This is a genomic window from Enterococcus sp. AZ084 (genome assembly GCF_051714905.1).
Taxonomy (GTDB): domain Bacteria; phylum Bacillota; class Bacilli; order Lactobacillales; family Enterococcaceae; genus Enterococcus_B; species Enterococcus_B pernyi.
This window is the reverse complement of record NZ_JBIOSS010000001.1, coordinates 2,491,786-2,549,456: the sequence shown is the minus strand read 5'-3', so window position 1 is coordinate 2,549,456 and position 57,671 is coordinate 2,491,786. Positions and strand designations below refer to the sequence as shown.

General features: G+C 39.2%; 51 protein-coding genes, 1 tRNA gene and 1 pseudogene (2 of these 53 only partly in view). 44 read left to right on the top strand and 9 right to left on the bottom strand.

Annotated features, from left to right (window positions below):
• Together IGI79_RS11510 and IGI79_RS11505 are read right to left on the bottom strand one after the other, a co-directional pair.
• On the bottom strand, positions 1-321 hold the 5' portion of the coding sequence (locus IGI79_RS11510) for an NAD(P)H-dependent oxidoreductase (protein ID WP_034686954.1). 300 nt of this gene lie to the left of the window's left edge; only the first 321 of its 621 coding nucleotides appear in the window; its start codon is at positions 319-321; its stop codon lies off the left edge, out of view.
• Between the two features lie 117 nt (positions 322-438).
• Positions 439-747, bottom strand: a complete 309-nt coding sequence (locus IGI79_RS11505) for a rhodanese-like domain-containing protein (RefSeq protein ID WP_195475625.1) — start codon at positions 745-747, stop codon at positions 439-441.
• Positions 748-941: 194 nt separating this feature from the next.
• On the opposite strand from IGI79_RS11505, the gene IGI79_RS11500 reads away from it, so the two are divergent.
• From IGI79_RS11500 to IGI79_RS11390, 23 genes are all read left to right on the top strand, one after another.
• The gene (locus IGI79_RS11500; protein ID WP_010736659.1) at positions 942-1,586 is read left to right on the top strand and encodes a TetR/AcrR family transcriptional regulator; all 645 of its coding nucleotides are present in this window, start codon (positions 942-944) and stop codon (positions 1,584-1,586) included.
• A gap of 15 nt (positions 1,587-1,601) precedes the next feature.
• On the top strand, positions 1,602-3,329 hold the full coding sequence (locus IGI79_RS11495; protein ID WP_065095916.1) for an ABC transporter ATP-binding protein: 1,728 nt from the start codon (positions 1,602-1,604) through the stop codon (positions 3,327-3,329).
• Entirely contained in the window at positions 3,326-5,203 is a 1,878-nt protein-coding gene (locus tag IGI79_RS11490) for an ABC transporter ATP-binding protein (RefSeq protein WP_010736657.1), read from the top strand. The genes IGI79_RS11495 and IGI79_RS11490 overlap by 4 nt, the downstream gene beginning before the upstream one ends.
• A gap of 243 nt (positions 5,204-5,446) precedes the next feature.
• Entirely contained in the window at positions 5,447-6,301 is an 855-nt protein-coding gene (locus IGI79_RS11485) for a VOC family protein (protein WP_104871511.1), read from the top strand.
• A gap of 194 nt (positions 6,302-6,495) precedes the next feature.
• Positions 6,496-7,515, top strand: coding sequence for a serine hydrolase domain-containing protein (locus tag IGI79_RS11480; RefSeq protein ID WP_195273307.1), 1,020 nt, complete (start codon positions 6,496-6,498; stop codon positions 7,513-7,515).
• Between the two features lie 45 nt (positions 7,516-7,560).
• Entirely contained in the window at positions 7,561-8,514 is a 954-nt protein-coding gene (gene manA / locus IGI79_RS11475; RefSeq protein WP_104871509.1) for a mannose-6-phosphate isomerase, class I, read from the top strand.
• 277 nt (positions 8,515-8,791) lie between these two features.
• The gene (gene rbsK / locus IGI79_RS11470) at positions 8,792-9,700 is read left to right on the top strand and encodes a ribokinase (RefSeq protein WP_195273306.1); all 909 of its coding nucleotides are present in this window, start codon (positions 8,792-8,794) and stop codon (positions 9,698-9,700) included.
• 22 nt (positions 9,701-9,722) lie between these two features.
• Positions 9,723-10,118, top strand: coding sequence for a D-ribose pyranase (gene rbsD, locus IGI79_RS11465; protein ID WP_104775804.1), 396 nt, complete (start codon positions 9,723-9,725; stop codon positions 10,116-10,118).
• Positions 10,119-10,135: 17 nt separating this feature from the next.
• Positions 10,136-11,023, top strand: a complete 888-nt coding sequence (rbsU, locus tag IGI79_RS11460) for a ribose/proton symporter RbsU (protein ID WP_104775805.1) — start codon at positions 10,136-10,138, stop codon at positions 11,021-11,023.
• Between the two features lie 230 nt (positions 11,024-11,253).
• Positions 11,254-12,861, top strand: a complete 1,608-nt coding sequence (locus tag IGI79_RS11455) for a PTS transporter subunit EIIC (RefSeq protein WP_438846075.1) — start codon at positions 11,254-11,256, stop codon at positions 12,859-12,861.
• 1 nt (position 12,862) lies between these two features.
• Positions 12,863-14,893, top strand: coding sequence for a BglG family transcription antiterminator (locus tag IGI79_RS11450; protein WP_195273304.1), 2,031 nt, complete (start codon positions 12,863-12,865; stop codon positions 14,891-14,893).
• 14 nt (positions 14,894-14,907) lie between these two features.
• Positions 14,908-15,351 carry a PTS sugar transporter subunit IIA gene (locus tag IGI79_RS11445; RefSeq protein WP_335883046.1) on the top strand — a complete coding sequence of 148 codons (444 nt, stop codon included), beginning with the start codon at positions 14,908-14,910 and terminating at the stop codon, positions 15,349-15,351.
• A 156-nt stretch (positions 15,352-15,507) separates the two neighbouring features.
• Complete coding sequence (locus IGI79_RS11440) at positions 15,508-18,630, top strand: SpaA isopeptide-forming pilin-related protein (protein WP_335883045.1); 3,123 nt, start codon at positions 15,508-15,510, stop codon at positions 18,628-18,630.
• Positions 18,623-20,269 (top strand): immunoglobulin-like domain-containing protein, encoded by a 1,647-nt coding sequence (locus IGI79_RS11435; RefSeq protein WP_335883044.1) that lies wholly within the window; start codon positions 18,623-18,625, stop codon positions 20,267-20,269. Before IGI79_RS11440 ends, IGI79_RS11435 begins: the two co-directional genes overlap by 8 nt.
• A gap of 10 nt (positions 20,270-20,279) precedes the next feature.
• On the top strand, positions 20,280-20,483 hold the full coding sequence (locus tag IGI79_RS11430; protein ID WP_065097021.1) for a hypothetical protein: 204 nt from the start codon (positions 20,280-20,282) through the stop codon (positions 20,481-20,483).
• Positions 20,484-20,497: 14 nt separating this feature from the next.
• A complete protein-coding gene (locus tag IGI79_RS11425; protein WP_065097022.1) occupies positions 20,498-21,331 on the top strand; it encodes a hypothetical protein in 834 nt (277 codons plus the stop codon).
• A gap of 20 nt (positions 21,332-21,351) precedes the next feature.
• Positions 21,352-24,120, top strand: coding sequence for a VirB4-like conjugal transfer ATPase, CD1110 family (locus IGI79_RS11420; protein WP_438846006.1), 2,769 nt, complete (start codon positions 21,352-21,354; stop codon positions 24,118-24,120).
• On the top strand, positions 24,117-26,042 hold the full coding sequence (locus tag IGI79_RS11415; RefSeq protein ID WP_438846005.1) for a peptidoglycan amidohydrolase family protein: 1,926 nt from the start codon (positions 24,117-24,119) through the stop codon (positions 26,040-26,042). Before IGI79_RS11420 ends, IGI79_RS11415 begins: the two co-directional genes overlap by 4 nt.
• Positions 26,039-26,575 (top strand): hypothetical protein, encoded by a 537-nt coding sequence (locus tag IGI79_RS11410; protein ID WP_195273299.1) that lies wholly within the window; start codon positions 26,039-26,041, stop codon positions 26,573-26,575. Before IGI79_RS11415 ends, IGI79_RS11410 begins: the two co-directional genes overlap by 4 nt.
• 50 nt (positions 26,576-26,625) lie before the next feature.
• Entirely contained in the window at positions 26,626-27,648 is a 1,023-nt protein-coding gene (locus IGI79_RS11405; protein ID WP_195273298.1) for a hypothetical protein, read from the top strand.
• 241 nt (positions 27,649-27,889) lie between these two features.
• Entirely contained in the window at positions 27,890-29,662 is a 1,773-nt protein-coding gene (locus tag IGI79_RS11400) for a PTS mannitol-specific transporter subunit IIBC (RefSeq protein ID WP_195273297.1), read from the top strand.
• Positions 29,663-29,674: 12 nt separating this feature from the next.
• Positions 29,675-30,112, top strand: coding sequence for a PTS sugar transporter subunit IIA (locus IGI79_RS11395; RefSeq protein WP_019723779.1), 438 nt, complete (start codon positions 29,675-29,677; stop codon positions 30,110-30,112).
• Between the two features lie 13 nt (positions 30,113-30,125).
• Positions 30,126-31,277, top strand: coding sequence for a mannitol-1-phosphate 5-dehydrogenase (locus IGI79_RS11390; RefSeq protein WP_071866882.1), 1,152 nt, complete (start codon positions 30,126-30,128; stop codon positions 31,275-31,277).
• Between the two features lie 86 nt (positions 31,278-31,363).
• Here the strand turns inward: IGI79_RS11390 and IGI79_RS11385 are convergent, their stop codons facing one another.
• From IGI79_RS11385 to IGI79_RS11375, 3 genes are all read right to left on the bottom strand, one after another.
• Positions 31,364-32,065, bottom strand: coding sequence for a type 1 glutamine amidotransferase (locus tag IGI79_RS11385; protein WP_142433790.1), 702 nt, complete (start codon positions 32,063-32,065; stop codon positions 31,364-31,366).
• Positions 32,058-33,410, bottom strand: coding sequence for a Mur ligase family protein (locus IGI79_RS11380; protein ID WP_195273296.1), 1,353 nt, complete (start codon positions 33,408-33,410; stop codon positions 32,058-32,060). Before IGI79_RS11380 ends, IGI79_RS11385 begins: the two co-directional genes overlap by 8 nt.
• Before the next feature lie 199 nt (positions 33,411-33,609).
• Positions 33,610-35,010 (bottom strand): TrkH family potassium uptake protein, encoded by a 1,401-nt coding sequence (locus IGI79_RS11375; RefSeq protein ID WP_066025797.1) that lies wholly within the window; start codon positions 35,008-35,010, stop codon positions 33,610-33,612.
• A gap of 360 nt (positions 35,011-35,370) precedes the next feature.
• Between IGI79_RS11375 and IGI79_RS11370 the strand changes: the two genes are divergently transcribed.
• The 4 genes from IGI79_RS11370 to IGI79_RS11355 all read left to right on the top strand — a co-directional run bounded on the left by IGI79_RS11370 (position 35,371) and on the right by IGI79_RS11355 (position 38,597).
• Complete coding sequence (locus IGI79_RS11370; RefSeq protein ID WP_065097032.1) at positions 35,371-35,844, top strand: hypothetical protein; 474 nt, start codon at positions 35,371-35,373, stop codon at positions 35,842-35,844.
• Complete coding sequence (locus IGI79_RS11365; protein WP_195273295.1) at positions 35,841-36,620, top strand: DUF6681 family protein; 780 nt, start codon at positions 35,841-35,843, stop codon at positions 36,618-36,620. The genes IGI79_RS11370 and IGI79_RS11365 overlap by 4 nt, the downstream gene beginning before the upstream one ends.
• A 205-nt stretch (positions 36,621-36,825) precedes the next feature.
• A complete protein-coding gene (lepB, locus tag IGI79_RS11360; RefSeq protein WP_010736630.1) occupies positions 36,826-37,395 on the top strand; it encodes a signal peptidase I in 570 nt (189 codons plus the stop codon).
• Positions 37,396-37,631: 236 nt separating this feature from the next.
• Positions 37,632-38,597 (top strand): peptidylprolyl isomerase, encoded by a 966-nt coding sequence (locus IGI79_RS11355; protein WP_195273294.1) that lies wholly within the window; start codon positions 37,632-37,634, stop codon positions 38,595-38,597.
• Positions 38,598-38,770: 173 nt separating this feature from the next.
• Here IGI79_RS11355 and IGI79_RS11350 read toward each other — a convergent pair whose 3' ends face one another.
• Complete coding sequence (locus IGI79_RS11350) at positions 38,771-39,370, bottom strand: class I SAM-dependent methyltransferase (RefSeq protein ID WP_438846004.1); 600 nt, start codon at positions 39,368-39,370, stop codon at positions 38,771-38,773.
• A gap of 178 nt (positions 39,371-39,548) precedes the next feature.
• On the opposite strand from IGI79_RS11350, the gene IGI79_RS11345 reads away from it, so the two are divergent.
• The 8 genes from IGI79_RS11345 to upp all read left to right on the top strand — a co-directional run bounded on the left by IGI79_RS11345 (position 39,549) and on the right by upp (position 46,891).
• Positions 39,549-40,133: a thymidine kinase gene (locus IGI79_RS11345; RefSeq protein ID WP_104871678.1), complete on the top strand. Its 585-nt coding sequence runs from the start codon at positions 39,549-39,551 to the stop codon at positions 40,131-40,133.
• A 2-nt stretch (positions 40,134-40,135) separates the two neighbouring features.
• Positions 40,136-41,209, top strand: a complete 1,074-nt coding sequence (prfA, locus tag IGI79_RS11340) for a peptide chain release factor 1 (RefSeq protein WP_071866888.1) — start codon at positions 40,136-40,138, stop codon at positions 41,207-41,209.
• Positions 41,202-42,038, top strand: coding sequence for a peptide chain release factor N(5)-glutamine methyltransferase (gene prmC / locus IGI79_RS11335; RefSeq protein WP_438846003.1), 837 nt, complete (start codon positions 41,202-41,204; stop codon positions 42,036-42,038). Before prfA ends, prmC begins: the two co-directional genes overlap by 8 nt.
• Before the next feature lie 192 nt (positions 42,039-42,230).
• Positions 42,231-43,256 (top strand): L-threonylcarbamoyladenylate synthase, encoded by a 1,026-nt coding sequence (locus tag IGI79_RS11330; protein WP_438846002.1) that lies wholly within the window; start codon positions 42,231-42,233, stop codon positions 43,254-43,256.
• Between the two features lie 189 nt (positions 43,257-43,445).
• Positions 43,446-44,690, top strand: a complete 1,245-nt coding sequence (glyA, locus tag IGI79_RS11325; protein ID WP_010736623.1) for a serine hydroxymethyltransferase — start codon at positions 43,446-43,448, stop codon at positions 44,688-44,690.
• Between the two features lie 113 nt (positions 44,691-44,803).
• Positions 44,804-44,980, top strand: coding sequence for a hypothetical protein (locus IGI79_RS11320; RefSeq protein WP_438846000.1), 177 nt, complete (start codon positions 44,804-44,806; stop codon positions 44,978-44,980).
• Between the two features lie 123 nt (positions 44,981-45,103).
• A complete protein-coding gene (locus tag IGI79_RS11315) occupies positions 45,104-46,045 on the top strand; it encodes an alpha/beta hydrolase (RefSeq protein WP_438845999.1) in 942 nt (313 codons plus the stop codon).
• Between the two features lie 216 nt (positions 46,046-46,261).
• Positions 46,262-46,891: a uracil phosphoribosyltransferase gene (upp, locus tag IGI79_RS11310; protein WP_010736621.1), complete on the top strand. Its 630-nt coding sequence runs from the start codon at positions 46,262-46,264 to the stop codon at positions 46,889-46,891.
• A gap of 99 nt (positions 46,892-46,990) precedes the next feature.
• Here upp and IGI79_RS11305 read toward each other — a convergent pair whose 3' ends face one another.
• Complete coding sequence (locus IGI79_RS11305; RefSeq protein ID WP_019723878.1) at positions 46,991-47,233, bottom strand: hypothetical protein; 243 nt, start codon at positions 47,231-47,233, stop codon at positions 46,991-46,993.
• Between the two features lie 121 nt (positions 47,234-47,354).
• Between IGI79_RS11305 and IGI79_RS11300 the strand changes: the two genes are divergently transcribed.
• Positions 47,355-47,427, top strand: a tRNA-Thr gene (locus IGI79_RS11300).
• A 333-nt stretch (positions 47,428-47,760) separates the two neighbouring features.
• On the opposite strand, the gene IGI79_RS11295 is transcribed toward IGI79_RS11300, so the two are convergent.
• On the bottom strand, positions 47,761-48,135 hold the full coding sequence (locus IGI79_RS11295) for a VOC family protein (protein ID WP_438846074.1): 375 nt from the start codon (positions 48,133-48,135) through the stop codon (positions 47,761-47,763).
• 556 nt (positions 48,136-48,691) lie between these two features.
• Here IGI79_RS11295 and IGI79_RS11290 point away from each other — a divergent pair.
• The 5 genes and pseudogenes from IGI79_RS11290 to IGI79_RS11270 all read left to right on the top strand — a co-directional run.
• A complete protein-coding gene (locus tag IGI79_RS11290) occupies positions 48,692-49,402 on the top strand; it encodes a glucosamine-6-phosphate deaminase (protein ID WP_438845998.1) in 711 nt (236 codons plus the stop codon).
• 191 nt (positions 49,403-49,593) lie between these two features.
• Positions 49,594-50,385 carry a MurR/RpiR family transcriptional regulator gene (locus IGI79_RS11285; protein WP_438845997.1) on the top strand — a complete coding sequence of 264 codons (792 nt, stop codon included), beginning with the start codon at positions 49,594-49,596 and terminating at the stop codon, positions 50,383-50,385.
• A gap of 90 nt (positions 50,386-50,475) precedes the next feature.
• The gene (gene malX, locus IGI79_RS11280; RefSeq protein WP_335883037.1) at positions 50,476-52,044 is read left to right on the top strand and encodes a maltose/glucose-specific PTS transporter subunit IIBC; all 1,569 of its coding nucleotides are present in this window, start codon (positions 50,476-50,478) and stop codon (positions 52,042-52,044) included.
• Between the two features lie 19 nt (positions 52,045-52,063).
• On the top strand, positions 52,064-53,224 hold the full coding sequence (locus IGI79_RS11275) for a MalY/PatB family protein (RefSeq protein WP_438845996.1): 1,161 nt from the start codon (positions 52,064-52,066) through the stop codon (positions 53,222-53,224).
• Between the two features lie 86 nt (positions 53,225-53,310).
• Positions 53,311-53,532, top strand: a pseudogene (locus tag IGI79_RS11270) (IS3-like element IS1076 family transposase); the annotation flags it as partial.
• Between the two features lie 242 nt (positions 53,533-53,774).
• Here IGI79_RS11270 and IGI79_RS11265 read toward each other — a convergent pair.
• Positions 53,775-54,683, bottom strand: coding sequence for an ArsR/SmtB family transcription factor (locus IGI79_RS11265; RefSeq protein ID WP_010734611.1), 909 nt, complete (start codon positions 54,681-54,683; stop codon positions 53,775-53,777).
• 246 nt (positions 54,684-54,929) lie between these two features.
• On the opposite strand from IGI79_RS11265, the gene IGI79_RS11260 reads away from it, so the two are divergent.
• From IGI79_RS11260 to IGI79_RS11250, 3 genes are all read left to right on the top strand, one after another.
• Positions 54,930-56,171 (top strand): ABC transporter substrate-binding protein, encoded by a 1,242-nt coding sequence (locus IGI79_RS11260; RefSeq protein WP_438845995.1) that lies wholly within the window; start codon positions 54,930-54,932, stop codon positions 56,169-56,171.
• Between the two features lie 157 nt (positions 56,172-56,328).
• Positions 56,329-57,204, top strand: a complete 876-nt coding sequence (locus IGI79_RS11255) for a carbohydrate ABC transporter permease (protein WP_065097048.1) — start codon at positions 56,329-56,331, stop codon at positions 57,202-57,204.
• Positions 57,205-57,215: 11 nt separating this feature from the next.
• Positions 57,216-57,671, top strand: partial view of a carbohydrate ABC transporter permease gene (locus IGI79_RS11250; protein ID WP_065097049.1) — the 5' portion only. 378 nt of this gene lie beyond the right edge of the window; only the first 456 of its 834 coding nucleotides appear in the window; it begins with the start codon at positions 57,216-57,218; its stop codon lies beyond the right edge, outside the window.

Sequence of the window (57,671 nt, the reverse complement as noted above, 5' to 3'; positions counted from 1 at the left end):
AATGTTCAAATTCCATAAAGCATTGGCAATAACGATTTTATCTGCTGCTAGAAATTGCTCTGTCAATTCGTTGAAACGAGCAATTTTTTGTTGTTGGTTTTCAGATAGACTAGAGAAATCTGCACCTGCACGAAGCGCTTCCCATCCAGAAAGCAATTCTTCATCAATTTCTGGGATATCATCACGATAAAGGTCTAAAACAGTTACCTCGTCGTTTGGATGATTTTCTTTGTAGCTAGTTAAAAAACTAGTTAATGCGTTAACTGAACGTGATTCTTGTGCAGTTAATGGATGTCCTTTGATTACTAATACTGATGCCATAATCTCTCTCCTTTAGTCGTAATTGTTAACTTTACTGCTAACAATACCAGTTTACTTGAAACAGAAAAGGCTATCAAGTATTTTTACTGATAAAAAGTAAGTTATTTTCCAGTACGATCAAAGAGGACTAGTTAATTCACGACTTTCAAATAACTTCATGTTGTCGATCACATAAGTCGCTTGCAGACCATTTTCTATTAGATAACTAGTAACTTCTTGTGCTAAATGATTCGCTGCCCCAACAATATAATACTGTTTTTTTGTATCCAGATTATTTAATTGTGCGGATAAACTGGCAATAGGAATGGATATTGAATGACTTAAATGTTTTTTTATATACTCGTTCGTTTTACGGACATCTAAAATCACTATATCCTTTTTTTGATAGACGAAATAGAGTTCGTGGACGGTGATTGATTTGTTCATGGCATTCTTCCTTTTTATATAATGATCCTATTTTAGATGCATAGAATAGTAGAAACAAATCTTTTAACTCGATTTATTCTTTTTTTAATAATTATGAAAAAAGAATGTAAATGACTTGCAAAACAATCAGATGGTGTTATAATGACAAGGTGTCATATGACAGTGTGTCATTTTTATGTGGGGAGGAATCAACGATGCCGACACAGACTTTTTTTCATCTACCTGAAGAAAAACAGCAAAGACTTTTAGAAGCTGCCAGGGTCGAATTTTCAAGAGTACCATTGAATGAAGCTTCGATTGCACAAATCGTGAAACTTGCGGGAATCTCTAGAGGTAGTTTTTATCAATATTTTGAAGATAAAGAAGATCTTTATTTTTATTATTTTGAAACCGTTCGTAGCGATAGTACAAAAAATATGATCCAACTAATCAAAGAATCGAATGGAGACTTATTTATCGGTTTTGAACTTTATTTTGGGAAAATGATTCGAGATATTCTAGAAGGTGAAAATGCCGCGTTTTATAAACATCTTTTTATGCATATGGATTACCGTGCCTCACGAAAAGTCGTGCCGCATCCACAAGGACATCGTCCATCACCACATAAAAATCATAAAAAAGCGTCCAAAGAGTTGATTGGTTTGATTGATCGTTCCAATCTTAGAGTAAAAGATGACCATGAAATGGAATTATTGTTTCAGTTAGTCATGAGTACACTATTTACAACGATTGCTCATGCCTATAAATCATTTTCAACCTCTGAGGAGTATTCTGTTGAACAAGCCATTGCAGAATTCAATCTAAAACTGTCATGGATAAAAGATGGCGCTTATAAATAGAAAGAAGGGGAACGAATGCTAAAAATTGTCAAACGAATTTCATTGACCTCAGCAATTGCTGCAACGGTCTTTATGATTATTCAAGTGTTAGCAGATCTGTATTTGCCAACGTTAACATCTAATATTATTGACAAAGGCGTAGCAAAAGGTGACGTCGACTATATTTGGCAGACGGGATTTGTCATGATCGGATTTTCTTTGATCAGTATTTTAGCCGCCATTGCCAATACGTTTTTTGCTACACGAGAATCTCAAAAGTTAGGAAAACAATTACGAACAGAAGTCTATCAAAAAGCCGAAAATTTGACGAAAGACAAATTCGACAAGTATGGAACAGCTTCATTGATCACTCGTACAACGAATGATGTGACGCAGATCCAATTGGTGATGCAAATGTTTTTACGGATGATGATCAATGCACCGATCACTCTTGTTGGGGCAAGTATCCTTGCTTATCAAAAGGACCATCAACTGACAAGAATTTTCTTAGTCGTGATTCCTGTCATGATCATTTTGATCGGTGGTATTATGTATTTTGCTGTTCCACTATTCAAGAGCATGCAAAAGAAAACAGACCGCTTAAACCTTGTTTTTCGTGAAGGATTAACCGGTGTACGTGTCATCAGAGCGTTTGACAAAACACGTTTTGAAGAAAATCGTTTTGATTTAGCGAATAAGGATTATACAAATACGGCAATCAAAGTCAACACGATTGTTGCATTGATGATGCCATTGATGACGTTGATCATGAGTGGGACGAACGTAGCGATCACATGGTTTGGTGGGCACTACATAGCGGATATGACATTAGAGGTCGGAAATCTGATTGCCTTCATGACTTATGCGATGCAAATTTTGATTAGTTTCATGATGCTATCAGCAATCTTTATCATGGTTCCTCGTGCCCAAGCTTCGGCTGATCGGATCAATGAAGTACTAGAAGAAGACGCGGGTATCGTTGATCCAGAACAACCAGAAACGGTTGCTTTAGCTGGAAAAGACGCAAGTTTGTCATTCAAACAGGTGAATTACCGTTACCACGGCGCAGAAAAACTAGCGTTGGAAGATATCAACTTTGAAGCGTCATCCGGCGATATCGTAGCTATCATTGGTGGTACTGGTTCAGGAAAAACGACTTTAGTGAATCTGATCCCACGTTTGTATGATATTGAATCGGGTGAGATCGCGATCAATGGAACGAGCATCACTGATATGACGCAATATAACTTGCGTGAATTGATGGGATTTGTTCCCCAAAAAGCTGTCCTTTTTTCTGGAACGATTCGTGAGAATATGCAATATGGGAAAGAAGACGCAACAGATGAGATGATTTGGAAAGCATTAGAGATCGCCCAAGCAAAAGACTTTGTTTCTGAAATGGAAGATGGGTTAGATAGTCATGTCGAACAAGGCGGCGGAAATTTCTCTGGTGGACAAAGACAGCGATTAGCCATTGCGCGTGCCTTAGTAAAAGAAGCCGACATCTATGTCTTTGATGATTCATTCTCAGCACTAGACTTTAAAACAGATGCGAAACTCCGTCAAGCACTAAAAGAAAATATGACAGAAAGTATCACCGTTTTAGTGGCGCAACGAGTAAGTACCGTCATGGACGCAGATACGATCTTAGTATTAGATGAAGGAAAACTTGTTGGAAAAGGAACGCATAAAGAATTACTAGCAACAAATGAAACATACAAGGAAATCGTCAACTCACAATTGAGAGAGGAGGATTTAGCATGAGTAAAGGAAACAATCGACCTCCTCAAGGACCAATGGGTGGGGGACCAGGACGTAACATTGGTGCTAAAGGAGAAAAACCAAAAAACTTTTGGGGCACTGTTCGCCGGTTATTCGGCTATATGTCTAAGCGTTTAGTAGCGATCATTGCTGTATTTGTCTTAGCGATTGCAGCTGTCGTCTTCCAAATCCAGACACCAAAAGTATTAGGGAAAGCAACCACAGAAATTTTTAACGGTGTGATGCTTGGCGCAAGACAAATGCAAGAAGGGCAACAAGTCACGAAATTCCCAATCGATTTTGACAAAATTGGTCAAATCATTGCGACAGTGATTGTCATGTACTTGATTTCTGCGGTGTTCAACTTCTTGCAACAGTTCATTATGACTCGCGTATCGCAACGTACGGTATATGAGTTAAGACATGATTTAGAGACAAAAATGAATCGTGTGCCGATCTCTTATTATGATACACATACGAATGGGGATATCATGTCTCGAGCAATCAACGATATGGATAATATCGCCAGCACGTTACAACAAAACTTGACTCAATTTGTCACAAGTGCGGTCACACTGATCGGGGTCATCGTTATGATGCTATCCATCAGCTGGCAACTGACATTAGTGGCGTTGTTGATGATTCCATTAAGCTTGATCATCGTGATGATCATTGCACCGAAATCACAAGTGTTCTTTGCGGATCAACAAAAGAGTTTAGGATTATTGAACAACCAAGTCGAAGAAACCTATGCTGGACATACGATCGTCCAAACGTTCAACCATACAGCAAAAGACCAAGCAGTTTTTGAGATTGAAAACCAAAATTTATATGCCTCTGGTTGGAAAGCACAGTTTATTTCTGCAATCATCATGCCATTGATGAATTTCGTCAAAAATCTAGGGTACGTCTTTGTGGCTGTGCTTGGTGGGATCAAAGTAGCCAATGGGAATATGGCATTAGGGGATGTACAAGCATTCTTGCAATATACGACACAATTTTCTCAACCGATCACACAATTGGCAAGCTTGATGAATACGATCCAATCAACAGTCGCTTCGGCTGAACGTGTCTTTGAAGTCTTGGACGAAGAAGAGATGACAAATGAAAAATCTGGTTTACCAGTCGAAGAAAATACACCGTACAAAGTTCGTTTTGAAAATGTGCAGTTTGGTTATACGCCAGATCACTTATTGATGAAAGATTTCAATTTGGATGTGAAGCCAGGTGAAATGGTCGCTATTGTTGGTCCGACTGGGGCTGGGAAAACGACTTTGATCAATCTATTGGAGCGTTTTTATGATGTTTCAGGCGGGAGCATTCGCTATGACGGTGTTGATACGAGAGATGTTTCTCGTGATGTATTACGTGCACAATTTTCAATGGTACTTCAAGATACATGGTTATTTACTGGAACGATCTATGACAATATCAAGTATGGAAATGATGACGCAACGGATGAACAAGTGATCGAAGCTGCGAAAGCTGCCCATGTCGATGAATTTGTCCGCAAATTACCTGATGGGTATGATACGATCTTAAATGAAGATGCAAGTAATATCTCACAAGGTCAACGTCAATTGATCACGATTGCCCGAGCATTCTTAGCAAATCCAGATGTCTTGATCTTGGATGAAGCAACCTCAAGTGTCGATACTCGTACGGAGATCTTGATCCAAAAAGCGATGAATCGTTTATTGAAAAATCGTACAAGTTTTGTAGTTGCTCATCGCTTATCAACAATTCGTGATGCGGATAATATTATCGTGATGAACCAAGGATCGATCGTTGAAACAGGAAACCATGATACACTGATGGAAAAAGATGGATTTTATGCTGATCTATATAATAGTCAGTTTACAGAAGAAGCTTCATGATAAGATAAAATAAGTTATAATAATCTTTATTGGATTATTTGAAAGCGGCGTTTAAAAGATAAAAATGGTTTATCAAAGACTCGCCGCTTTTTTTACATATAGAATGAATTTCCCTTCTCATTATGATAATTAGCTAAAAAATAAGACAATCTGAGAATTAATTCAACAAAAACTAAGATATTGCTTGAAAGAAAAGAGAAGCATCGTTAAAATAAAGCTTAACGTAGAGGGGAGCAAGAAATTATGAAAGTTTTTGATTTGGGGTCTACTACTTATTTGAAAAGTATTGCAATACGTGTAAAAGACCGTGACAAAATGATCGAATTTTATAAAGACACGATCGGTTTCGATTTAAAGAGAGAAGAAAATGAATTAGCGATTTTCGGTACAGTAGAAAATGACAGCGAGATGTTATTATTAGAGGAAAGTCCACGAGCAAATGATCACTTTGGGGAAATCAAAAAGCTCAATCGCTTTTCTTTGATCATTCCAACGTTAGAAGAAATGGCTGATGTGCTTTATCGTATTCGCCAAACGAACCAAACGATCGAAGAAGCACTAGAAAGTGATGGAAGAATCGGTATTTTATTAAAAGATCCAGAAGGCAATATGTTAGAGATCTATCATGAAGCGGCTCATACTTCTCAGCAACAAGCGGTGGAACAATTAGACCAAGAAGCACTATTAAGAGAATCAAATGAACGCTTTACGAAATTATCCGCGGGTACTTATTTCCAAAAAGTCCATCTAAATGTACTAGATATGGAAAAGGAACGAGAATTTTTATCAGAGCTTTTAGGCTTGACTGTGCATAAAGAGGAAGAGAAAGAATTTATCTTGAACAAAGGTGATTTTCATGTAGGACTGACTCAATCAGAGAGTCCAGTGATTGCCTTACCGACGGATGAAATCTTAGGATTAGACTTTTTGAAATTTGTTGTTGATCCAGAGAGTATGCAACGTCTGATCACACATTTGAACACAGAAGCGATCGATTTTTACATTGACAAAAAACAGAAAGTTTTGACGTTGTATGATGCGATTGGCATCGAATGGTGGTTTGTGGACGAAACAAAAGCAACAAATGTTGTCCAATGAACAGTGGCTAGGATTTGTCGATTACTCGACCGTTGGAAAAAGCAGGAAAAGTTCAGCTGACGCTGAGTGTTTCCTGCTTTTTTATGTCAGCTATTAAATAGTGGCGTAAATGAGAAAAATAATTGATTCTTATGGAAGAAAGAATTATGCTTGGGGAGCAAACAGGCACATCCAAAGATAAATAAGGAGAAACTATGTACGCTAAAACGAAAGAACATATACTAAAAAAAATGAATGAGGGGTATTACCCAGGGATCGTCGCTGCTTTTATGAAAGGGGATCAGATTGAAAAAGTGGTCGCAGGTGATGCGCAGATCGTTCCAACGATTAGACCAATGACAGAAGATCTGCTCTTTGATGCAGCCTCCCTGACAAAAGTGATTGCAACGACAAGCCTTGTCTTGCGATTGATCGAAGACGGGAAAGTGGATTTAGATGAACCTTTGCATACGTACTTGCCGGCTTTTGAGAATCAAACGATCACGATTCGCCATTTGTTGACACATACCTCAGACATCCAGACATTTATTCCTGATCGAGATCGTCTATCACAAACAGAGTTGATTGAAGCTTATTTGAAACTTCAACCAGGCGATCAATTGGGAATCGAAGTTCGCTATACGGATGCAGGCACGATTCTCTTAGGATTGATGCTAGAGGAGGTTTTCCAAGAAGAGGCAGTCGAGCTTTTTGAAGAGCAAGTACTAGCACCGTTAGGGATGATGAATAGCTTGTTCTTACCATATCCTTCAGAACGGATCGTTCCGACTGAACAACTCCCTTCTGGTGAGGTGATCCATGGCTTGACCCATGATCCAAAAGCACGAGTGTTAGCAGAACATGCAGGTAATGCTGGTCTATTTATTGATCTTGCGGATTGTGAGAAATTTGTTCAGATGTATCTTCAATATGGAAAGCTGGATTCTGGTCATTTTTTGGAAGAAACAACCATTCGTTCCTTATTGGCTGATCATACGCCAACTGGTAAAGGTGGTCGCTCACTCGGATGGGATTTAAAACAAGATAAAAAGGACGGGCATCCATTACTATTCCATACAGGCTATACAGGGACATTTCTATTGATCGACCCAATCGATCAAGAAGCGTTCATTTTTCTGTCCAATCGCCTACATCCAAACGATCATCGTGAAGAATATCTAAAATGTCGTGATGAAATCATTGAAATTTATTTACAAGAGAAAGCGTTACACTGAAAATAATGCTATAATAGCAATTGAAAATCGAGAGGAGTTTGACGTATGCAAGAACCATTATTTTTAAAACCTGTTTTTCAAGAAAAAATCTGGGGAGGCAGTCGCTTACGTAGTGTGTTTGGCTTTGATATCCCTAATGATAAAATTGGCGAAGATTGGGCGATCAGTGCGCATCCTCATGGCGTGAGTGTCGTTGAAAATGGTCCATTCAAAGGTTGGAAACTAGATGATCTATGGAAAGAACATAAAGAATTATTCGGTCATCCATCAGAACCAGTTTTTCCGCTATTGATCAAAATCTTAGATGCAGAAGATGATCTATCTGTCCAAGTTCATCCGGATGATGCTTATGGTATGGCACATGAAGGAGAACTAGGTAAAACAGAATGCTGGTACATCATTGATGCCGAACCAGGGGCAGAGATCATCTATGGTCATCATGCAAAAACACGTGAAGAGTTAGCCGAAATGATCAAAGATAGTCGCTGGGATGATTTATTGAAAAAAGTTCCTGTCAAAAAAGGTGATTTTTTCTACGTACCAAGTGGAACGATCCATGCAATCGGTAAAGGGATCATGATTTTAGAAACACAACAAAGTTCAGATACGACTTATCGTGTCTATGATTATGATCGTAAAGACGATCAAGGAAACGCACGAGAATTACACATCCAACAATCGATCGATGTAACAACAGTCCCAGCAAAAGCTCCTGAATTACAGATCAAAGAGATCCGTCAAGGAAATTCTTCGATCGTCACTTATCTAGAAACGGAGTTTTTCAACGTCTACGAATGGGACATCAAAGGAATCACATCCTTTAAAAAACAAGCACCTTATACATTGATGACAGTCATTGATGGTGCGGGAGAATTGGTGATAGACAACCAAACGTACCCATTAGAAAAAGGAACAAGTGCGATCTTACCAAGCGATATCACGGAGTGGAAAGTTCAAGGAGAACTTTCGATCATCGCGTCTGAGCCAGGAGTTAAATAATTAAGATAAACTGTTGCTGATAGGTTCAGCTAAAACAATAAAGCGTACCAGCCGAAAATGGACTCTCTATTTTTGGTTGGTGCGCTTTTTTAGGATGCGTGATCGGCTACCACTTGGCTAATTTATAAGAGCAAAGATAAAACAAATTTCCGCTTATTTTATAGTTGAAAAGTTGCTTGTTGAAATCACTTACAAAATATGTTATATTCTTCTCGTAGAGTTAAAACGTTTTAATAGAACGTTAAAATGATTTTCTTGTTAAAGGAGAGGGAAAACGATGAATACTGTTACAGTTATCGGAAGTATCAATTTAGATCGGACAATCCGTGTGACCTATATGCCAAAACCCGGAGAAACGATCCATACGAAAGAAACTTTTTCAGCTGGTGGAGGCAAGGGAGCCAACCAAGCGGTTGCTGCTAGACGTTCGGACGCAAAAACTTACTTTATTGGTGGTGTGGGTAAAGACGAAGCAGGAAAAACAATGTCAGAATTACTTGAACAAGAAGAAATCGATTTATCTGGTGTAGCGACATTAGAGAATCAAGCGACTGGACAAGCCTATATCATTGTTGATGACCAAGGTGAAAATAGTATCATGATCCATGCCGGTGCAAACAATGCGTTTACCGTAGCACAAGTGCAAGAAAACAAAACCATCATCCAAAAAAGTGATTTTATTATTGCTCAGTTTGAAAGCGCTATAGAACCGACAATCGAAGCATTCCAAATCGCTCGAGAAGCTGGCGTAAAAACGATCTTGAATCCGGCACCGGCGCTAGAAAATGTTCCGGACGAGTTATTAGCAGTGACAGACATGATCATTCCAAATGAAACAGAAACGGAGATCTTAACAGGCATTACTATTACCGATGAAAAAAGTCTAAAAGAGGCGGCACAAGTCTTTCATGGATTAGGTATTGAAGCGGTGATCATCACGGTCGGAAGTAAAGGCGCTTATTATGATATTGCTGACGGCGCTAGTGGGATCGTACCAGCTTTTAAAGTCCATGCAGTAGATACAACGGCTGCTGGGGATACCTTTATTGGTGCGATGAGCAGTGTATTAGCCAAAGACTTCAGCAACCTAGAAGAAGCAATCCGTTATGGAAATAAAGCCTCTTCTGTGACCGTTCAACGATTTGGTGCTCAACCGTCTATTCCATATAAACATGAATTAATTTGATTGAGGAAAGGATGAACAGATAATGAAAAAAACGAAAGTAATCAATTCAGATATCTCACGAGTGATTGCACAAATGGGACATTTTGATAAATTAAGTATTGGAGATGCAGGAATGCCTGTACCTATGACCACTGAAAAAATTGATTTAGCAGTTACACAAGGGGTTCCTAGCTTTATGGAAGTCTTACGCAATGTGTTGTCAGAATTAGAGGTACAACGTATTTATTTAGCAGAAGAAATCAAAAAAGAGAATCCTGACATTCTTCTAGAAATCCAAAAAGAAATGCCGGATACACCGATCACGTTTATTCCGCATAGTGAAATGAAAACCGAGTTGAACAATTGTCACGCATTTATTCGCACAGGTGAGATGACTCCTTATGCGAATATCTTGTTAGAAAGTGGCGTCGTATTCTAAAAAAGGAGATGTAATAAATGAATGCAACAGCATTATTGATCGGATTAGGACCATTACTAGGTTGGGGGCTTTATCCAACGATTGCTTCGAAGATCGGTGGACGTCCTGTTAACCAGATTTTAGGATCAACAATAGGAACTTTGATATTCGCACTTATTTTTGCCCTGATCAATGGTATGGGACTGCCATCTGGAATGGATCTTGTCTTTTCTATTCTTTCCGGTGTGGGTTGGGCAACTGCTCAAATCATTACTTTTCAATCCTTCACACTAATTGGCTCATCGCGTGCGATGCCCATCACCACAGCTTTCCAATTACTTGGGGCTTCATTATGGGGCGTTTTTGCGCTAGGTAACTGGCCAGGAACCACAGCGAAGATTCTTGGTGGATTAGCATTGATCTTGATTATTTTAGGTGCATGGATGACTGTTTGGACTGAGAAAAAAACCAAAGAAAATAGCAGTTTACTGAAAAAAGCGGTTTTATTATTAGCAGTCGGAGAGATTGGTTATTGGGCATATTCAGCAGCACCTCAAGCAACATCCATCGACGGGATGCACGCTTTCTTGCCACAAGCAATGGGGATGGTTTTAGTGGCGATCATCTATACCGCTGTATTAAGTATGAAAGGGCATGAAAAATCAGCATTTACGGAAGTTGTTTCTTATAAACAAATTTTTTCTGGCTTCTTTTTTGCCTTTGCTGCATTGACCTATTTGATTTCTGCGCAACCAAATATGAATGGTTTGGCAACTGGCTTCATCTTATCGCAAACGTCTGTTGTTCTAGCAACCTTGACTGGAATCTGGTTCTTAGGACAAAAGAAAACGAAAAAAGAAATGACTGTCACGATCGTTGGGTTGGTCCTAATCTTAGCGGCTGCAACGATGACTGTTTTGATATAAGTGTTATTTTTAAAGAATTGGGAAGTAACTGCGGTTACTTGCCCAATTTTTTTTGTGGAAAATAGATAACGGTAACTGTTAGAATAGAGCTATCTGAAAAAAAGCATAAGCGCAGTCTGCTGAAGTAGAAAGGGCAGGTGATCAACGTGGGGGAAAATTTGAATGCGCTTCCTGCTAATGCAGTGGCGAAATTAACCTGGTTTCGTCAATTACTACATTATTTCAAACAAATGATCATGCCAAATCTAAGTATTTTTATTGCTTGGGGTTTGTTATCGATTGTATCAAATATCGTATCAGGTGATTTGCGCCAAACGCTTGTACATGTCAATGACTGGCTGATTTATCTGTTATTGCCTATTTTGATCAGTTACTCTGGAGCAAAGATTTTTGATCAAAAAGCAGCTGTAGCAGGTGGGATTGCTGTCATCGGTATGATAGTAGTTTCTGATCTTCCACAACTATTCGGAGCGATGATCATCGGTTTGATCACGGGAGGTATTTTTCATTGGGTAGATCGTTGGTTGGCGCCGAAAATCAAGCCTGGCTATGAGATGTTGCTGAATAACTTGATGATCGGTCTAATCGGTGGCTTTGTCTGTCTGTTAGGCATACTGGTCATACAGCCACTTGTTGAAGGTAGTTTGTCTTATGTTGGACGCTTTGTTTATTGGCTCATTGAACAACATTTGTTACCAGTGGTCAGTTTAGTGTTGGAACCGTTAAAGGTCTTATTTTTGAACAATGTCATCAATCACGGCATCTTGACACCTTTAGGAATGGAGATGGCACAACATGCGGGGCATTCGATCTTATTTTTGATGGAAGCCAATCCTGGGCCAGGAATAGGGATTTTAAGTGCGTTCTTGTTTGCTGCCGATCGAGAAAAAAGTGTCAAAGCAGGTGGAGCATTGATGATCCAAGCTGTCGGAGGAATCCATGAGATTTATTTTCCTTTTGTCTTGATGCAGCCTGCTCTTTTTTTTGCAGTTATGATTGGAGGAGCAACAGGAACGTTTGTGTTCCAACTGTTTGATAGTGGGTTGAATGCTCCGGTTTCCCCAGGTTCATTGGTGATTATTTTAGGGAATACAAAACCTTCACAATTAGTAGGTGTCATTTTAGGCATTCTTCTCAGTGCGCTTACTACGTTTATTTGTGCCATACTGTTATTGAGAAAAACGAAACCTGTGGAATCGATCCTCCCAGAAAGGAGCCAACTGATGAATCAAGAAGTAGTCAACCAAATCATCTTTGCATGCGATGCTGGGATGGGTTCTAGTGCAATGGGTGCAGCCATTTTGAAGAAAAAGCTGAACGCACAAGGGATAACCATACCTGTCAGCTATACATCGATTTACGATCTGCCGAATCACAAGAAACAATTGGTGATCGTGCAAAGCGCCTTTCAATCTTTGGCGCAAGAAAAAGCCAAAGAGAGTCAGATCATCGCTGTTGAACATTTTTTAGAAGTTGAGTCGTATCTGCCATTGATCAAGCAGCAACTTCATGAAAGAAAAATTGAACCCCAAATCAAAAAGCAACAAGAAGTTGAACAACCTAGAACCAGAGTTGTGTTTTTATACCAAGGAAATCGACGAGGCTCACAAACGATGGGAATGACGATTTTAATGAATCTAGCCAAGGAATATCAGGTCGATCTATCTGTAGAAAAAGCAGCCGTCGAAGACCTAGTACCCGAAAAAGAAGTGGTATATCTTGCGAATGAAAGTATGGCAAAGGCGTATCAACTGGAACAACAAGTGGAGCATTTGTTGATCATTGATCATTTTGTCAGTACCAAAGCCTATCTATCATTAGTAAAGGAAGTGGACTAAGATGTATTTGTCACCAAGGGAAAAAGAATTATTGACAGAACTCATCAATAGTCCAGCACCTGTATCTATACAAAAAATGGTCAATGTTTTACGTGTCAGCAAACGGACTGTATACCGCGAGTTGGAGCAATTAGAACGATCGCTCGAGGAAGTAAATGCTTCGCTGAAAAAAATAGCCCGAGGGTCATTTACGATTGAAGCAACACCTGAAACAATGACACAATTGCGCCAACTATTGAACGAAAAAGAGATGGAACTATCGACAACCGAAAGGCAACATGCGATTTTATTAGAACTATTACTTACGAAAGAACCGTTGTCTTTAAGTTATTTTTTAGAAAAGTATTTGATTAGTAATACGACTTTTTATGCTGATATCAAGCAACTTGAAACCAGTATGAAACAACTGCCATTGTCGATCACGCGTAACCGTGGCTATGAAATCACTGGACCGGAAAAATACCGCAGATTGCTGATCGCGAATATCTTAGAGTTGGAGATCAATGCGTATGAAATATTTCACTTGCTGGAATTTGATACGACAACGAATTCCTTTTTTCAATTTATCACGACAGATAGTTTATTACTGGCGCGTCAAGTGGTACGAGAAGAATTGATCCAGCAAAAGAAAGAATTAAGTGACCGGAAACTGGAACATTTAGTTTTGATACTCAGCATTACGATCGACCGTGTCAAAAAAAATCAAGTGCTGACGAATGAAACCTACACTGGACTAGTGAATAAAGAGTTATTACGTATCGCCAAAGCTTTATTTTCTAAAATCGCTAAGGAAACGCAACAACTTTATCCCGTCAATGAAATCGTCTTTTTTGCTAGTCTATTAAATGATTTCTCGAATTCCTTTGATCAGGATTTCTTTGAAGAAACATTTGATACGCAACTCGCTTATCTTGTGAAACAATTGATCCAAGTAGTCAGTGAAGCAACAAATAATCCATTCTACCAAGATGAAACACTCTACAAAATGTTGTTGACCCATTTATCAGGAGTATTTTCTCGAGCGGTACTTCAAGAAGAACAATTGACTAATCCAATCTTGGAAAAAATCATGGTCCAGTATCGAGAGATCGCCCAAGCCATCCGGCAAGGAATCGAGCAGATTTTTCAAGAAAAGAAACTATCCGAAGAAGAAATTGCTTATATGGTTCTACACTTTGCGAACTCATTAGAAAAAACACCAAAGGACAGCACGATCAAGATCGCCGGGTTTTCCCCTAGTGGCTTAGCTTCGACAAGTATGCTTGAATTAAAACTAAAAAGGTATTTCCCATTCATTCAACATATCCATTTTTATCGAATCGCTGATCTAAAGAAAATCAATTTAGAAGAAGAGTATGATCTCGTCATTTCTACTTCGATCTTAAGTGGCTATGAAGGGAAATATCTGTTAGTTTCACCGTTACTTCTTGAAGAAGAAATCAAACAATTAAAAGCAGAATTTGCTCGTTTGACAGCACATCGAACGGAACATATCCGTTTAGGCGATCAGCCCTCCGTTATCGAAGATACTTATGAAGAAACGGTGTTGATGATGAGTAAAATCAATCAGTTACTCCAGTATTTCTTCATTCAAGAATTAGACAATCCAGCGACAGTAGAAGCTACATTGAAGGATATTTTCGACTATTTACCTACAGGGTTGGTCCAAGATAAAGAAAAAGTCTATCATCGTTTAATGAAAAGATATCAACAAGCGCCGATCGGGTTGCCTCATACCAACATGGGACTTTTCCATACCTCTAGTTCTGAGATCACGGAACCTTTATTCTGTATTTTTCAATTGAAGCAAGTATTGGAGATCGAAGGAATGGACAAGACGAAAGTCGATTTATCAAGAATGTTAGTGATGCTAGCACCTTCCCCTATTGACGAAGCAACCGGGAAATTGCTTGGGAAAATAAGTGGTGCCTTGATCATGAATGATTTGAATACTGAGATATTTCGTTCAGGAAATGAAGCAATCATCTATCAGTTGTTATCTAAAATTTTGATCGATGAAATAAAAAAATAAAGGAGGCTCTATTGATGCTTGAGATCTCATCTGAACATATTTGGTTGAACCAACAGTTTGGTAGCTGGGAAGAAGCCATTAACCAGATTGGTGAGCAACTACTTGAAAAAGGAGTCATCCAAAAGGAATATATCGATGCGATGGTTGCTCGCCAAGAAGCAGCAAGTGTTTATATTGGCAACTTTGTGGCACTTCCACATGGAAAAGCAAAAGATGAACAGATTGTTGAAGAAGGTATTTTTTTGTTCCAAGTACCTGATGGCGTTGACTTTGGGATGGATGGAGAAAAGAAAATCGCAACGATTTTATTTGCAGTAATCATGCGAGAAAACCAACAATTAACAAGTTTACAAGAACTCGCCTTTTTTTGTTCCGATGTCGATCAAGTGATGGCATTGAGCGATGCCCAAACAGTAGAGGAAATCCAACAAATCTTAAAACAAGCTGAGGAGTTTTGACGTAAAATACGCAGCGACCAATCAATTGATTGGTCGTTTTTTTTTTATTTTTTTTAAGAGAATTCCGACAAAATCGTAATTATATAGTGAAGGAGGTGCGACGAGAAGGGCACATGTTCCCAGTTGATTTATTCCACGAATGAAAGGAGTCAAAGAATGAAGAAATCCTCTGAATCACTATTTTTGATTCTACCGATCATTATTTTAATTACGATTTTTTTTCAAATGAAAGTAAGACCAGTCTCGGCAGAAACATTGACCAACCTACCCTCGTACCAACAAATCACTACATCTGTCTCCAATCAAATGATCCACACGACCGAACAATCAATCTTACAAGAAAATAGTTGGGCGAACTTCAAAAAAAACTACCAATTGATCCAAGACCGCAACGGAAAATTGTCTACTATCGGCTCGACGAATTATGTTGACGCGGCGATCCATGAGCAATCGCCCAAATTGCCTGACCCGTTTGCGAATGAAAGTGTGGTCGTTGATCCAGCGATCCATATCCCTAATATCGATATCCATCTATCCAATGGTGGCAGAGAATTTGGCTGGTATGGCAAGCGAGTGAAGGGTGAGATTGCACTATGTCTGGAACAAGGAGTAGCGCTGAATATCGGAGAAAATAACGGCTATACTTCAAGCATTCAAAACACAGAATTACTAAAGAAAATCTCTTTGATCAAATACTATGGGGTGATTGCGACAAACTACACGATGGAAAAAGAATTGATGACGCAACTCCTTGCTTGGGAGCAACAAGGAATCATCCCCACCAGTATTTCTGGTGTTTTGACAATGAACGATTACCAAATATTCAAACGAACAGTGATGGAACAAGTGGAACGGTTCTATACCCAACCGAGTTTTCATGGACAAATAATGGATCTAAAAGTCGGCGAAAGCCAAACATTGACCGACACAACAGGAGCATTTTCAAATTATGGCTCATCACCTGTTCAACAAATCAATGGAATAACCATTGAAAAGCAAGGGAATCAAGTAACTGTCACTGCATCGAAAGAGGCGCCAGCGACAAGTGAGATCGCATTTGATTATCATATCCCCAGTAGCTATCAAGGAGCAATCGTCGTGTACCAACATCCTTATACACAAAATATGGTAGTCGGTAGAGTACCGCAGCTGACAAGAACCTTATTTCAGTTACGCGTGCAAAAATATGGACATGCAGGTATCCGCAAAGTCGATCAACAAACAAAACAACCATTAGTAGGCGCCGTTTTTCGTTTCACGACTACGGATGGACAGGTAAAAGAGTTGACGACAGATTCTGATGGTGTTGCTATTTGGCATGATCTACTCGTTGATACGGTCGTTACGATTCAAGAAATCAAAGCGCCAGATGGCTATGTTTTAAATCCAACGCCCCAGACTGTCACTGTCAAAGTGAATGAATTGACGAGTATCACATTAGCTAATCAAGAACAGACAGCTGATTTGATTGTCATCAAAGAAGATGCAGAAACAGGCAATCAGCCTCAAGGAGGTGCCCAATTGATCGGAGCTGTGTATCAATTAACGGACAAAGACGGAGAAACAGTTGCGGAATTGACGATGGAAGAGGTGGATGGAAGAGTATCAGCTGAGCTAAAAGGGTTAAAACTAGGAACCTATTATTTACAAGAAATCATTCCACCGAAAGGGTATAACTTAGATCCAACGATCTACCCTATACATTTGACCTATGCAGGACAAAATGAAACGGTGGCTATCCATAGCAAAACAGTCACTGATCGCGTTATCAAAGGTCATGTCGAAGGGTATAAATTTGGTTCAAAACCTCTTGTTCCCACTTCTATCTTCGAAGTTTTACACGCGTTAACGACAGATTCAACGAACTATAAACCACCACTCGAAGGAATCGAACTAACAGCCACCGCTCATAACACAGGAAAAGAATATGTCCATGTCACTGAAAAAAACGGCTACTTTAAATTTATAGATTTACCCTATGACACATATACGATTGCTGAAACAAAAGGAACGGATGGCTATTTGATCATTGAACCATTTGAAGTGACGATCAGTGAGGAAGGCTACACACATTTCTTTTTATTAGAAGATGAAATCATCGAATCACGCGTACATCTCATCAAGATCGATCAAGAAACAGGACAACAAATTCCTTACGCTGGTGCCCAATTCAAGATTTTTGATACTTGGGCGAATGATGGACAAGGAGCATTTGTAGCAATGACCCGTCCGAATGATACAGAAAAAACTGAGATTTTTGAAACGAATCAAAAAGGGGAATTAGTGACAACAGAGAGCTTACCTTGGGGTGTGGATCGCTATGAGCTTCATGAAGTCAAAGCGCCAGAAGGCTATCTCCCGTTAGAAGAACCATTGATTTTCAGTGTAACAGCGGAAAATCATAGTGCATTGATTCGCTTAGAAGTCCCTAACCGTTTAGCAAGACAATCCATTGAATTGATCAAACGAGATCGGTTGAATGAACAACCTTTAGCACAAGTACCATTTGGCTTATATCAGGTAGAAAAAGCAGAAAATGGCGAGCAGAACCTTCAATTTATTGAAGAATATCTCACGGATGATGAGGGACGAATCGAAGTAAGCGATTTGCCTTATGGCACCTATCAATTTATCGAAGGAAAGCCTTTAGAAGGGTATTTACCATTAGAAGAACCTTTAGATTTTTCAGTAACTGTTGAAAAAGACGGTGAGTTGATCGTATTAGAAGCCTATAACGAACGAGAAAAATTAACATTGACGAGTTTGTTCACAGCAATCGACGGAAGTAAGGAGCTTGATCCAACCAAAGACAATCAATTGAAAGATGTAGTTTGGATCAAAGGAGCAGCAATCGAGATCGGTCATGTGTATACCGTAGTGACGCAGTACCGAAAAGGTGACACCGGAGAACTCATCAACGAAGCAATCTCAACCTATACAGCAAAGAGTAAAGAAGATCAATTTGAAGTTTTTCTTGAGCTGAAAGCCAATACGCTAAAAGACAAGGAACAGTTGACTGCCACTCACATTTTATACTACGAGTCTGAGCAAGAAAATGAGGTAGCACGTGAAGATGATTTGACGAATCAAGAACAGACTGTTCATTTCAATACACCAAAAGAAGGGCAAAAAGAAGAAACGAAAAAGCAAGAAAATACTCGGAATTTACCTAAAACGAATAGTCGTACTTCTGCCTCTCTAGTAGGGCTAGGTAGTTTATTTCTAGGAGTGAGCGGCGTTTTGATCTATCAACAAAAAAGGAGTGGGTTGAATGGCTAAAAAGAAAAAATACATGAGATTTGGCTTGTTCATATTCAGTTGTTCAGTTGTTTTATTAGTTAGCGGCTGTAAACCGCAACAAACAGAAGTTCCACAAACAGTTAGGCCCGCTTCAAACAAAACGAAACAGTCAATCAAAGTGAAAACACCAGAGGAGAGTCATCTGAAAAAAGAAGAGAACTCTTCTCAATTGTTTGAGTTTGCTTCTCAATTTCGAAAACCATTGGCTCTCCCCACTGAAGCAATGATCAAGGATGAAACCAACCAGCTGAGGATCGCTTACCTTGAAGCAACAACAGTAACAGTACCTCAAAGTCTCGAAAATTCAATATCAAGAAGCAATCTCACACATCGCTTCGCAGAAGACGAACAAAAAGTTACGCTATCGGATGTTGTAGCAATTCCAGAGAGCGACAATCAATGGCAAGGTCCCTACGTGCATGTAAACGACCCTTTGCAGATCTTACCCAGAGGAACAGCGATTGATCCTTTTGCCTATTTTACTATAGTTCAAGGAAGTGATCCCGTTCCAGTGATCCACTATACGCCCGTCGATCCTAACGAATCTGGCTATCAAGACATGCAGATCACAGCAACTGATTCAAAAGGAAAAGTGAGTGTTGCGACGGTCACCTTTCTGTTTAATCACTCCCCGACCATTCAACAAGCAAGACAAAGTCATCACGCCACGATCGGTTCAAGTATTGACTTGTTGGCTGGCATTTCCGCTCACGATGAAGAAGATGGTGAATTGACCGCAGAGATTCAAGTGAAAACCACACTCCAGACAGAAAAAGAAGGAAGTTATGAAGTGATTTATTCTGTGACTGATCAATTTGGAGCAAGTGCCAAGCTAGTAACTAATATGACGATCACCAATGAAGCACCAATAATCGCGGGGCCGAACCAGCTCGTTTTACCTGTTGATCAATCATTCTCTTTATTTGATTATTTCTCTGCAAATGATCAAGAAGATGGTGCGATCAATCTTACTTCAGAAAACATTTTGGCATCCGATCTTGTCCCCTATGTACCAGGAAACTACTTCGTAAGAATTGGGAATGTCAGTGACCGTTATGGCAAACGAGCGGCAGAGCGTACGATTTATGTTCACCTAACGAATGAAGCGCCGACTGTTACAAATACGCATATGACTCTTCCTGTATTTAGTGAACTGAATAAAGAAAGCTATCTGGCAAAACTAGTTCTTGCAGATCGTGAAGATCCGGTTGATCAATTACATGTGGCAATCGATCTGCCTTTTTGGGAGAAAATCGACACTTCCCGATTAAATATCTATCGTTTTCCTCTTCAAGTCCAAGATACACATGGAAAAATCACTCGAACTTTTGGGAGCGTCCACGTAGTCAATGAGCCCCCTGTATTTTCTGGGATAGAGGATAAGAGATTCCTTGTAGGCGAAGAGAAATTAGATTTATTAGCAGGAATCTCTGTGACTGATCGTGAAGAGAAATTAAGCATAGCAGATGTTGAAGTCATAGAAGAAATCACTTGGGACACACCTGGAAGCTATCCTGTTTATTTGTCGATCAAAGATTCGTTTACAGAAACGCGAATGTCTTTTCATGTCAGCGTAGTAGAAAAGAATCCAGAAATGCCAGAGATACTAAGCGAATAAGGAGAAGAGAATGGATTATTTCAATCAAGCAATGGCACTATTTTCTAATGGAATCATTACCGCAGGCAGTTTACTGACTGTCTGGGGCATCATCCAATTAGGCGTTGCTATCAAGGAACATAATGGACCAGGCATGCAACATGCCATTTTTCAAATCGTAGGCGGAGCAGTGATTTTAGCTGCTGGTGCGTGGATCACGAACATTTCGATGTGAGAGGGTGAAGCTGGATGGACGGTGCGATCGAATTTTTACTACAAACGATTGCGGAACAATTGAGTTTATCGACGAATCATAAAAACACTCTGTTGCAAAACCTAGAACATTATTTGCCGGAAATCTACCGTTACAGTGTGACGATCATGGAAAGTGTCGTCAAACCTATCGCTTATTCATTATTAGGTTTTCTACTGCTGATCGAATTTCAACAACTCACACATCGGCTATACGGCAAGCAGTCAGAGTTTGGTGGGTTGGATCTGTTTTTACCATTATTCATCAAAATCGGCTTGACCGTATTGCTTTTACGACATTTGATGGTTTTTCTCAATGCCATTATGGATGTGGGGATCTTTGTTAGCCAAGGCATCAATCAATTGGAAATCCCAGGTGTTACGGATCAAACAATGGAGATTGTCGGTGTGATGGAGCAAATCGATCAGTTAGGTTTTTTTGAGAAAATGACGCTGCTGATGATTTTGCTCGTTCCTCTAGTTCTATCGATCATTGTCAGCGTCCTTGCGCAAGTGTTGATCTTTTTACGCTTTTTGGAAATGTATCTTTATTTGAGTATTTCACCTTTACCGATCGTTGCTTTAGTAAACACAGAAATCGGCCATGTCGGAAAGAATTTTTTAAAGCTTTTTGGCGCGGCATCTTTACAAGGGGTATTGCTATTTATCGTGTTGAACATCTATCCGCTTCTAGTGAGTACTGTTTTTTCATTTGATGAGAAGCAAGGAATGATTGCCGTGATCAGCGCAATCGTTGGCAATTGCCTGGCACTATCTATGTGTTTGTTCTATACATTGAAATGGTCTAAAGCGATCATCGTTGCAGCATGAGTGAAGAAAGGCGTGGAATTATGGCAGTAGAAGTAGTAATTAGAAAAGAAATCAAAGAATACCAAGAAAAAATCTTTTTTGGTTTCTCACTAAGGCAGATCATCGTGATCGCTTTAACACTAGTAGTGATTTTGCCGATCGGTCTGCTCAATCATTTTGTTTGGGGATATTCTATCGATGATCTGGGCTTTGTATTGATGTTTTTTACCAGTCCGATTCTATCTGTTGGTTGGATCAAAAAAATCAGTTACCTTTGGAAAAATATCTCTTTGTTCGTTGGCGTCATTTTATCGCAACAAAGCACTATCCTTATCAAAATACTCGTTTGGAGGAAGAACATGAGGGGATTTCAACGAGGAAAAACAGTAAAACAGAGAAACAGCGAAGTGAACAAGGGAACTAAGAAATCTTCATTAGCCAAATTATTACACAAGCAAAAGAAAAAAAGAGGAAAAAAAGAGCGGAAATCAGCACCTCCCAAACATGCACAGGGGAAGATCCGTTATGAAAAAATGTATGAAAGTGGGATTTGTGAACTTCCTTCTGGCTACTACTCCAAAAGTATCCAGTTTTCTGATGTCAATTATCAAATTGCACCGAAAGAAGAACAACAAGCTATTTTTCAAAGGTATTGTACCTTGCTAGATAGTTGTGATGAGCGAACGCACCTAACGATCACCTTGCGAAAGAAGCGCATCGAACAAAAGGACCTGGAAAAGCAATTGTTTTATGAAGAAACAGGGGAAAGACAGGATATCTATCGGCGGGAATTGAATGAAATGCTTCGGCAAACAATGACAGAAGGCGGCAGGAACTTTAGTAAACAGAATATAGTAACATTCAGCACACAAGCCACTGATTATGCTCAAGCCAAACGTTCACTTGAGCGTATCGAACAACAACTCAGCAATAGCCTGTCAGAAATCGAGTCGAGTAGTCAACCTCTTGCTGGAAAAGAACGGTTGAAGCTTCTCCATGAATTGATCAAACCTAATGAATTATTCCAATTCAATTATATAGATTTGGTTTATAGCCGTTTATCCACAAAAGCAGTTGTTACGCCATCAAGTTTTAACTTTAAAGCAAAAGACTATTTCGAAGTCGGGTCAGAATACGCCCAAGTACTTTATTTGAAAGAGTATCCCACTAAGCTTTCTGATAAGCTGATTTTAGAATTGATGGATATTGGTGAAGAGTTATGTTTATCGATCCACATTGATCCAGTGGATTCCGAAAAAGCGAATCAACTGATCCAAATAAAAAAAGCGTACATGGAAGGGGATAAAACGGCTGCGGAAAGAAGAGCAACACAAAAAGGGTATGATCCTTATTCGAGCATTCCCTATGAATTGACCAATAGTATCAAGGAAGCTGAAGCTTTATTAGATGACTTAGTCAAAACAGGACAAAAATTATATTTTGTCACCTTCTTAGTTTATTTTCGCGCTCAGTCAAAAGAACAACTTGCTGATATTGCGGAACAAGTACAACATATCGGACGTAAAAATCGTTGCACTTTCAGTGCGTTGGACTATCTACAAGATGAAGGATTCAATTCAGTTTTACCTTTAGGCAAGAATTGGATCGAGCAGCAAAGAACGCTGACGACAGAAAGTACAGCAATCTTTATCCCTTTTTCCGCACAAGATCTCGACCATAGCGATGGGAAATACTATGGGCAAAATCAAACAACCAAGAATAGTGTCAGAATCAATCGTAAATTGCTAAACACGCCGAGTGGCATGATTTTAGGTAGTTCTGGTTCAGGGAAAGGTGTAGCCAAAAAATATGAAGTAATTACGACGTTACTTAAAAATCCAGAAGATGAGGTCATTTCGATTGATCCGGAAGACGAAGATACGGTCATTGGCAATGATTTTGATGCTCAAATCATCAATATCGCTCCAAATACAGATACATTCATCAACTTATTAGATAGTTCAGAAGACTTAAAGGGAGAGGCTGATCCGATCAAATTGAAATCTGATTTTTTGTTGACTGCTTGTGAAGCATTGATTGGTGGCCCCACTGGGTTAAATTCAGCGCAACGTTCAATCATCGATCGGGTCACTCGCTTGACGTATTTCAATTTCCAACCAACTATAGAAAAGACAGCGCCGACACTCTCAGAAGATTGGTTTCCACTTTTAAAAGAACAACCAGAATCAGAGGCGCAAACACTGGCGTTAGATCTAGAGTTGTACATCGAAGGTTCATTGTCGATTTTTTCTCAAACAACTAACGTTTCTTTGAATAAACGTTTTGTGATCTACAATACGAAACAACTAGGAAGCCAATTGAAAACATTTGGGATGATGGTTATTTTGGAACAAGTATGGAATCGGGTTGTTCGTAATCGTGACCGAGGCATCACTACTTGGATCTATATCGATGAAATGCAACTACTATTAAATGATCCTTACTGTGAAAATTATTTTTTTGAACTCTGGAGTCGAATCCGAAAATGGGGTGCGATCGCTACCGGCATTACTCAAAATGTCGAAACACTATTATTGTCAGATAAAGCCCGCCGGATGTTAAGTAATACGGAATTTATCATCATGCTAAAACAAGCGAAAAGTGATTTAGATGAGCTGTCTACTTTATTCAGTCTTTCTTATCAGCAACAAAAACAATTGATCAATCCAATTAAAGGAGCCGGACTGATACGTGCAGGGAATGCGATCGTTCCTTTCTCAAATACTGTGGACGCAACAACAAAACTTTATGAATTGATCACCACCGATCCTGTTGAACGTCACAAATTACGACAGGAAGTATCGCCATGACTCAATCTAAGATAACAATAGAAGCGGACAAGAGAGAAAGAAATCAACGAAGGAATATCAGTCATTTTCTGCGTAGAAAAATTGGCGATCCTATAAGAGGGATGAGTGGTTCCCATCAAAAAACAGCTGACTTTTCTTTGGTGGAAAATAAAAGCCTACGCATCAATAAAGTCACTCCTTATATATTTATTGGTGCAAGCAGTCTAATATTTTTTATTTTCTTCAGCATGATCGGGTTTGTTTCGTCTGCCACCGTCAAAACTAATGAGTTTGAGTTGACACATGTCTGGAAATACTTAACCGAATTAGACGCTGAATTGACATTGGAATTAAAAACAACAGAGAAACCGATTTTAGTGAATGATCGAGTGGTATCTTCAAATGAAGTTGTGATAAGAACTGATATAGATGAGGTGTTAGTATATTTAGATTTGGCTTATGGGGATTACCGATTGGACACACCAGATGGACTCAAAGAAACGATCAAAGAGCTACATCAACAGTTGTGGCAAATAGATAGCAAGGAGGAACATGTAAAACTAACGTCACGACCATTATCTCAAGTGATCACTTGGACGCCAGAGTGGCAGGAACGGAGGCAGTTGTTAGCGGAAATTGGTCTTTATGCCAGTTTGACTGAATTGAGTAATCCATTGAAAGAGGAAGATTCATTGCGTATAATACAACGTTTTGGCTATTATGCAACGGATCGGGGAAAGCGACTATTTGAGGGGATAGTTATCCAGACAGAACCAAACGAGATCTTAGTCGCTGCAATTGCAGGAGATATTACAAGAGATCAAGAGAATATAACAATCATAACAAATCACCAGAAAATTACTTATCACGATGTTGTAATTACAGCAACTGAGGGACAAACTGTCTCGGTGGGTGAAGAAATCGGACGCGTGAAACAAGATGAATTGCACTTGTCTTATCATAAAAAAGGTGACACAGTCAATCCAGCGTTTTATTTCCCCAACGTAATCGATAACGATCTGGGGCTGTTCGATTCAAGTAGTACAGAGCCTACCTTCAATGAACAGAAATTTCGAGAAGTGATTTTACTTCATTGTCACGCATTTAGCGATCAGGCAGAGACGATCATCCAAGCAGCTAAAATAAATGGGATTTCACCAATCGTTTTAGCTGCGATCATGATCCACGAAACTGCTTGGGGGACGAGTGAAGGGATTCGTGAAAAGAACAATCCAGGGGGCTTGATGCGAGAAAATGAGTTGCTTTCCTATCACACACTTGAAGAAGGGATCGCGGCCACTGTCCGAACGCTGAATCAATTGATCGTCGTTCAAAGACTGCTGACAGTAGAGCAACTTGGAAGTGTCTACTGTCCTGTAGGTGCAAGTAATGATCCTCTTGGCTTAAACCAATATTGGGTACCAGCGATCAAAGAATTATTTGTGCAACTAGGCGGCAGTAAAGATATGAGCTTACTCTGGCAAGCGGCTCACACGCTTGGTCAACAGGTGTTGGCGCAAGCAAGAACTTTGTATCGTAAAAATGTTCAATACTCGCAAGGATTTGAACGAGGCACATTTCCCTATTATGATTGCTCCTCATTTGTTTTCTGGGCGATGAGAGGCGTAGGTCTGCCTGTTCAACTTGGTAGCACTGAGACATTATATTCTTTAGAAGGAACGCTCCTAATGCCAATCAGTCGTGAAGATGTAAGAGCGGGTGATTTGTTTGTTTGGGGAAAGAAAGGACACTCTTTAGGCAGTTATGGTCATACAGGCATATTTTTAGATGAAGGAGGTAAAACGATCCTTCATTGTACTCCTGCTACTTCTCGCGGCTATGGTCAAGAAGGAGATATCGTCATCACACCATTTGAAGGATATGCAGGTGACTTCCAATTGGCGCCTGTTTATTTCTATCGATTGATGGGAGAAATCCAATGAACCTAACATCCAGTTTCCGTTCTTTTGTTCTTGTTCTTTTACTGATAGGGGGGATTACTTTTAGCATTGGCTGGTCTGTCGGTTCTCGCTCACAAGAAAAAAGGCAAGAATCTGAACAGAAAGCCGGTCAACTTTCAGAAGCACAAGTGAAAGAATTTTTGCAAGCATATTATACGTTTGAAACAGTCGGGGAGAATTACACCACATACGTTGATTTTTTATCGAATAACATGCAGGAAAAGGCAAAAGCAGAACAGCTTAAAAAAGCGCATATCCCGCAACGTTTTGGATTTAGTCGATGGCTGACGAGCGAGAATTATTTCAAAAAAACAAATGATGAAGTAATCGAAGTCCTGTGTCTGGTTGATTTTACGACCTCTTTATTGAATGAAGAAGGGGATGTTGTAAAAAAAGAGATCCACCATCGTGTGGGCGTAAAACTAACGTATCTTTATGAGGCTAGCGATCATCGCTTTTTATTAGATGATCTTGAGCAGTTGGTTTTATTTCAAGATGACGTGACAGTTGAATAATGGACACGATGTCCGATGGAAGAAACAAAATGAATAAGGGAGGGCAGAGCATGGCGAAAGAAACTGCAATCATCGACCAGATCCATCACTTACAAGTGGAAGAAACCCAATTAGATTTGTTTCAGGCTTTGGAATATTTAGAAACTGAAAACCGCCGCGTCTTGATGGCAAACATACAAGGACATTGTCGCCTACGTATTTATGATCGTAAGGGAGTACTTTTGCTGGAGAAGATTCTACAATTTCCATTAACTGAGGAGATCGAAGAAGTATTAGATTCAGACTGGGAGCAAGTCAAAGAAACAAATAAAACAGAAAAGAAGATGCTTTTCACTAATCCAAGTAATAGGTGGAAAAAGTATCAGTTTGCACGAATTGATTGGAAAAAGATCATCAAGCGATTACTTCTCAGTGGAGTAATCGTTTTTGTTGTTATACAAGGTGCCCGTATATTTGGCGGAAAAAGTCCAAGTGACAAACCAAAGGTAATAGAAGAATCTCAGCACATTTCATGGCAATCATTGATCGAAGCAGGGGCATATGAAGAAGCAGCTGAAGCGTATCCTGCTTTGTATCAACAATTGCTCGATCATTTAGTGGAACAACAGGAATTTTCTTGGGTTGAGAAGCTGAACGAACAAAGGCCGACAGGAGATTCGACGTTCGATCTAGCTTTTTATCAAAAAGATTGGGAAACAGTGATTGTGACCCACGTGGAACAATTAACAGAACAACGCCAAGTCAAGTTGGCAATTGCTTATTTGGAGCTTGAACAAGTACAAGAAGCCATTGTGTTGAATCGCCACTTGAAACATCCAGAGATCACACTAGCCTTGGATCAGTTTTATTTTGAAGAAAGTCTTGATTGGTTGAAAGAAAAAGAAATGGACAAAGCGAAAGAAGAATATGAACGTATTCAAACGGAAGAATTAAAAGCGGTGATGGCAGCTTACATCGAGCAAGCAGCTATTATCTTAGATTTTATTCGCTTCTATGAGGATTCTTCTGACCCTTCTGACAGTGTAAAAATTTGGGAAGAGCGATTGGCTCGTTTGGGGGAATCAGTAGAATGAGAAGAATGCCCGACAGCACAATAATGCTACAGTCTGTTGGATGAGGTTTTTCCAAAATATCCAAAGATAGAAAAAGAGCTATTGTTTCTACGTCTTTAAGAAATGTCAAATACCTTGCATCACTACACCCCTTTTCAAACCTCCATGTTTTGGCACAAATGATCGTGACAAAGTCCGACTATTTATCTCGTTCGTAAGCGGATACAATTTGGTTAAAGAAAGAGATAAAGGAGCGATTGAAGTGGAAGAGACGATACCAAAAAATAAAATTTCATTCAAAGCAAAAGTGCAAAAGTTAGGAAGTACCTTATCTAGTATGGTGATGCCGAATATCGGTGCGTTGATTGCTTGGGGTGTTTTGACAGCATTATTTATTCCAGATGGCTATTTACCAAACGAAGCGTTTGCTACGATGGTCGGCCCAATGTTGACGTATTTAATTCCTTTATTGATTGGCTACACCGGAGGGAAAGTCATCGGTGGTGATCGTGGTTCAGTCGTCGGAGCAATTGCGACGATGGGTGTGATCGTTGGGACAGATATTCCGATGATGTTAGGTGCCATGATCATGGGTCCATTAGGTGGCTTTGCCATCAAGAAATTCGATCAAGTGTTTCAAAAACATATCAAATCAGGGTTTGAGATGTTGGTCAACAATTTTTCTGCAGGATTGATCGGTTTTGCGTTAGCATTGATCGGCTTTTCTGCAATTGGTCCAGTGGTGGATACACTGACGCAAGCAATGGCAACAGGCGTTGAAGCAATTTTAAATGCAAATTTGATTCCATTGACGAGTATTTTTATCGAACCAGCGAAAATCTTGTTTTTGAATAATGCAATCAACCATGGCATTTTGACTCCTTTAGGAACAGAACAAGTGGCTACAGCCGGTCAATCGATCCTGTTCTTGTTGGAAGCCAATCCTGGACCAGGTCTAGGTGTATTGTTAGCTTTCACACTATTTGGCAAAGGCGCGGCAAAATCATCTGCACCGGGTGCAATGATCATCCATTTCTTAGGTGGAATCCATGAAATCTATTTCCCATACGTAATGATGAAACCGTTATTATTCTTATCAGTGATTTTTGGTGGGATGACGGGTAGTTTCGTTTTCCAATTGATGGATGCAGGCTTACGTGCGCCAGCTTCACCGGGTTCGATCATTGCCATTTTAGCAATGGCACCATTGAGTGCTTACTTACCAGTTATTTTAGGGATCGTCGCTGCAACAGCCGTTTCTTTCGGGATCTCTGCAGTCATTCTAAAAGCTGATGCGAAAGAAACCAGTGAAGATTTTGAACAATCAGTCGAAGCGACTCGTCAAGCAAAACAACAAGCGAAAGGAACTGGAACAACTAGTCAAGGACAACCAGCCTTATCAGCGATCAAAAAAATCATTTTCGCCTGTGATGCTGGAATGGGCTCAAGTGCGATGGGTGCTTCCTTGTTAAGAAAAAAAGTCCAAGAGCATCACTTACCTCAACTCGTGACGAATCAAGCCATTAGTCAATTATCTGATGAAGCAGACGTATTGATCGTGACTCAAGTTGAGTTGCAGGAACGAGCAAAACAAAAAGCGCCACATGCTCATTTTGTTGCAGTAGAAAACTTCTTAAATTCACCAAAGTATGATGAGATCATCCAAGCATTAGGAAGTAAGGAAGAAACACAGCTGAGCCAACCAGTCTCTACTACTCCAACAGATGATTTGGATTTATCTGAATTAAAAGATATCAAAGAGATTTTACTTGTTCATGACGATCGTGCAGGATCAGCGACAATGGGATTGTCCTTATTGAAAGATATTTTGAAGAAAAATCAACTGGAGATCCCTCTGAAAAAAATCAATATTGATGAGTTGACGGAGCAACCGAATACACTGATCGTTTCAAGAGAATCCTTGTCTGAGGAAGCACGTTCAGTGGCACCGCATTCACTTCATTTTTCAGTGGCGACGATGGTCAGTCCACAAAAATATGAAACGATTGCTCACTATTTGAAAAAAGTAGCGTAAGGAGGAAATAAAATGTCTGAATTAGCATTTGATATGATCGAGTTGAATAAGGCTTTTGCCACAAAGGAAGAGGCCATCCGATACTGTGGAAGAAAATTAGTGGAAGCCGGTTGTGTCGAAGAACCCTACATTGACGCAATGGTGGAACGTGATGCGATGTTATCCGTTTATATGGGGAATTTTATCGCGATCCCTCATGGAACAGATGAAGCCAAAGCATTCGTAAAAAAATCAGGGATCTGTGTGATCCAAGTGCCAGATGGTGTCAATTTCGGCACTGAACAAGAAGAGAAGATTGCGACAGTCTTGTTTGGTATCGCTGGCGTAGGTGAAGAACATTTGCAATTAGTGCAACAAATCGCTCTTTATTGTAGCGACATGGACAATGTTGTCCAGTTAGCAGATGCACTAAGTAAAGAAGAAGTCACACACAATCTAGCAATTGCCTAAGGAGAGAAGACGAATGAGAGCAGTACACTTTGGTGCCGGAAATATCGGCAGAGGATTTATTGGAGAAGTTTTAGCTGAGAATGGGTTTGACATCACTTTTGTTGATGTCAACGAACAGATCATCGATTCATTAAATGAAAAAGGACGTTATACGATCGAACTAGCTGACGAATCGAAAAAACAACTTATCGTTGAACGCGTTCGCGGATTGAACAACCAAAAACAGCCTGAACAAGTGATCAAAGAAATAGCACAAGCAGATCTTGTGACCACAGCGATTGGTCCCAATATTTTACCATTTATTGCTGAACTGATTGCAAAAGGGATCGAGCAAAGAGAACAAGAGGGCAATCAGCAACCACTAGATATCATCGCTTGTGAAAATATGATTGGTGGCTCTGAGCATCTAAAAATGGAAGTCTATAAATATCTGTCAGATACTCGCTTTGCAGATCAATCGATCGGATTTCCGAATGCAGCGGTGGATCGTATCGTGCCGATGCAACAACATGAAGATCCTTTGTTTGTGCAAGTGGAACCTTTTAAAGAATGGGTCATTGATGATACGCAACGAAAAAATAAAGAGATTTCGTTAAATGGCGTACTATACGTCAAAGATTTGGAACCATATATTGAACGAAAATTATTTAGTGTGAACACAGGACATGCGACTGTAGCTTACACCGGTGCATTATTAGGATATGCAACGATCGATGAGGCAATGCAAGATTCGTTAGTCGTTGCCCAACTAAAATCAGTGCTACAAGAAACAGGAAGCTTACTGGAAGCAAAATGGGGCTTTGATAATAAACAACATGAAGCCTATATTGAGAAAATCATCCAACGTTTCCAAAATAAATATATCTCAGATGCCATCACTCGGGTAGCTCGAACGCCTTTACGTAAGTTAGGCTATCAAGAACGCTTTACTCGTCCGGTTCGGGAATTGCAAGAATACAATTTGACTTGTCCACATTTGACAGCTACGATGGGGATCATTTTCAACTATTATGATCCTGAAGATGAGCAAAGTCGTGAACTGCAAGAGATGAAAGTGCGAGAAAATATGGATCAGTTGATCCAAGAAGTCACAGGTATCCATGATCCGACAACCATCAGTAACATCAAGCAAAACGTGATGCGTTATGCGAAACAAGTGGCTTGATTCTTGATATGATCAATGGAATAAAGAAGTGGATTGTAAAAAAACCTCTAAAAATATCTAAGATATTTTTAGAGGTTTTTCGCTGTTTACTTGATTGGAGCTGCGGCAACTGTTGGTAGATCAAGTTCTTTTCCATAACGTTTCTCTAATGCTAAGCGAACGAGACGCTCCGCTAAATGTTCATTACGTGCTAAGATCGGACCATGGAAATAGGAGCCGTAAACGTTGCGGTAAATGACACCTTCTGATTGATCTTCCCCATTGTTTCCTTGACCTTTAACGATTTTTCCCAGCGGGCGTTCGCCTTCGCCAAGAAATGTGCGACCATTATGATTTTCAAATCCATAATAGGTTTCGTTGAACTCTTCGTTGTGGATCACGATGTCACCGATGAAGCGATTATTCTCTTGGCTTAAGGTGTAATGATCCAACGCACCGATTCCTTGGATTTTTTCACCGTTTGCGCCCATATAATAATGACCAAGTAGTTGGTAACCGCCACAAATCGCAAGTACGACACCATCATTTTCAATATAATGAGTCAATGATTCTTTCTTTTCTTGAATGTCTTTTGAAATGATCATTTGTTCAAAATCTTGACCACCTCCAAAGAAAACTAAGTCATATTTATCTGCCTCAAAGGGTTCATGGATGCTGACGATCTCAGTATGAGAAGTGACCCCCATTTTTTTGGCGATATATTGGAGCATCAAGAGATTGCCATTGTCACCATAAGTATTCATCAGATTCCCATAGAGATGGGCAATGCGTAATTCGTAGTTAGCCACGATTCATGCCTCCTTTGATAAAGCCTTGACTCGCTAATTCTTTTCGTAATTGTAAGACAGCTGTATAGGTCGCTAAAATATAGACATGATCTGTCGGTAGTTGCTTGATTTTCTCAATGACATCAGTCAATTCTTTTGATTGAGTCAATTTATCTTCAGCGATACCCGCTACTTTCAAACGTAGTGCCATATCTGTGTGGCGATCGCCACCAGCAATCACAGCAGGGATCTCCATATCTGCAAAGCGTTCAAATTCTCCGTCCCAGATCCAACTCACATCGATGCCATCTGCGTAGTTCGCATTCAAGAGGGCAACTAGTGAAAATGGATACGGTGCATGTCCCATCATGTCGATGACTTGGTTGATCCCTACAGGATTTTTGACTAGGACTAAGGTACAGGACTTGCCATCGATTTCGATGACTTCTTGACGACCAAATACTTTTTCGTCATACCCTAAGCCTTGTCTGATTTTTTCAGGAACAACACCATAATATTCAGCCACCGCAGTAGCTGCTAAAGCATTATAGACATTGTACATGCCACCAACTTCGATGCCATATTCATTGCCATCAATGACGAAATCAGCTGATTTGTTGTCCATTCGTTTCATTTCTGTCAAACGATAATCCAGTTCTGGACGTTTAAAGTCACAATTTGGACAATAGTATTTACCTAAGTTTGCATAAGTGATCATTTTGTAGTGCAAGATGTGATGACATTTCGGACACAACACACCATCTGTATTGTAGTGGGCCATCTGTTCATGGTCTTCTTCGTGATCAAATCCATAATATCTTCTAGGGTTGACGGTCTCAACTGAATTGAAGATCGGTGAATCGCCATTACTGATGATTGTAGCATCTGGCGATTTTGCGGCACCGTCAACGATCATTTTATACGTGGTATAGATTTCACCGTAACGGTCCATTTGGTCACGGAAAATGTTTGTAAACAAAAATAGTTCAGGTTTGATGTATTCAGTCACTCTACTTAGACTGGCTTCATCGATTTCTAACACCGCAAATTTCTTTTGCCCTTTTCCGGCTTTTGCTTGTAAAAAAGTCGAAACGATTCCTTGGACCATGTTGGCGCCAGTAGGGTTCGTCAAGACTTCATCAAATTGTTTTCGTAAGATATTGACGGTCAAAGCGGTCGTCAATGTTTTTCCATTTGTTCCAGTTACGACGACGACTTGATAGTCTTTTGCTAATGTATCTAAAATATGAGGATCGATCGATAAAGCAAGTTTACCTGGTAAACTTGATCCTCCTTTAAAAAAGGTTTTTAGTCCCCATTGTGCGGTTTTACCAACTGCAATCGCAAATTGACTGCGTATTCCCATTATGTAACCTCCAAAACGTCATAATTACAAATAAATTCAACTAATCATACCATATGTTGAAAAAAAGGTTAAATTGCTTTGTCTTATTTTACAAAAGTTTATACTGTTCGCAAAACAAAAATGAAAGAAGCAAGAAAACGAAAAACGATCGCTTCCTTGCTTCTTACATATCGGTTTTTTATGGTAACGATAGACTAGCTTACCCGATAATGATTTTCTCAGTAGGATATTCATAACCTAAATCTCGTGTTTCTTTTGGCACAAATAACATTAATGTATACAACATCCCGATACGTCCAATAAACATCAACGCACCGATCGTGATTTTACCGACTGTTGATAGATCACCGGTAATTCCTAGCGATAACCCCGTTGTACCAAAAGCAGAAGTCACTTCCACGATGATTGAGATCAGCGGTTGTTTCTCCGTGGCAGATAAAAAAAGAATACAGAAGAAGCACATCCCTAAGGAGAGCATAAAAACGACCACTGATTTTCGGACATCATCTTCATCAATTCGACGACCAAAAATATTAATGTTATCTTCACTTTTCAAAAACGAATAAAGATAAAGGCCAATGATCGCCACAGTCGTGGTCCGTATACCCCCGCCGACAGAACTGGGACTACAACCAATGAACATCAATAAGGAAAAGACGATCAAGGTGGTGATTTGAAAATCTCCTAGATCATGGATCTGTAAACCCGCATTACGAGTTGTCATAGAATAAAACATTGAATTGATCCACTGGACACTAGGATGGAGATCTTTGAACAAGTGATTTTTTTCAAGTAAAAAAATCAAGACAGTCCCGCTGACAAATAAAATGACAAAAGCGAGGACGGCTAGTTTGGTAAACAAAGAGAACCGAAAAGGAATCTTGGCTTTCGTTTTTCGATACAAGCGCCATTCTCGAAACTCCATCAATACCGGAAAACCGATTCCACCAATGAAAATCAGGAACATGATCATAAATAAAAAAGGATAGTCATGTTCAAATGGCTTGATCGACTCACCAGTAATATCGAATCCCGAATTTGTGACCGCGGAAATAGCTTGATAAAATCCATGAAAAACGGCTTCGTGCCAATGATCGAAATAGCCGCGAATATAAAAATAAACGGAGAACAAAGCACCAAATAGCAATTGGAACCAGAGCAATATGACAAAAGTGATCCGAATCAAACGAACGATACCAGATAAACGTGGTTGGTTCATATCTGTCATGATCAATTGTCTTTGACGTAAGGTGATCCGTCGCTTAGAAAAGATAATAAATGCCGTTGAGATCATCATGATCCCTAAACCACCCACTTGAAACAACACTTCGAGTAAAATAATGCCATTGTTATTAAAAATTGCGTGGATGTCAAATGTCGAAAGACCAGTGACACTGATCGTACTGATAGCCATAAAAAGCATGTCAATAAATGAAGCATGACTACCCGGATTTCGGAAAAATGGGATGTAAAACAAGCCCAAAGAAATCATAGTCATTAAAATATAATAAAATACAATAATTTGAATAGAAGAAAAGTGACTAGAAGCATATCTTGCACTACGCCTTCGCCATTTCCGGAAAAAAAGATTCAATTGCACAAATTCGATCCTCCTTGTTAGATGTTTCTTCCAGTATACCGACAATAAAATAAATACACAAAGAAATAATAAAACTAAAATTTACTAGGATTTTAGTTATTGGAAAAGTGTCTTATAATAAAGATGATTTTACGAAAGAACTTGGAGGGAGATCCATGATAAAATGAAGTGTAACAACCAGTCATAGACTGTCTGATTACGACTAAAACAACATTCGAGTAAATCTACACAAAAGTTTCATGAAAAAATAAGAAAAAAATAAGAAATTTATGGTAAAACTAAAGAATACGTGTGAGAAAAACCAATTTTTGCCAAACGGATCAAGACTTCAAGCGGCAACAAGGAAAAGGATGAGAGAATATGCGAAAAGTAGCACCTATATTAAAGCCAATCGCTGTATTGACGATTTCGACGATTGTTGCTACCACAACAGGCATTGTTAATAGTTCTAGCTATCGTGCACCAAGTCGTTCCACAGAGACTACGACGACTTCTACCAATGAAGGAACAGGGCAAACGAATGACACGGTAGAAACAACACCGACGACTGTAGAACAAGACACAACCAATTCTACATACAACCAAAACTCAATACCAGAAAGTTCCGTGGATGAAGGAAATACAGGATATACGACCGATTCGACTAGTCAAAATCAAGGGGACGACAGCGGTTCAAGTACGACGCCAAGTGCCACTACACCAAGCAGTACGACGCCTAATACAACGCCAAGTACTTCTACGCCAAGTGAAGGCAATCTAAATGAAAATAATACACCTACAGAGCAATCCGCTGAAACACAGATGTATAATCAACAGGCAGGTGATGAAGAATGACATTTATATTAGATATCATCAATGGGATACACAAGTTTTTAGGATATTTAGATATCAGTCCTAAATATTTGAACCGAGGCTATACTATATTAAGTGTGATTCCGACCGTTTACCTTTTACGGATTGTTTATGGGTTATGGCAAAATCAAAACTATTTGCAGTTCTTTTTATACGGATTAGGATTTTTAGTTCTTTTATATTTCACTGTTCTAAATGTGTTTTATTACTTTTTTGATAAAAATTCAAAAGCCGATGTGACCCAAGTGATCGTGAAATATCTACCTGATGAAGCATTCAATATTGAAGGAGAAACGGTTCGCGGGAACAACGGAAATATCGACAAAGTCAATACAGAAAAAGCCAATGTTCTATTCGATGAAGACTACCAATTGAAACTAGCAGAGAATATGCGTTATTTGATTGAAAAAGGGGAAATCAAGGTCAATGAACTTGGTCGAATGGACGGTTTCTTGATTGATCGAAATACACTTTATCCCTACTATTATGTGAAAAAAGTCTCCGACAAAACTTATCAATTAAGTATCGGCCGTAATTATTCCAGCATGGAAAAAGTAGGAATCATCAAGGTCGACTCGCCAGAAGATCACATTGAACCCGTAGGCTTATTCCTTGCAGGCGGTGATTTTGTCAAAGATGGTCTTAGATACCATGAACCCTATCGTTTGAAGTTGATCATCAAGAAAAATCAACCAAAAGAACAAGAAGGTGAAGTGACATACAGTCGAAGCCAACGAAGAAAAAAATCAAAAGTGTAGGATAAATCTTCTCCATCAAGTATTTATTTCGCTCTAATATGAAAGATACATGAAGTTCAAAAAAACATTTCTAAAAAAAACGGATTATTCCCAACACGATCCGACACTTATTCTTTCTTTTAATTGATAAAAAATGTAAAATAAAGAATAGCTAACAAATAAATAAAAAATAACATAAAAATGTTTGGTTAATAGGAGGTATAAAGTGAAAAACTTTTTGAAAAATTGGGGAATCTTGATCGTTGTTTTAGCCGCCATCATTTTGGCAAGAGTCTATGTATTTACACCGGTCACAGTCAGTGGTCATTCCATGGACCCTTCGTTACATGATGGGCAACGTTTGATTTCATCTAAAATCTCAGATTTTGACCGCTGGGATATCATTACAACAAAAGAACCTGGGGACGAAGAACGGATGATCGTGAAACGAATCATTGGGATGCCAGGGGATACTGTCAAAATGGAAGATGATCAACTATACATCAATGGGGAAAAGCAAGATGAACCTTACTTAGATGAGTACAAAAAAGAATTTTCAGAAGACAAACTACAAGAGGAATATTCTTATAATTCAGCCTTCCAATCGCAAGCTGAAAATGCTGAAACGTTCACCAGTGATTTTGAATTCACTGTTCCGGAGGGACAATACTTGGTACTGGGCGACAATCGTTTGATCTCAAAAGACAGCCGCATGTTTGGTTTAGTCGATGAAGATTTGATCCAAGGCAAAGTCGTTTTCCGCTATTGGCCGTTGAATAAGATCAATATCATTTAATCGATGATACGTAATGCGATAGCGATATAACTCTAAACAGTAAAGATATACCCTGAAAAAACCTCAACATTCGTTTGGAATGTTCGAGGTTTTTTTGTTATATAAACTACAACAACAAGTGATCAAGTATAATTTTTTTATAAAATCACGTTATTTTCAAAGTTTGTTCATAAAGTAAGGCTAAAGTGAAAGACACATAGATATAAATAACTATTAAAATATATAGGAGTGACAGCATGAAAAAATTCATCTCAATATTAGCTGTATCATCAGGACTGGTTTTGTTTTCTGCATGTTCAACAAATCCGTCAGATCAAGCTGCAGTGACGTATAAAGGCGGTACCATCTCAGAGCAGGAACTAGTGGACCACTTGAAAAAAATCAAGGGCGCGGAGACCGCTGTCCAAGATTTGATCATCTTCCAGATTTTTGAAGAAAATTACGGCGACAAAATTACGGCTGAAGATGTAGATAAAGAATACAACGCTAGCAAAGAAGCACTCGGTGATTCTTTCGATTCGCAACTGAAATTAGCGGGCTATACGACTGAATCCTACAAAGAAGAAATAAAAAGAGGGTTAGCTTACAAAGCAGGTTTACGAGCGAATGTCGAATTGACGGATGAAGATCTTAAAACAGCGTGGGAAAACTTCCATCCAGAAGTAGAGGCACAATTGATCAAAGTAAGTAGCGAAGATGAAGCCAAGGAAATCAAAAAGTCACTCGATGAAGGGGGCGACTTTGCTAAAATCGCCAAAGAAAAATCGACCGATGAAGCGACAAAAGAAAAGGGTGGAGAAATCACCTTTGACTCGCAATCTACAAGTGTGCCAGCAGAAGTCAAACAAGCAGCGTTCAAGCTTAAAAATGAGGAAGTATCTGATGTTATCACAGCGACTAATTCCTCTACGAACGCCACGGAATATTATCTTGTGAAAATGGTCAAACAACAAGAAAAAGGCAATGATATGTCGAAATATAAAGATGAATTAGAAAAAATAGCAACAGAGACAAAAATAGCAGATCCAACATTCCAACAAGAAGCTGTGCGTAATGAATTGAAAAAAGCAAATGTAAAAATCAAAGATGAAGATTTCAAAAACGTATTAAGTGGCTTGATGACGGAACCATCGACAAGTGAAAGTTCGACCGATGCTTCAACTGACGCTTCAACAAACACTTCGACAGATAGTTCAAACTAGTTGATCAATGGAGGAACTAAACACAGAAACAATTATATTTTAGCGACTCTAAGTGTAGTGAGCGTTCTAATCAAATTCAAACTCAATTAAAATTAGCAAAAACCCGAGAATAATTATTTTATTTTCGGGTTTTGCGTATTCATGAAAGGTTTTTTTATAGAAATAGAAAATGCTTATTCTTTGCTTGCTATAGCCAAAAACAAAGAAGCATCTTGTTTCATAAACAAGTTTTTTCCGTGATGGAATGTTTCAATTGAAAGTGGTTTAAATCCAGCAAGCTTCAATTGTTCTCTTAGCTCCTCGTGGTCAAAACCATTATGGACTTTTGGATGCTGGATGTTTTCGTTCTTATCGAAGTCAACGATATAAAGTTTTCCACTTGGATGAAGCATTTGCGAAAGTTGTTTTAAAATGACTTTCGTTTCTGGAATATGCAACAAGACTAAAGATAGTAGAATGATATCGGCTTTCTCTTCTGGCAACGCCATTGTGGCATCCACTTCTACCGTTCGTACATTTGCTTGTTTTGCTTCTTTGATTTTTTTATCAGCCATCGCCAGCATTCCTGCGGCTGAATCCATGATGATCAGTTCTTTAAAACGTGAGGCGAGGGGTAACGTGACGAGACCAGTTCCCCCACCGTAATCGATCAATTTCTGGTCATAAGTCTGTTCGGACAATTCTTTCTCAACAGCTGAACGAATCGTGGTAGCTAATTGGATTCGGTCGGGGGTATCATAATGATTCGCCATTTGGTGGAATATTTCGGACATAAGCGCCCTCCTTTATTTTTCATTCGATTATACCAAAAGAAGCGCGGGTAGTTTATTGTTTTGTAACAAAAATAGCAACATTTTCACTAAGGAAATCTCGCTTCGAAAATTCTCACTGTAAAAATGATTGAAAATCAAGTATAATACCATAGGAACAAACTGGAAGGTGAATGAGGACATGGCACAACTATTTTTTAAGTACGGCGCAATGAACAGCGGCAAGACAATCGAGATTTTAAAAGTCGCACATAATTATGAAGAACAAAACAAACCGGTTGTTTTGATGACCAGCGGAATCGATACAAGAGATGGCGTTGGCGTAGTTTCAAGCAGAATCGGGCTGAAACGTGAAGCAATTCCCATTTTTGAAACGACCGATGTATTTGAAGTCATCCAGCAGATGGAACATCCACCATACTGTGTATTGATCGATGAAGCGCAGTTCTTAACAAAAGAACATGTCTTAGCATTCACGAGAATCGTTGATGAACTCAATATTCCGGTGATGGCATTCGGATTAAAAAATGATTTTAGAAATGAATTATTTGAAGGATCGAAATATTTATTGCTTTATGCAGACAAAATCGAAGAAATGAAAACGATCTGTTGGTTCTGCCATAAGAAAGCAATGATGAATTTACATTATATAGACGGAACACCGGTGTACGAAGGAGATCAAGTCCAAATTGGCGGCAATGAAGCCTATTATCCCGTATGTCGAAAACACTATTTTCATCCATTGATGATCACAGAAGGAGATTAAGCATGTACGATCAATTACAATCAATCGAAGACCGTTACGAAGAGCTTGGGGAACTACTGAGTGACCCAGAAGTGATTTCAGATACGAAACGTTTCATGCAGCTTTCAAAAGAAGAAGCAAGTACACGTGAAACGGTCGAAGTTTATCGTCGTTACAAGGAAGTCGTTCAAGGAATCAAAGATACAGAAGAATTACTCGGCGAAAAGTTAGACGACGAAATGGCAGAGATGGCCAAAGAAGAATTAGCTGATTTGAAAAAAGAAAAAGAAGAACTAGAAGAAAAAATCAAGATTTTATTGCTTCCTAAAGATCCAAACGATGACAAAAACATCATCATGGAAATTCGCGGAGCCGCTGGTGGCGACGAAGCTGCACTTTTTGCGGGAGATCTGTTCTCGATGTATCAACGATATGCAGAAGGTCAAGGCTGGAAAACAGAAGTCTTGGAAGCAAGTGTGACAGGGATCGGTGGCTATAAAGAAGTCATCATGATGATCTCAGGTGAAAATGTCTATTCTAAATTAAAATATGAAAGTGGCGCACATCGGGTCCAACGTGTCCCTTCAACAGAATCTCAAGGGCGTATCCATACTTCAACAGCAACCGTCGTTGTCATGCCTGAAGCAGAAGAAGTAGAAATCGATTTAGCCGACAAAGATATCCGTGTCGATATCTACCATGCTTCTGGAGCCGGTGGACAGCATGTCAATAAGACAGCATCTGCGGTACGTTTGACTCACTTACCCACTGGAATCGTGGTGGCGATGCAAGATGAACGTTCACAATTGAAAAACCGTGAGAAAGCGATGAAAGTCTTACGTGCGCGCGTCTACGACAAGATCCAACAAGAAGCACAAAGCGAATATGATGCGAACCGTAAATCTGCGGTAGGGACTGGGGATCGTTCAGAGCGTATCCGTACGTATAACTTCCCTCAAAATCGCGTGACCGACCACCGTATTGGCTTGACGATCCAAAAATTGGATCAGATTCTAGCAGGAAAACTAGATGAGATCGTCGACGCATTGATCGTGTACGACCAAACATCTAAGTTGGAAGAGATGCAAAATGGATAAAACCTATCGAGAAGTCCTCACACGGGCTTCTTCTTTTTTAGAAGAACAAGGAGTAGAAGGGTATAATATCCAGTTTGTCTTTCTTGAACGAAAGCAGTGGACGAAATTGGATTGGCTCATGCGAATGAATGAACCTATCACCGCCGAGGATCAAGCCATGATCGATGCAGATATGCAACGACTAGTACAACATTATCCGCCCCATTATTTATTAGGTTACGCTGAATTTTTTGATCACCGCTTGAAAGTCACAGAAGCAACCTTGATTCCTCGGCCAGAAACCGAAGAATTAGTCGCACTATGTTTGGCAGAAACAAGCGAAGAAACCTTAAATGTCGTGGATATTGGTACAGGAACAGGGGCAATCGCCATCAGCTTGAAAGCCGCTAGAAAAAATTGGCGGGTCTCAGCAATTGATTTATCTTTAGAAGCACTAGCTGTTGCTAGGGAAAATGCAGAATATGAACAAACGACGATCAACTTTTATCATGGAGATACGTTGGAACCTGTCATGGATCAAACTTTTGATGTCATTATTTCTAATCCCCCTTATATCAGTCGAGCAGAATGGTCGGTGATGGATCAAAGCGTACGGACCTATGAGCCGAAGATGGCTTTGTTTGCTGAAGAAGATGGTTTAGCGATCTATCAGAAAATCGCAAAGGAAGCTTCACAACTATTAGCTAGCGATGGACAACTTTTTTTAGAGATTGGTTTCCAACAAGGAGCAGCTGTCAAAGCAATCATGGAGCAAGCCTTTCCGACAAAAAAAGTACGGATCAAAAAAGATATGGCAGGCAATGATCGAATGATTTTTGTTACCAATTAGTTTGTGGATGAAAAAATTTTTTTCTGTTTTTTTATAATAAAAAAACACTGATTTGATAAGGATGAAAACGAATATTTTAGTTATCAACATACTTATCCACTATTGACAAACTAGTTATCAACAATTTGTGTATAACTACCTGAAAAAACGGAATAAACCAAGGATTTTGAAAAAAGAGGATGTGGATAGACTGTGGAAACAATTAAATATGATGAAACACAATTGAATGAAGCTGCGAAGGAATTAGCAGTAGGAAATCTAGTGGCTTTTCCAACGGAAACTGTCTATGGATTAGGAGCTAATGCCCTTTTACCGGAGGCTGTCAAACAAGTCTTTACAGTGAAAGGTCGACCACAAGACAACCCATTGATCGTCCATGTCGCCTCCTTCGAACAAGTAAAAGAGTATGTGGACAACTTTCACCCACTAACAGAACAAATTGTGAAAAACTTTTGGCCAGGACCACTGACTTTGATTTTTCATATCAAAAAAGGTAGTTTACCGGGGACTGTCACTGGTGGGTTATCCACAGCTGCTTTTCGCATGCCAGATAACAAGAAAACGTTAGAATTAATCCAATTAGCAGGTGTACCACTTGTCGGGCCAAGTGCCAACACTTCAGGTAAACCAAGTCCAACAACAGCAGACCATGTCTTTCATGATCTAAATGGAAAAATCACAGGAATCATTGACGATGGGGCGACGAGGATCGGTGTAGAATCAACGGTACTTGATTTGAGTGACCCATCTGCACCGCCGATGATCTTACGACCAGGGGCAATCACGAAAGAGCAACTAGAAGCTGTCATTGAAAGTCCAGTGGCGACAGACCGCCATTTGGTCAAAGAATCTGAAACACCGAAATCTCCGGGGATGAAATACAAACATTACTCACCTGATACTCGAGTACTAATGGTTGAAAAAACGGATTGGCCAGAGGCGATCATCTGGACAAAAGAGCAAAAACTACGTACCGGTGTTTTAGCTGGACCAACAATTGCTGATCAGGTACGTAAGGATGTCGCAGCAATTTACATGTATTACGATGATTCGATAGAAGCTGCCACAAAAGGACTATTTGCAGGATTACGTGGCTTAGATGATGAGCGGTTAGCGCTTGATTTGATTTTAGTGCAAGTCGCACCTGAAGAAGGTCTAGGTATTGCTTATATGAATCGGTTGAAAAAAGCTGCAGGACAAAATTATTATAAAAAATGATCCAGAAGTGATTGCTGCAAAATCATTCTGTGATACAATCTAGGAAACAAACTAAAATAGCTATTTATGAAATAATGTTCGTATTCTTAGCTAGTAATGTTTGGTCAACATCAAAAAAAGACAAATAAACGGAACAATCATTTGAAATTTAAAGAAGTTGACACATAAATAAATAAGGAGTTGTTGTTTGTGGTAGACTACAAAACGTTTGACCCTGATTTATGGGCAGCAATCGCAAAAGAAGAGGAAAGACAAGAAAACAATCTGGAGCTGATCGCTTCTGAAAACTTTGTCTCTGAAGCTGTGATGGCGGCACAAGGAAGTATTTTAACGAATAAGTACGCAGAAGGGTATCCAGGACGTCGCTATTATGGTGGGTGTGAATTTGTGGATATCGTTGAAAATCTGGCGATCGATCGTGCCAAAGAATTATTTGGTGCCGATTTTGTCAATGTTCAACCACACTCTGGATCACAAGCCAATACAGCTGCATATCTTGCGTTAGTTGAACCGGGGGATACGATCTTAGGAATGGATCTTTCTGCTGGCGGACATTTGACACATGGCTCTCCAGTCAATTTTAGTGGAAAAACGTATCACTTCGTTGCTTATGGTGTAGATCCGTCAACAGAAGTCATTGATTATAATGTCGTACGCATCTTAGCGAGAAAACATCAACCAAAATTGATCGTAGCAGGAGCAAGTGCCTATGGTCGGACGATCGACTTTGCAAAATTCAGAGAAATCGCAGACGAAGTTGGGGCAAAATTGATGGTCGATATGGCACACATTGCTGGTTTAGTTGCAGCGGGTGTCCATCCAAGCCCAATCCCTTATGCCGATATCACAACAACTACTACTCACAAAACATTACGAGGACCTCGTGGTGGGATGATCTTAACGAACAATGAAGAGCTGGCGAAAAAAATCAATAGCGCAGTCTTCCCAGGCATCCAAGGTGGCCCCTTGGAGCATGTGATTGCCGGAAAAGCTGCTGCATTTAAAGAAGCATTGACTCCTGAATTTAAGGAATATAGCGAACAAGTCATTGCCAATGCAAAAGCCATGGCAAAAGTATTCAATCAATCGATTGGTACCCGAGTGATTTCAGGTGCCACAGATAACCATTTGATTTTGATCGATGTACGTGACTTAGAATTGAACGGAAAAGAAGCAGAAGCGATTTTGGACAGTGTTCATATCACCGTCAATAAAAACTCGATTCCTTTTGAAACACTAAGCCCATTCAAAACAAGCGGTATCCGTATCGGGACACCAGCAATCACGACCCGTGGCTTCCGTGAAGAAGATGCAGCAAAAGTCGCTGAACTGATCGTCAAAGCCCTACAAGCAAAAGATGACGAAGCTCAATTAGAAGAAGTGCGTGCAGGCGTCCGTGAATTAACAGAGCAATTTCCATTATATAAAAAATAAAAATTTTATAACTAAGAGTCAGCAATAAGAAGGTAAGAGAATAAAAAAGGTGAGACAACCAGGCATGTAGCCGTTTGGTTGTCTCACCTTTTTTCTGATTGTTGAAGTGTTAGATGGCTATCTGGAAACTCAAAAAATATGAGAAGCTATTTTCTGATTTTTCATCTTACTGCTCAGGTCAAAGCGCTTCTTTCACAACTTGGATAAACGGTGTTCGCAAGTCAGCTCCTTCAATATTAAGACAACAATTGAAAAAATATGAAAAGCTATTTTCTCAATTTCTGCCTTAATACTTGGAGCTGAACGGCTTGCTCACAACCTCTTTCAATCTGATTTTTTGACTTTTGTCTGGTTGCTCTCTAGTATATGAGGTGTAATTTTATTTGTTGCATTCAATTTAGGGAGGAATCCGTATGACTGATCGAATTTCATTAGAAAAAGAAGCAATTGAGTTTAGTGATGCTAATGCACCACACCCGCGTATCTATGAATTACCTCCGGAAGAAGGGCGTGATCTTCTAGAAGAAGTTCAAAGTTCTTCTGTGGAAAAATTACCTGTGGATATCGAGGATTTGAAAATGGATACCAATGATTGGGGACAAATCAATGTGCGTTTTATCCGTCCTGAAGGAAATGTAGAAAAATTACCTGTCATATTTTATATACATGGTGCTGGTTGGGTATTTGGTAGTGCCAAAACACATGACAAATTGATTCGAGAATTGGCTGTTCGTACAAATTCGATCGTGATTTTTCCTGAGTATAGTCGTTCGCCAGAAGCAAAATATCCTACTGCCATCGAGCAAAACTACGCGATTTTGCAAAAACTTGCGGAGCTTTCTGAGTCGAAAGGCTTGGATCTTGAGAACTTGACAGTCGCAGGGGATTCCGTAGGTGGGAACATGGCAACGGTGATGACGATTCTTACAAAGCAACGTCAAGGATTACCAATCAAAAAACAATTACTATATTATCCTGTAACTGATGCAAATTTCGATACAGATTCTTATAACCAATTTGCAGAGAATTACTTCTTAACAAAAGAAGGGATGCAATGGTTCTGGGATCAGTATACGACAGAGGAAAAGAAACGAGCAGAAATCACTGCCTCACCTTTGCGTGCAAGTGAAGAAGAATTGACAGGTTTACCCCCTGCAATGGTCTTGACTGGTGAAGCAGACGTGTTAAGAGATGAAGGAGAAGCATATGCTAGAAAACTTCGTGAAGCTGGTGTGGAAGTTACGCAAGTACGTTTCCAAGGGATCATCCATGATTTCGTCATGGTAAATGCGATGGACCAAACCAATGCGACACGAGCAGCAATGACTCTTTCCACAGAATGGCTAAAAAACTAGTTGTTTTTTGTCATCTTTATCCATCAATAAAGTAGAAAAATAACAAAAAACGTCTGATTTTCAGGCGTTTTTGTTATTTTTTGCTGATTTTAAAAAGAACACCGCTTTGTTTTTTTATTTCTTTGATTTTCTTTAGGAAAATGACGGGTTAGACTAGTCAAGTCAGTGATTTTGTTTTACAATTAAAAAGAAACGAGAGAAAAAGGAGACAAAAAAATGGGCAAATTTCAAGTAATCGACCATCCATTGATCCAACACAAATTAACGATTATTCGCGACAAAAATTGTGGTACAAAAGTTTTCCGTGAGGTTGTTGATGAAATCGCTATGCTGATGGCATATGAAGTATCACGTGATATGCCACTTGAAGACATTGTCATCGAAACACCGATCACAGAAACAACACAAAAAACATTGTCTGGTAAAAAAGTAGCCATTATCCCAATCTTGCGCGCAGGTATTGGAATGGTTGACGGAATCTTAGAATTGATCCCAGCAGCTAAAGTTGGCCACATCGGATTATACAGAGATGAAGAAACATTGGCACCGCACGAGTATTTCGTTAAATTACCGGAAGATATCGACGCACGTCAATTATTCGTAGTTGATCCAATGTTAGCGACAGGTGGCTCAGCGATCATGGCGATCGATGCTCTGAAAGCACGTGGCGCTTCAAACATTAAATTTGTTTGCCTTGTTGCAGCTCCAGAAGGTGTTAAAGCCTTACAAGAAGCACATCCAGATATTGATATCTATACTGCTTCATTAGATGAAAAATTAAATGACAAAGGCTATATCGTTCCTGGTCTAGGCGATGCCGGCGACCGTTTATTTGGTACTAAATAGGAAAAATCAGCTATACAAAAAAATCTGGGGTCTTCCCAGATTTTTTTTATTTCATTCAGTCAAAATAAAAACCATCCACTTGATGGATGGTTGAAAAAACTAAATCTTACTCATATCTTTGTAATTGATAATGACGACGCCTTTACTTTGGGTCATCAAATCGGCATTCTCATTAGTTTCATCAATTGCAACAACAGCAGAGTTTTTCAATTGCTTGGAAATCGTTCCGGTTTGCGTTTTTCCGTGAATCATAAAGGTAACATGTGTATCAGTGGTAAATTTTTCTCCAAATTCTGACGGTTCGACCTTTGTTTCAAATTTTCCAAAAGTTGCCATTTTCATAAAACCTGCCTTTCATTTATAATTATAGCACATTTTTTGAAAAAAATCATGAAAGAAGAAAAATCTTCCACATTACCCCTTTACATTTCTTAACATAACGACTATAATTTTTCTTGGAAACGCCAGCTTAGCTCAGTTGGTAGAGCAACGCACTCGTAACGCGTAGGTCGTAGGTTCGATCCCTATAGCTGGCATACTAGATAAACACCGTCATATCAAGGTTTATACCGAGATATTGACGGTGTTTTTTTGCTTTTGTTGGAGTTTGTGGGCAGACATGTGGGCAGAAACATGAAATAAGTCAATCTTTAATTTACTGTTTTAATCTCAAAGAAAACCATCAATTTGATTTTAAAGAGTAAATTCGTCAAGCGTAGGTCAGAGCTTCGATCCTTACAACTGGCTTGAATATATTAGATTAAGATTCAAAAAGTCTTATAGGTCTAACCGAGGTTAACTTTTTATAAATTTTTGATCAAATAAAGTTTTCTGTTAAAAATGATAGAAGTGATCCACCATTAGAAACATTAGTTTTTTGCTACTATTTCTAGCTTAATACGGTCTGGATCTTCAAAAAAGAAGGCGTAGTGATTGGCTCCGCCGGCATGAGGATATAACTCAGGATATAATTCGGTAACACCTGATTTCAACAATTCACTCCGTAATGAATCTACTTCAGATTCGCTTGAAATAGAGAAGGCAAGATGATTCAATCCAGTTGCCATTCTAGTAAATTGATGATGTTGATATTTTTCACGAGTTTGAACAAATACAATATAGCAATCCTCATAGATATAACTGAAGCCATTTTCCCATTCTTGAAATACTTGATAGCCTAGTTTTATTAAAAGTAAGTCGTAAAAATCTTTGGATTTCTTTAAGTTGCTAACATTAATTTCTATATGGTGTAAGATACAATCTCCCCCTTTATAGTTTTTATTGTATCAAATAATAAGAATCCAAGTTCCCGAAAGATGTGCCAAAATATTTTCTGACGTACATAAATATTCATTCAGCTGGGCTTGTTCCTATTTTTTATATATATTTACTTGCGCAGTAAAACATAAAGAAGTGTCTATTTATTGAAATTGTCATACTAAATAATTCTCGTGATAACAAGGTTTACAATGAGATATTGGCTTTTTTTGTGCAATTTGAATAGAATCATTAATGAACGGCTACTTATTGACAGTAGATTTTTTTTAGTACTAAAATTTAGATAATCATTAAGAAGAGCTGCTGTGCGGCTAACCAAAAGAGTCTGTCATTTATCTGATAGACTCTTTTGTGATATATGAGGAAGATAAATCATTGGAGTCACTGAGGATGGTTGAAGAGTAACTAGTATTTTTATTGATTTATTTCAAAATTTTTTTGGCACGTCAGAAAACGCTATCAAAAACACCGTCACACTGTTACACTTTAACTAAATGATTGATTGAAAGGAAGTGGACAGCAATGGATTTAGTGATTGCGAAGGATTATGAAACGCTTAGTAAAGTGACGGCGGGGATCGTCTTGGGAAAAATGTTGAAGAAAAAACGTGTGAATTTGTCTTTGACGACAGGAAATTCGCCTAAGATGACCTACGAGATTTTAGTGGAGACGCTTAGTAAATTACAGATGGATACATCGATGATCCATTATTATAATTTTGATGAGGTGGCGTTGAAGGACAAGCAGTATGGTTTGACTATGTCAGGACTGAAAGAAGCCCTTTATGATCCTATAGGGGTCGCTGCTGAGAATATCCATGAACTGACTATTGATAATTATCAAGTTGTGGATAAACGAATGGCGCAAGCGGGTGGTCTGGATCTAGTTTTGATGGGGCTTGGGGAAGATGGTCATTTTTGTGGAAACATGCCTGGATATACGGACTTTAGTAAGGAGACTTATAGCATTCCAGTCATTCCAGGAGATCAGATGTATAAATCGTTAAAAGAACATCTGGGAGAAGAACCTGGTGATTACTTTGTGACATTTGGGCCAAAGACGGTCATGGCAGCGAAACAGTTAGTATTGATCGTTAACGGGGAGCATAAAGCAGAGATCATCAAACAAGTGATCGAAGGACCAGTAACAGAGCAGATTCCTGCATCGATCTTGATGACTCATCCCGATATCACAGTGATTTTAGATGAAGCAGCTGCAAAGTTATTAAAATAAATAGTCATATCAATGGATTGTTTCAAAGAACAACACAGAATCCACGAAAATCATATTACTGATTTTTGTGGATTTTTTTGCATTTCTGAATTTATCTGTAGACTCGTTTTCCATCGTATTCTCCGGTAGAATAGATAAGAAAACAAACCATATTGTTCATTGGCGAAAAACTGCCAGAATAGGAGAAAGAGATGAATCAGTTTTATAAGAGAATCCAATATAAATTTTCTGAATTAAATCAAGTGGAAAAAAATATCTTAGATTATTGTTTGCATCAATCAAGAAAAGTTTCCTCCATGACAGCCGAAGAATTAGCGAGTGAAACATTTACCAGCCAATCGACTATTACTCGAATGGCAAAAAAGCTTGGCTTTAAAGGATTTCAAGAATTTAAGTTTGCCCTTAAAAGCTACCGGTCATTAGAAGAAACGAGTGATTCTACTGATGTGTCGGATGAATTCAAACCATTGATCAATGAAATCCTTCGTCAGTTTACAGAGACGTTAGAAAAAATCGAGCCGAAACAAATCGATCGCGCAGTCAATATGATTAAAGAAGCACAACGTATTGAACTGTTTGCTGTAGGGCAAAGTATCCCGGTCGCTGTTTCCCTGAATCGAAAATTGCATTTTCTTGGTAAAAATGTGGGGCATTCAACCGATTGGGACGAATTGCTAGCAGTGAGTAAACAACTAGGAGAAGGAGATCTTGCTATTTTTATTAGTCATAGTGGGGAAACATTAGGAATGCTCGATTATGCTAAACGACTAAAGGAGCGAAATGTTCCTCTGCTGTCTTTTATTGGTCAACCGGCAAGTTCTTTAGAAGAATTGTCGACGGTCGCATTTATTGCAGAAATGTTGACGATCTATCATCAGAATATTGATTTGAGTCCAAGAGTTTCAATGGATATCTTGTTAGATATTTTGATGATCCATTATGCGAAACAAGTCACTTCTCAGAATGGAGATTCTAATTTATGAATGCCCATTCTACATGGACAGGAAGTATTGCAACCGCCTTTGTCATCGCTTACATTTTAAGGGTAAGAAATAGAGTAAGGGGGAAAAGGGATGCAAAAAGGGAAGAAAGCAAGTTGGATGGAGATTTTTCAAGGGTTAGGCAAAACGTTCATGTTACCAGTCGCACTGTTAGCTTTCATGGGATTTTTCTTAGGGATTGGGAGTGCGTTCTCCGCTGAATCCGCAATTACTGCTTTTCCATTTTTAGGTGCTGCTTGGTTACAGGTGATGTTTCGCTTTATGTCGACGATTGGTGGCTTTGCTTTTAGCTATTTACCAGTGATGTTTGCCATGGCGATACCTTTAGGCTTAGCACGTAAAGAAAAAGGCGTGGCTGCTTTTTCAGGATTTGTTGGGTATGTAGTGATGCAATTATCGATCAATTTTTATTTGCAAGAAACGAATCAATTGGCAGCAAGTGAACAATTACGTGAAGCTGGTCAAGAAATGGTTTTTGGTATCCAAACATTATCTATGGGTGTTCTGGGAGGGATCATTGTCGGGCTGATCGTTTATCAGCTCCATACGCGATTCTATCAATTCCAATTACCAGATAGTTTTGCCTTTTTTTCAGGGACACGTTTTGTACCCATCATTACTTCAGTAACTTTAGCAATTGTTGGCGTGTTGATTCCGATGGTTTGGCCACTTTTTGCCATGTTGATCACTGGGATCGGAAATTTGATCCAACGCTCTGGGGCATTTGGGCCATTCTTATTCGGTTCTGGAGAACGACTCTTATTGCCATTTGGCTTACATCATATTTTAGTATCGATGATCCGGTTTACAGAAGCTGGAGGAAGTCAGGTCATCAATGGGCAAGAAGTCTTTGGCGCACTAAATATTTTTTATAATGAATTGCAACAAGGATTGGCGATTTCACCTAGCGCCACTGCTTTTCTTTCACAAGGAAAAATGCCGACATTCATGTTTGGCCTTCCCGCAGCGGCTTTAGCGATGTATCAAACCGCAAAGCCAGAGAATCGTGCAAAAATCAAAGGATTATTGATTTCAGGTGTGATTGCGACTTTTGTAACAGGGATCACTGAACCAATCGAATTTCTCTTCTTATTTGTCAGTCCTCTCTTATGGGGATTCCATGTGTTGATGACTGGTGCCGGATTTATGGTCATGAGTTTGTTGGGCGTAACGATCGGGAATACCGATGGCGGTATCTTAGATTTTATTATTTTCGGGGTCATGCAAGGGACTTATACTAAATGGTGGTTGGTTTTACTTGTGGGTGCCTGTTGGTTTGGTATCTATTACTTTACATTTAAAACGGTGATTTTACGCAAAAACTTAAAGACCCCTGGACGTGAAGAAATGACTGCTGAGACAGAATATACAGACGAAGAAGTAACATATAAAGGAAAAGGTACAGTTGATGCACGAGGAATCTTGGCTGCTTTAGGCGGTGCTGAAAATATCACTTCTTTAGATAATTGCATCACGCGTCTAAGGTTAGTAGTGAATGACGGATCGATCGTTGATGATGACCGACTGAAAAAATTAGGTGCATTAGGCGTGGTCCATTTGGATGATACGAATGTTCAAGTCATTATAGGAACAAAAGTGACGACTGTTAGAAATCAACTGGATGACATCTTGTCGTTCTGAAATCGGGAGAGTGTAGAAGATGTCTTTCAATGAACAAATCGATCGTAAAGGGACATATTGTACGCAATGGGATTATATTGAAGACCGCTTTGGTAAAAGTGATCTCTTGCCATTTACGATTTCTGATACAGATTTTAAAGTACCAACAGGCGTCGAAGCTGCGCTCCAAGAAAGGTTAAGACATCCAATTTTTGGCTATACTCGTTGGAATCACACGGATTTCAAATCAGCAGTCACTCACTGGTACAAAGAACGTTTTGGACACCAGATCGACGAGGACTGGTTGGTTTACAGTCCTTCCGTCATCTATAGCATCAAGCAACTGATTTGTTTATTAAGTGAACCCGAAGAAGGTGTGATTATCCAGACGCCTGCTTATGATGCCTTTTATAAACTGATTGCTGGAAATGGACGTAAGCTAGTAATCAATGAATTGATTTATCAAGAAGGTGCCTATCAATTGGATTTTGAGGACTTGAGGCGTCAATTTGAGCAACCCGAGAATAAAATTTTGTTATTGTGTAGTCCCCACAATCCAACAGGTAGAGTGTGGACCAAAAAAGAATTAGTAAACATCATCGAGCTTGCCCAAAAAAACGAAGTGTTCATTATTTCGGATGAGATCCACATGGATATTCTAAGAAAAGGACAACAGCATCGACCACTGACGGAATTGATCCAAAAAAATGTCGCAGTCGTCACATCAGGAAGTAAAACATTTAATTTTCCTGGATTGATTTTTTCTTACGGATTGATTCCAGATTCGTCCTTGCGCCAGCGGTTTTTACAACAGATGAAAGAAGCTGATGGCCTCGGTTCCACGAGTGTTTTTGGATTAGTTGCTACGATTTCGGCGTATGAAAAAGAAAGCAACTGGGTCACTGAACTCAACCAGTACATTGATGATAATATTGTTTTTGTCACTGCGTACCTCAAACAACATCATCCAGAAATCATCGTAACAAAAAGCGAAGCCACCTACTTGATGTGGCTCGATTGTTCGCAAGTACCATTCAGTATGGAACAGCTTCAACAACGCATGATCGAACGTGGAAAGGTGGCGATCATGTCTGGCGAAGTGTATGGAGAAACCAGTCGCAATTTTTTACGTTTGAATGTGGGATGTCCACGGAAGAAATTGGAAGAAGGATTGCGGCGATTGACGGAGAGTTTGGGGTAGATAGGATAGTAACAAATACAAATAAATGGAACTTAGTATAATAAACGAGATAAAAAGTTAAAGGTAAGCGGGTATCTGGCTTATGTTTAGAAGTTCACGCGAATAGCTTATATGTATAGGTTCAAGAAGTTGAAAAATATGGAGAAAGTGCGTTTCCTGAAAAAAGGAGCGCACTTTTTGGCATCCATGATGAAATAAAGAAACTAGAACAAGGAAGTCGTTACCTATCAGAGGAACTAGATTTATAAAAAAATTCAGGACTTCTTGAACCCAAACGAGAAGTCCTGTTTCTATTCTTAAAAGAACATAAATGAAGGGCTTGCCAAGCATTGGTCGTTTCAAGCAATAGAATTGGCTAGGAGAGATCATTTACATTTTTTTAATTAACCGTTTATTCGGTTTAGGTGGTGCAAGAGGACAAATGTCCCAGACACGTTTCATCGTTAATATACATTTAATAAGTAGATATTTTTTTGTTTTATCTCGGCTTGTTAGGTCAGTTCTGATCACTTTGCTGAGTCCTTTTTTTGTTGGATAAAGAAAAAATAGGTCATTCAGATACGTAAAAATTAAACAATAAATCTTGAGGATAGTTCCCCCAGCGATCGCCGAAAATAGTCAAACCACCAGCATTTTCAGCAGTAGCAGGCGCAGCGATTTTAAAGGTGAAGAAGTCACTATGATCTAAGTCGATTTCATTCAGGTTGTGATCTGTTAATTTCTCTCCGTCGAGGGAAGTGTCATAGCGATTGATGCGTAAATGCTTAAGTAATCCATATTGACTAAATTCATCGATCCACCATTTCGGAGTCAAGGAACCTCTAACATCTGAAAAGTTCCCTGGAATGGTGTATTTACCAATGCAGTGGTTGTTTAAGTAAAATGAAAGATCACTTGGCCAATAGTTATTAGAGATTGGGAACTCAGAAGCGATTTCCATGCTGATTTCCAATAACTCGATTTTTTCACCAGTTTTCAAAGGATTTGGAATTTTGTATTCTAGAAACCCATTATTTAGCCAGATGATGCTCGCATCAACACGATCTTGGTCAAGAAAAGACTTAGGGTCGTCTAATGCGCCAATCAATCGATCTTTCGTCGCCATACCGCAGGAAGGCTTAGCTTCAAAATCGGTAAAGTGACCTATTTTCACTGATTGGGAGGTTAAATTCATTTGCGGAAACACTTTTGCGGGGAAATTGATATTGATGAAATCAGTTTTTAGAGATAAGTATTTTTTCTTCCAGTCTTGCCCCGATCCTTTTTCTGTTTTGATCAACTGTGCTTGTTCAAGTTTTCGGATGTGCTTTGTCATCAAGGCATTGCTGATCGCTAATTTTTGCCCAATTTCACTGATGCTTTTCTTACTATCTCCTAATTCTCTTAAAATCGCTAAGCGAGTTTCATTTGCGAGTGCTTCGTAGATCGGTAAAGATGCTTTCGTTAAATCCAATTCCATAGCTATCACCTCGTTATACTAATTAGTTTAATGAAAAGATGGATTAATTATATCACATGCTTTTGGATTTACAAAATTGTAAAATGATGGAATTTACCGTAATAAGCTTGTTAAAATAATATTGACAGCGCTTTATTTTTATAGTAACTTTACGGTGTAAACATTGGTGGACGTTAGTCTAACAATTATGTTTATTGATAATCAGGTATCATTTTACTTTTTAGTTAAATAAAAGGGGTGTGGAAATTGAAAGTAAAAAAATTAATTGTTTTAGTTGGAACAAGCTTATTATGTACGGTGTTGTTAGCTGCTTGTGGTGGAAGTAATAGTTCAAGCAATGATTCGGAAATTTTGCTTTGGTCTTCGACGACGGGACCGGACGGTGAAAAAATCCAAAAAACGGTTGATCAATACAATAAAACAAATCCAGACTTTAAAGTAAAGTTAGTTAGTATGCAAGGTGACACCTTTACTTCGAAGTTGACGACTGCTGGAAAATCTGGCAAAGGCGTCCCAGATTTAGCTTTGATTGCATCGGAAGCTTTACCCACGTATAAGAACCAAGAGATGCTTGAGACTTGGGATGACATGATTGAAGGAACTGAATTGACACGTGGAAATTATGTAGAAGCTGCTTGGGATACTGGTGTGGTGGAGGATAGTCAATACGGGATTCCAGCAACGATGGGTTCGTGGGTGATGTATTACAACCAAGATTTGGTGGATAAATATGTTCCAGGAGCATTGGATGATGGCGTAGTGACATATAAAGAAATCAGACAGGCTGGGGAAAAAGCAAAAGCAGATGGTATTTATAGTTTTGGCTATACATGGGGCATGCAAAATTATTCTAATCTTTACCAGCAAATGGGTGGAGAATGGCAAGATGCACAAGGAAACATCGCTATCGATAATGATATTTCTTACAATGCCGTTCAAGAGTTTAAAACGCTATATGATGCCGGCTATATGGTCCCAGATGGCGAAGATGCAAACAAACTTTTTGCAAACCAACAGCTGATTTTTCTTCCAGAAGGAACATGGATGTTAAGTAATATGGAAGGAATAAGTGACTTCACTTGGGGTCAGACATTTACCCCGCAATGGGATGCTGGGCATATCGTTCAAGGTTCAGGCGTCGATCAGTTTGCGATGCTTAAAACGAGCCAAGAACGTTCGGATGAAAAGAAAAGTGGTATGATCGACTTTCTCACTTGGTTACAAGCAAACCAACTAGAGTGGGTCAAATCTGGCGCAAATCCAACTTCCTTAGCAATGCTAGACAATGAAGAATATGTGGAGATGCCACAATCATTCTTGTTGAAAACAGAAAAAGGACAAGCGGCAATTTCTGTCAACACGGTTGATGGCTTATCTTACATTTTTAGTGAATATGATAATCGTTCATGGGATATGATCACAGGAAAAGCAGATATCCAAACAACTTTTGGTGAGATCCAAAAAGTCGTAGAAGAAAAGATGAAATAATATTCTCACTTGGAGACTGTGGCAGAAGGAAGAGTGACCGTAAAAAGAATTCAGTCGGTTTTTTGATGGCTAGGAATTCTGATGGGTAGGCTAAATTGCTGTCACAGTCGTTTCTTGTTGAAGGGTTGACTAGAAATACAGAGAAGGATGTGTATTGATGAAAAAAAGATTAAATGCCTGGCCAGTCGTTTTTATTGGTCCGCATATGCTCCTTTTTCTTTTATTCTTTTTAGTTCCTGCAGTTATTGGGATTTATGTTTCTTTTACTGAATGGGATTTGTTCAGTACGCCGATTTTTATCGGATTTGATAATTTTAAAACGATTTTATTTGATCAAGACTCGTTATATCATACGCAATTTTTTAATGGAATGAAAAATACGCTGTTTTTTGCGGCAATCTCAGTCCCACTATGTATCGCGATCCCTTTATTGTTAGCAGTTGCGTTGTCTACTAAACCAAAATTGATGCGTTTTTTTCAATCGATTCTTTATTTGCCTACATTATTTGCAATCTCTGCGGTCATGATCATTTGGGGATTTCTTTTGAGTAAATCATTCGGACCAATCAAAGAAGTATTCGGCATCGATATCAATTTTGTGGGCACTCAACCATGGGCTTGGATCGCTATTTTGATCGTGACGATTTGGTGGACATTAGGTGGGAATCTGATTATTTATGTGGCTGCATTAAATGGTGTCTCAAAAGAACAGTTAGAAGCAGCGGAATTAGATGGTGCGAATAGTGTTACTAAATTTTTCCGTATTTCTTTACCTAGTATTCGCAATCAACTCATCTTTACAACGGTCATGACGACCATCGCTCAGTTTAATATCTATGGTCAGCCACTAATGTTGACAGGAGGCGGACCCAATAATTCCACTCGGGTGTTGATGATGTATATCCAAGAAAATGCCTTTGGTAGTAGCACCTCGGTTGCAGGCATTTCTTCAGCGATGGCCATTCTATTAGGTTTTGTGATCATGGCAGTTTCGATTGTGCAATTTCTGGTCATCAAAAAAATGGAAAGATAGGAGGGAAGAAGATGCGAGAAAACAAACTAGGGAAAAGGATTGCCTTTATTTTACTAGCAATCGTGTGCGTCATTTGGATCTTTCCTTTGATATGGGCGATTTTCACCTCATTTAAATCAGAGGCAGAGATTCAAAAGGTTGGGTTCAGTTTGATTCCACAAGATTGGACACTTGCTAACTTTTTGAGCTTGTTACAGGGCAATGATTCTTCTCCTGTGTTCCGCTGGTTTGTGAATTCCATGATTATTTCAACTTCACATACCCTATTAGTTATGGTGATCGTCTCGTTTGCGGCCTATGGCTATACACGACTCACCTTTAAGGGAAGAGATATTATTTTTGCTTTATTGTTAGGAACCATGATGTTTCCCGGAGTGGTCAATTTGATCCCGAACTTCAAAATCGTTGATACTCTAGGTTGGACAAATACATTTCTAGCAGTCATCGTACCTGGAGCAGCAGGTGTT

What these genes read in the sequence shown, in the direction of transcription:
- IGI79_RS11450 (WP_195273304.1), top strand. Translation starts at nt 12,863, where the DNA reads ATGTATTTGTCACCAAGGGAAAAAGAATTATTGACAGAACTCATCAAT.
- upp (WP_010736621.1), top strand. Translation starts at nt 46,262, where the DNA reads ATGGGCAAATTTCAAGTAATCGACCATCCATTGATCCAACACAAATTA.
- rbsK (WP_195273306.1), top strand. Translation starts at nt 8,792, where the DNA reads ATGAATACTGTTACAGTTATCGGAAGTATCAATTTAGATCGGACAATC.
- IGI79_RS11445 (WP_335883046.1), top strand. Translation starts at nt 14,908, where the DNA reads ATGCTTGAGATCTCATCTGAACATATTTGGTTGAACCAACAGTTTGGT.
- IGI79_RS11305 (WP_019723878.1), bottom strand. Translation starts at nt 47,233, where the DNA reads ATGAAAATGGCAACTTTTGGAAAATTTGAAACAAAGGTCGAACCGTCA.
- IGI79_RS11365 (WP_195273295.1), top strand. Translation starts at nt 35,841, where the DNA reads ATGACATTTATATTAGATATCATCAATGGGATACACAAGTTTTTAGGA.
- IGI79_RS11395 (WP_019723779.1), top strand. Translation starts at nt 29,675, where the DNA reads ATGTCTGAATTAGCATTTGATATGATCGAGTTGAATAAGGCTTTTGCC.
- malX (WP_335883037.1), top strand. Translation starts at nt 50,476, where the DNA reads ATGCAAAAAGGGAAGAAAGCAAGTTGGATGGAGATTTTTCAAGGGTTA.
- IGI79_RS11480 (WP_195273307.1), top strand. Translation starts at nt 6,496, where the DNA reads ATGTACGCTAAAACGAAAGAACATATACTAAAAAAAATGAATGAGGGG.
- IGI79_RS11290 (WP_438845998.1), top strand. Translation starts at nt 48,692, where the DNA reads ATGGATTTAGTGATTGCGAAGGATTATGAAACGCTTAGTAAAGTGACG.
- IGI79_RS11350 (WP_438846004.1), bottom strand. Translation starts at nt 39,370, where the DNA reads ATGTCCGAAATATTCCACCAAATGGCGAATCATTATGATACCCCCGAC.
- IGI79_RS11495 (WP_065095916.1), top strand. Translation starts at nt 1,602, where the DNA reads ATGCTAAAAATTGTCAAACGAATTTCATTGACCTCAGCAATTGCTGCA.
- IGI79_RS11410 (WP_195273299.1), top strand. Translation starts at nt 26,039, where the DNA reads ATGAACCTAACATCCAGTTTCCGTTCTTTTGTTCTTGTTCTTTTACTG.
- IGI79_RS11265 (WP_010734611.1), bottom strand. Translation starts at nt 54,683, where the DNA reads ATGGAATTGGATTTAACGAAAGCATCTTTACCGATCTACGAAGCACTC.
- IGI79_RS11255 (WP_065097048.1), top strand. Translation starts at nt 56,329, where the DNA reads ATGAAAAAAAGATTAAATGCCTGGCCAGTCGTTTTTATTGGTCCGCAT.
- IGI79_RS11355 (WP_195273294.1), top strand. Translation starts at nt 37,632, where the DNA reads ATGAAAAAATTCATCTCAATATTAGCTGTATCATCAGGACTGGTTTTG.
- IGI79_RS11430 (WP_065097021.1), top strand. Translation starts at nt 20,280, where the DNA reads ATGGATTATTTCAATCAAGCAATGGCACTATTTTCTAATGGAATCATT.
- prfA (WP_071866888.1), top strand. Translation starts at nt 40,136, where the DNA reads ATGTACGATCAATTACAATCAATCGAAGACCGTTACGAAGAGCTTGGG.
- prmC (WP_438846003.1), top strand. Translation starts at nt 41,202, where the DNA reads ATGGATAAAACCTATCGAGAAGTCCTCACACGGGCTTCTTCTTTTTTA.
- IGI79_RS11345 (WP_104871678.1), top strand. Translation starts at nt 39,549, where the DNA reads ATGGCACAACTATTTTTTAAGTACGGCGCAATGAACAGCGGCAAGACA.
- IGI79_RS11275 (WP_438845996.1), top strand. Translation starts at nt 52,064, where the DNA reads ATGTCTTTCAATGAACAAATCGATCGTAAAGGGACATATTGTACGCAA.
- IGI79_RS11315 (WP_438845999.1), top strand. Translation starts at nt 45,104, where the DNA reads ATGACTGATCGAATTTCATTAGAAAAAGAAGCAATTGAGTTTAGTGAT.
- IGI79_RS11435 (WP_335883044.1), top strand. Translation starts at nt 18,623, where the DNA reads ATGGCTAAAAAGAAAAAATACATGAGATTTGGCTTGTTCATATTCAGT.
- IGI79_RS11485 (WP_104871511.1), top strand. Translation starts at nt 5,447, where the DNA reads ATGAAAGTTTTTGATTTGGGGTCTACTACTTATTTGAAAAGTATTGCA.
- IGI79_RS11490 (WP_010736657.1), top strand. Translation starts at nt 3,326, where the DNA reads ATGAGTAAAGGAAACAATCGACCTCCTCAAGGACCAATGGGTGGGGGA.
- IGI79_RS11390 (WP_071866882.1), top strand. Translation starts at nt 30,126, where the DNA reads ATGAGAGCAGTACACTTTGGTGCCGGAAATATCGGCAGAGGATTTATT.
- IGI79_RS11370 (WP_065097032.1), top strand. Translation starts at nt 35,371, where the DNA reads ATGCGAAAAGTAGCACCTATATTAAAGCCAATCGCTGTATTGACGATT.
- IGI79_RS11380 (WP_195273296.1), bottom strand. Translation starts at nt 33,410, where the DNA reads ATGGGAATACGCAGTCAATTTGCGATTGCAGTTGGTAAAACCGCACAA.
- IGI79_RS11405 (WP_195273298.1), top strand. Translation starts at nt 26,626, where the DNA reads ATGGCGAAAGAAACTGCAATCATCGACCAGATCCATCACTTACAAGTG.
- manA (WP_104871509.1), top strand. Translation starts at nt 7,561, where the DNA reads ATGCAAGAACCATTATTTTTAAAACCTGTTTTTCAAGAAAAAATCTGG.
- IGI79_RS11415 (WP_438846005.1), top strand. Translation starts at nt 24,117, where the DNA reads ATGACTCAATCTAAGATAACAATAGAAGCGGACAAGAGAGAAAGAAAT.
- IGI79_RS11320 (WP_438846000.1), top strand. Translation starts at nt 44,804, where the DNA reads ATGGCTATCTGGAAACTCAAAAAATATGAGAAGCTATTTTCTGATTTT.
- IGI79_RS11425 (WP_065097022.1), top strand. Translation starts at nt 20,498, where the DNA reads ATGGACGGTGCGATCGAATTTTTACTACAAACGATTGCGGAACAATTG.
- IGI79_RS11440 (WP_335883045.1), top strand. Translation starts at nt 15,508, where the DNA reads ATGAAGAAATCCTCTGAATCACTATTTTTGATTCTACCGATCATTATT.
- IGI79_RS11285 (WP_438845997.1), top strand. Translation starts at nt 49,594, where the DNA reads ATGAATCAGTTTTATAAGAGAATCCAATATAAATTTTCTGAATTAAAT.
- IGI79_RS11455 (WP_438846075.1), top strand. Translation starts at nt 11,254, where the DNA reads ATGATCATGCCAAATCTAAGTATTTTTATTGCTTGGGGTTTGTTATCG.
- rbsU (WP_104775805.1), top strand. Translation starts at nt 10,136, where the DNA reads ATGAATGCAACAGCATTATTGATCGGATTAGGACCATTACTAGGTTGG.
- rbsD (WP_104775804.1), top strand. Translation starts at nt 9,723, where the DNA reads ATGAAAAAAACGAAAGTAATCAATTCAGATATCTCACGAGTGATTGCA.
- IGI79_RS11420 (WP_438846006.1), top strand. Translation starts at nt 21,352, where the DNA reads ATGGCAGTAGAAGTAGTAATTAGAAAAGAAATCAAAGAATACCAAGAA.
- IGI79_RS11505 (WP_195475625.1), bottom strand. Translation starts at nt 747, where the DNA reads ATGAACAAATCAATCACCGTCCACGAACTCTATTTCGTCTATCAAAAA.
- IGI79_RS11500 (WP_010736659.1), top strand. Translation starts at nt 942, where the DNA reads ATGCCGACACAGACTTTTTTTCATCTACCTGAAGAAAAACAGCAAAGA.